41 protein-coding genes (1 of these 41 cut by a window edge) are annotated in these 57671 nt (G+C 59.4%); 19 read left to right on the top strand and 22 right to left on the bottom strand.

What is annotated here, in order from left to right:
* The 7 genes from kdpA to alr all read right to left on the bottom strand — a co-directional run.
* On the bottom strand, nucleotides 1-980 hold the 5' portion of the coding sequence (kdpA, locus tag MRBLMR1_RS00690; protein WP_148143005.1) for a potassium-transporting ATPase subunit KdpA. The gene continues 724 nt to the left of window position 1, outside the view; only the first 980 of its 1704 coding nucleotides appear in the window; its start codon is at nucleotides 978-980; its stop codon lies off the left edge, out of view.
* Between the two features lie 31 nt (nucleotides 981-1011).
* Entirely contained in the window at nucleotides 1012-1101 is a 90-nt protein-coding gene (gene kdpF, locus MRBLMR1_RS00685; RefSeq protein ID WP_148143004.1) for a K(+)-transporting ATPase subunit F, read from the bottom strand.
* Nucleotides 1102-1599: 498 nt separating this feature from the next.
* Nucleotides 1600-1767 (bottom strand): hypothetical protein, encoded by a 168-nt coding sequence (locus MRBLMR1_RS00680; protein WP_183685281.1) that lies wholly within the window; start codon nucleotides 1765-1767, stop codon nucleotides 1600-1602.
* A 4-nt stretch (nucleotides 1768-1771) separates the two neighbouring features.
* Nucleotides 1772-2050, bottom strand: a complete 279-nt coding sequence (locus MRBLMR1_RS00675; protein WP_500063428.1) for a hypothetical protein — start codon at nucleotides 2048-2050, stop codon at nucleotides 1772-1774.
* A 10-nt stretch (nucleotides 2051-2060) separates the two neighbouring features.
* Nucleotides 2061-2255, bottom strand: coding sequence for a hypothetical protein (locus MRBLMR1_RS00670; protein WP_148143003.1), 195 nt, complete (start codon nucleotides 2253-2255; stop codon nucleotides 2061-2063).
* A gap of 184 nt (nucleotides 2256-2439) precedes the next feature.
* Nucleotides 2440-3690, bottom strand: a complete 1251-nt coding sequence (locus MRBLMR1_RS00665) for a D-amino acid dehydrogenase (protein WP_148143002.1) — start codon at nucleotides 3688-3690, stop codon at nucleotides 2440-2442.
* A gap of 30 nt (nucleotides 3691-3720) precedes the next feature.
* Nucleotides 3721-4848 carry an alanine racemase gene (gene alr, locus MRBLMR1_RS00660; protein WP_148143001.1) on the bottom strand — a complete coding sequence of 376 codons (1128 nt, stop codon included), beginning with the start codon at nucleotides 4846-4848 and terminating at the stop codon, nucleotides 3721-3723.
* A gap of 123 nt (nucleotides 4849-4971) precedes the next feature.
* On the opposite strand from alr, the gene MRBLMR1_RS00655 reads away from it, so the two are divergent.
* Nucleotides 4972-5430, top strand: coding sequence for an Lrp/AsnC family transcriptional regulator (locus tag MRBLMR1_RS00655; RefSeq protein ID WP_148143000.1), 459 nt, complete (start codon nucleotides 4972-4974; stop codon nucleotides 5428-5430).
* An 88-nt stretch (nucleotides 5431-5518) separates the two neighbouring features.
* On the opposite strand, the gene MRBLMR1_RS00650 is transcribed toward MRBLMR1_RS00655, so the two are convergent.
* From MRBLMR1_RS00650 to MRBLMR1_RS00630, 5 genes are all read right to left on the bottom strand, one after another.
* Nucleotides 5519-6304 (bottom strand): gluconate 5-dehydrogenase, encoded by a 786-nt coding sequence (locus tag MRBLMR1_RS00650; RefSeq protein WP_210297833.1) that lies wholly within the window; start codon nucleotides 6302-6304, stop codon nucleotides 5519-5521.
* Between the two features lie 70 nt (nucleotides 6305-6374).
* The gene (kduI, locus tag MRBLMR1_RS00645; RefSeq protein WP_148142998.1) at nucleotides 6375-7217 is read right to left on the bottom strand and encodes a 5-dehydro-4-deoxy-D-glucuronate isomerase; all 843 of its coding nucleotides are present in this window, start codon (nucleotides 7215-7217) and stop codon (nucleotides 6375-6377) included.
* A gap of 46 nt (nucleotides 7218-7263) precedes the next feature.
* Nucleotides 7264-7725 carry a NanQ anomerase/TabA/YiaL family protein gene (locus MRBLMR1_RS00640; protein ID WP_148142997.1) on the bottom strand — a complete coding sequence of 154 codons (462 nt, stop codon included), beginning with the start codon at nucleotides 7723-7725 and terminating at the stop codon, nucleotides 7264-7266.
* 61 nt (nucleotides 7726-7786) lie between these two features.
* A complete protein-coding gene (gene kdgT / locus MRBLMR1_RS00635) occupies nucleotides 7787-8803 on the bottom strand; it encodes a 2-keto-3-deoxygluconate transporter (protein ID WP_500063423.1) in 1017 nt (338 codons plus the stop codon).
* A gap of 29 nt (nucleotides 8804-8832) precedes the next feature.
* Nucleotides 8833-9813, bottom strand: coding sequence for a sugar kinase (locus MRBLMR1_RS00630; protein ID WP_148142995.1), 981 nt, complete (start codon nucleotides 9811-9813; stop codon nucleotides 8833-8835).
* Nucleotides 9814-10068: 255 nt separating this feature from the next.
* Here MRBLMR1_RS00630 and pflB point away from each other — a divergent pair, with 255 nt between their 5' ends.
* The 5 genes from pflB to MRBLMR1_RS00605 all read left to right on the top strand — a co-directional run bounded on the left by pflB (nucleotide 10069) and on the right by MRBLMR1_RS00605 (nucleotide 17595).
* Complete coding sequence (pflB, locus tag MRBLMR1_RS00625) at nucleotides 10069-12327, top strand: formate C-acetyltransferase (protein WP_148142994.1); 2259 nt, start codon at nucleotides 10069-10071, stop codon at nucleotides 12325-12327.
* 86 nt (nucleotides 12328-12413) lie between these two features.
* Nucleotides 12414-13211 carry a pyruvate formate-lyase-activating protein gene (pflA, locus tag MRBLMR1_RS00620; protein WP_148142993.1) on the top strand — a complete coding sequence of 266 codons (798 nt, stop codon included), beginning with the start codon at nucleotides 12414-12416 and terminating at the stop codon, nucleotides 13209-13211.
* A 56-nt stretch (nucleotides 13212-13267) separates the two neighbouring features.
* Nucleotides 13268-14479, top strand: coding sequence for an acetate/propionate family kinase (locus MRBLMR1_RS00615; protein WP_148142992.1), 1212 nt, complete (start codon nucleotides 13268-13270; stop codon nucleotides 14477-14479).
* Between the two features lie 69 nt (nucleotides 14480-14548).
* Complete coding sequence (gene pta, locus MRBLMR1_RS00610) at nucleotides 14549-16693, top strand: phosphate acetyltransferase (protein WP_183685283.1); 2145 nt, start codon at nucleotides 14549-14551, stop codon at nucleotides 16691-16693.
* Nucleotides 16690-17595, top strand: coding sequence for a formate/nitrite transporter family protein (locus tag MRBLMR1_RS00605; protein WP_244654327.1), 906 nt, complete (start codon nucleotides 16690-16692; stop codon nucleotides 17593-17595). Before pta ends, MRBLMR1_RS00605 begins: the two co-directional genes overlap by 4 nt.
* 21 nt (nucleotides 17596-17616) lie before the next feature.
* Here MRBLMR1_RS00605 and pcaF read toward each other — a convergent pair whose 3' ends face one another.
* Complete coding sequence (gene pcaF / locus MRBLMR1_RS00600) at nucleotides 17617-18822, bottom strand: 3-oxoadipyl-CoA thiolase (protein ID WP_148145150.1); 1206 nt, start codon at nucleotides 18820-18822, stop codon at nucleotides 17617-17619.
* 280 nt (nucleotides 18823-19102) lie between these two features.
* On the opposite strand from pcaF, the gene MRBLMR1_RS00595 reads away from it, so the two are divergent.
* Nucleotides 19103-20776, top strand: a complete 1674-nt coding sequence (locus tag MRBLMR1_RS00595) for a hypothetical protein (RefSeq protein WP_500063419.1) — start codon at nucleotides 19103-19105, stop codon at nucleotides 20774-20776.
* 45 nt (nucleotides 20777-20821) lie between these two features.
* Here MRBLMR1_RS00595 and MRBLMR1_RS00590 read toward each other — a convergent pair whose 3' ends face one another.
* From MRBLMR1_RS00590 to MRBLMR1_RS00565, 6 genes are all read right to left on the bottom strand, one after another.
* The gene (locus MRBLMR1_RS00590) at nucleotides 20822-22255 is read right to left on the bottom strand and encodes an aspartate aminotransferase family protein (protein WP_148145254.1); all 1434 of its coding nucleotides are present in this window, start codon (nucleotides 22253-22255) and stop codon (nucleotides 20822-20824) included.
* Nucleotides 22256-22309: 54 nt separating this feature from the next.
* Nucleotides 22310-23320, bottom strand: coding sequence for an NAD-dependent epimerase/dehydratase family protein (locus MRBLMR1_RS00585; protein ID WP_148145151.1), 1011 nt, complete (start codon nucleotides 23318-23320; stop codon nucleotides 22310-22312).
* Nucleotides 23321-23362: 42 nt separating this feature from the next.
* Nucleotides 23363-23779: an EamA family transporter gene (locus MRBLMR1_RS00580; RefSeq protein ID WP_148145152.1), complete on the bottom strand. Its 417-nt coding sequence runs from the start codon at nucleotides 23777-23779 to the stop codon at nucleotides 23363-23365.
* Nucleotides 23776-25113, bottom strand: a complete 1338-nt coding sequence (locus MRBLMR1_RS00575; protein ID WP_148145153.1) for an FAD-binding oxidoreductase — start codon at nucleotides 25111-25113, stop codon at nucleotides 23776-23778. Before MRBLMR1_RS00575 ends, MRBLMR1_RS00580 begins: the two co-directional genes overlap by 4 nt.
* The gene (locus MRBLMR1_RS00570) at nucleotides 25113-26552 is read right to left on the bottom strand and encodes a UbiA family prenyltransferase (RefSeq protein ID WP_148145154.1); all 1440 of its coding nucleotides are present in this window, start codon (nucleotides 26550-26552) and stop codon (nucleotides 25113-25115) included. The genes MRBLMR1_RS00575 and MRBLMR1_RS00570 overlap by 1 nt, the downstream gene beginning before the upstream one ends.
* Before the next feature lie 427 nt (nucleotides 26553-26979).
* Entirely contained in the window at nucleotides 26980-28035 is a 1056-nt protein-coding gene (locus tag MRBLMR1_RS00565) for an endo-1,4-beta-xylanase (protein WP_148145155.1), read from the bottom strand.
* Between the two features lie 233 nt (nucleotides 28036-28268).
* Here MRBLMR1_RS00565 and MRBLMR1_RS00560 point away from each other — a divergent pair, with 233 nt between their 5' ends.
* Together MRBLMR1_RS00560 and MRBLMR1_RS00555 are read left to right on the top strand one after the other, a co-directional pair.
* A complete protein-coding gene (locus MRBLMR1_RS00560) occupies nucleotides 28269-29522 on the top strand; it encodes an O-antigen ligase family protein (protein ID WP_183685285.1) in 1254 nt (417 codons plus the stop codon).
* Between the two features lie 145 nt (nucleotides 29523-29667).
* Nucleotides 29668-30669: a glycosyltransferase family 2 protein gene (locus MRBLMR1_RS00555; protein WP_148145157.1), complete on the top strand. Its 1002-nt coding sequence runs from the start codon at nucleotides 29668-29670 to the stop codon at nucleotides 30667-30669.
* Between the two features lie 28 nt (nucleotides 30670-30697).
* Here MRBLMR1_RS00555 and MRBLMR1_RS00550 read toward each other — a convergent pair whose 3' ends face one another.
* Nucleotides 30698-32017, bottom strand: coding sequence for a lipopolysaccharide biosynthesis protein (locus MRBLMR1_RS00550; RefSeq protein WP_500063414.1), 1320 nt, complete (start codon nucleotides 32015-32017; stop codon nucleotides 30698-30700).
* 169 nt (nucleotides 32018-32186) lie between these two features.
* On the opposite strand from MRBLMR1_RS00550, the gene MRBLMR1_RS00545 reads away from it, so the two are divergent.
* The gene (locus MRBLMR1_RS00545; RefSeq protein WP_148145158.1) at nucleotides 32187-33074 is read left to right on the top strand and encodes a DUF6492 family protein; all 888 of its coding nucleotides are present in this window, start codon (nucleotides 32187-32189) and stop codon (nucleotides 33072-33074) included.
* Here the strand turns inward: MRBLMR1_RS00545 and MRBLMR1_RS00540 are convergent.
* Complete coding sequence (locus MRBLMR1_RS00540) at nucleotides 33071-34171, bottom strand: glycosyltransferase (RefSeq protein WP_148145159.1); 1101 nt, start codon at nucleotides 34169-34171, stop codon at nucleotides 33071-33073. The genes MRBLMR1_RS00545 and MRBLMR1_RS00540 overlap by 4 nt on opposite strands.
* A gap of 359 nt (nucleotides 34172-34530) precedes the next feature.
* Here MRBLMR1_RS00540 and MRBLMR1_RS00535 point away from each other — a divergent pair, with 359 nt between their 5' ends.
* Nucleotides 34531-35877, top strand: a complete 1347-nt coding sequence (locus MRBLMR1_RS00535; RefSeq protein WP_500063411.1) for a GumC family protein — start codon at nucleotides 34531-34533, stop codon at nucleotides 35875-35877.
* Nucleotides 35878-36024: 147 nt separating this feature from the next.
* Here MRBLMR1_RS00535 and MRBLMR1_RS00530 read toward each other — a convergent pair whose 3' ends face one another.
* Complete coding sequence (locus MRBLMR1_RS00530; RefSeq protein WP_148145161.1) at nucleotides 36025-36783, bottom strand: WecB/TagA/CpsF family glycosyltransferase; 759 nt, start codon at nucleotides 36781-36783, stop codon at nucleotides 36025-36027.
* A 447-nt stretch (nucleotides 36784-37230) separates the two neighbouring features.
* Between MRBLMR1_RS00530 and MRBLMR1_RS00525 the strand changes: the two genes are divergently transcribed.
* The 8 genes from MRBLMR1_RS00525 to MRBLMR1_RS00490 all read left to right on the top strand — a co-directional run bounded on the left by MRBLMR1_RS00525 (nucleotide 37231) and on the right by MRBLMR1_RS00490 (nucleotide 57356).
* The gene (locus MRBLMR1_RS00525; RefSeq protein WP_148145162.1) at nucleotides 37231-38658 is read left to right on the top strand and encodes a TolC family outer membrane protein; all 1428 of its coding nucleotides are present in this window, start codon (nucleotides 37231-37233) and stop codon (nucleotides 38656-38658) included.
* Between the two features lie 322 nt (nucleotides 38659-38980).
* The gene (locus MRBLMR1_RS00520; RefSeq protein ID WP_148145163.1) at nucleotides 38981-47152 is read left to right on the top strand and encodes an Ig-like domain-containing protein; all 8172 of its coding nucleotides are present in this window, start codon (nucleotides 38981-38983) and stop codon (nucleotides 47150-47152) included.
* An 18-nt stretch (nucleotides 47153-47170) separates the two neighbouring features.
* On the top strand, nucleotides 47171-49432 hold the full coding sequence (locus tag MRBLMR1_RS00515) for a type I secretion system permease/ATPase (protein ID WP_500063409.1): 2262 nt from the start codon (nucleotides 47171-47173) through the stop codon (nucleotides 49430-49432).
* Nucleotides 49433-49434: 2 nt separating this feature from the next.
* On the top strand, nucleotides 49435-50631 hold the full coding sequence (locus MRBLMR1_RS00510) for a beta-barrel domain-containing protein (protein WP_500063407.1): 1197 nt from the start codon (nucleotides 49435-49437) through the stop codon (nucleotides 50629-50631).
* Nucleotides 50632-50660: 29 nt separating this feature from the next.
* Nucleotides 50661-52361, top strand: a complete 1701-nt coding sequence (locus MRBLMR1_RS00505; protein WP_183685287.1) for a Mur ligase — start codon at nucleotides 50661-50663, stop codon at nucleotides 52359-52361.
* A 150-nt stretch (nucleotides 52362-52511) separates the two neighbouring features.
* Nucleotides 52512-53990, top strand: coding sequence for an amidase (locus tag MRBLMR1_RS00500; protein WP_148145164.1), 1479 nt, complete (start codon nucleotides 52512-52514; stop codon nucleotides 53988-53990).
* Between the two features lie 325 nt (nucleotides 53991-54315).
* Nucleotides 54316-55914 carry a Re/Si-specific NAD(P)(+) transhydrogenase subunit alpha gene (locus MRBLMR1_RS00495; RefSeq protein WP_500063404.1) on the top strand — a complete coding sequence of 533 codons (1599 nt, stop codon included), beginning with the start codon at nucleotides 54316-54318 and terminating at the stop codon, nucleotides 55912-55914.
* Nucleotides 55911-57356: an NAD(P)(+) transhydrogenase (Re/Si-specific) subunit beta gene (locus MRBLMR1_RS00490; protein ID WP_148145166.1), complete on the top strand. Its 1446-nt coding sequence runs from the start codon at nucleotides 55911-55913 to the stop codon at nucleotides 57354-57356. The genes MRBLMR1_RS00495 and MRBLMR1_RS00490 overlap by 4 nt, the downstream gene beginning before the upstream one ends.
* The last annotated feature ends 315 nt before the right edge of the window (nucleotides 57357-57671 follow it).

Below are 57671 nucleotides of genomic sequence, written 5' to 3'. Positions count from 1 at the left end.
TCCTTGCCTTCCATGTTACCGCCCGACAGGCCCATCGCGTGCATGATCGGGTTACCCGCAGCTTCAGCCCAATAGACGAAAACGACGCCAGCGAGGAACAGCACACCCATTGCGCCGAGGATCGCCCAGCCCTGACGCTGGTTGCCGACCATGCGGCCGAAGACGTTGGTCAGCGCCGCACCGATCGCAAAGATCGCCACCATCTGGATCAGGTTGGAGATCGCATCCGGATTTTCGAACGGATGCGCGGAATTGGCGTTGAAGAAACCGCCACCATTGGTGCCGAGCATCTTGATCGCAAGCTGCGAGGCGACCGGGCCGAGCGCGATCGTCTGTTTCGCACCTTCCAGCGTCGTGGCTTCCACGTAAGCGCCAAAGGTCTGCGGCACGCCGAGAAAGACGAAGGCCAGCGTCAGCAGGATGCAGAGCGGCAAAAGCAGGTAAAGCGTGGCGCGGGTCATATCGACCCAGAAATTACCGACCGATTTGCCCGAGGCGCGGGAAAAACCGCGGATCAGAGCAATCGCAATAGCGATGCCGGTCGCAGCCGACAGGAAATTCTGCACACCGAGCCCCGCCATCTGGGTCAGATACGACATGGTGCTTTCGCCGCCATAGTTCTGCCAGTTGGTATTGGTGACGAAGCTGACGGCGGTGTCGAAGGAGAGTTCCGGCCCGACCGCGGCCATGCCGGCCGGGTTGAGCGGCAGCATATCCTGCAGGCGGAACAGGCCATAGAGAACCAGCACGCCGAGGAGATTGAACATCAGCATGGCGAAGGCGTAAGTCGTCCAGTGCTGCTCCTCACGCTCGCTGGTGCCGGCTAAGGCGTAAAGTCCCCGTTCAAGCGGAACGAGGACGGGGGAAAGAGGCGTACGCTCGCCGGAAAACACCCGCGTCATATAGGCGCCGAGCGGTTTGACGAGCACGAGGACGATCCCGCAGAAGACGAGGATCTGAAGCCATCCGTTGAGGGTCATGGAGATAAACTTTCAGTTCCCGAAAACGCCATCAGAAGCGTTCGGGGCGGATGAGAGCGTAGGTGAGGTAGAATGTGAGAAAGACGGTAACGGCACCGCCGAGCACATAGTCGAGTATCATCGCTCCCTCCTTCTAAAGCCTGTCGCAGGCGCGGGTGTAGGCGAAGCACAGGGCGAAGAAGATGATCGCCGTGCCGATTAAGATAAGGTCCAGCATGATCCGGGTTCCTTTGAACTGATCGACACCAGACAAGCCGAATGGCGCCGTCCGGAAAGACGGCACCTCATGAGTGTCTGGCAGGGAGAGGATCTTTTGATCTCTCAGGGCCCGAATATGGCGCCGGAGCGCATAGGGGTTCGAGACGGACGGGAGAGCAAAGATATAGGAATTTTATAGGAATTTTCGAATGCGTCCGACGACTTGCCCCTCACCCTAACCCTCTCCCCGTAAACGGGGAGAGGGACGTGCCCCATTGGCACGCTTGAGGAAAGCAGAGACGGCACGGAGTCTGTCCTTCGCCCCGCCTGCGGGGGTCCAGAGGACGGGACGGGGCAAGCGACCCGTCCCCGGTTGGTGCCGGCAGGCGGATGAAAGGCATCTTCGCGAAATGGCGCCTGCTCAGAACAGCGCCATATCGAGCGCAAAGGCGACCCCGACAACAGCCAGCATCACTGCCATCATGCCAAGGATTGCATCCGAGCCACGCAATTGTCCGGAACCGATCAGGCGCTGCATACGGCCACGGGGGTAAACACATCCCCGCAGATACCGGAGCGGAAGAAACATGCCCTCACGCCCTGCCCGCAACACGGCTTGCCGCAGACAGCCGGCGCGGCTCGAAAGCCGCGTCCAATGTCAGCGTCACATGCTCTGGCAGGCACCAGACTGCCCCCGGGATGTGGTCACTTTCGAACATGGCGAAATGCACTGCCGAGGCGCGATCGGTGAAAAGCCCGCCGACCTTGCCCTGCGCGTCATTGACGATCCAGCGGCCACTCCTGTCACGACCGACAGTGAAACGGATACCTGTCGCGGGAGGCTCCCGGTCGTTCATCGCAAACTTGCCCATATCATTCTCCTCAACCGACCATCACCGCGAGCGCCGCAATGGCGCAGAAACCGACGCCCAGGACGCCGATAAGGCACAGGGCCATCGCAAGGCTCATGCCGGCAGCAGTGTCACCGGTTACAGGACGGGCCTGTGCCAGGCGGCGGCGCTGTGCCTCGGCTTCGGTAAGGTGGAGAAGATTAATAACGCCCAGACGACCATACATGGGTCACTCCTTGTCGATCGAAGTTCCGCGCCAAAGGCTCACGGAACGGACATCGAATGCGATGCCTGATCGAAAGGTAGCGACTGCCTCATAGGCATTCGATTGGTGTGGAGACACCAAGAAATAGGGAAGTCATAAAGCCGCCGCGACCGGATGGAACCGGCGCGGCGGGCAAATCGGAAAGTTAGGCGTAGCGCGAGACGGCGAGATCGGTCGCGTCGATTTCCGGTTTCTTGCCGCTAACGATGGAGCTGATGACCTTGGCCGAGCCGCAGCTCATCGTCCAGCCGAGCGTGCCATGGCCGGTATTGAGGAACAGACCCTTCACCTTGGTCGCCCCGATCACCGGCGTGCCGTCCGGCGTCATCGGGCGCAGGCCGGACCAGAAATCCGCCTTGGAAACATCGCCCCCCGGGAAAAGATCGGTGACGGAATGTTCGAGCGTCGCGCGCCGTTTCTGGCCGAGATCGTTGGTATAACCGGAAATCTCCGCCATGCCGCCGACGCGGATACGGTCACCGAGGCGCGTGATGGCGATCTTGTAGGTCTCGTCCATCACGGTTGATTCCGGCGCGCGCGAGGCATCGACGATCGGGATTGTCAGGGAATAGCCCTTGACCGGATAGACCGGCAGCTTGATGCCGAACTGCTTGACCAGCATCGGCGAGTAGCTGCCGAGCGCCACGACGACGGCATCACCACGCAATGTCTCGCGATCGGTTACAACGCCCTTGATGGCTCCGCCCTCGACATCGAGCGCCTTGATATTGGTGCCGTAAAGGAATTTCACCCCCATCGCAGCCGCTTTCAGCGCCAGCGCATTGGTGAACTTGAAGCAGTCGCCCGTCTCGTCCTTCGGCGTCAGAAGGCCGCCGACGATCTTCTGTCGCACATGTTTCAGCGCGGGCTCGACGCGGATGCAGCCTTCCGGATCGAGCACTTCGAAGGGAACACCGTCCGCTGCCAGCGCCTTGACGTCCTTGGCCGATGCGTCGAGCTGCTGCTGAGTGCGGAACAGCTGAAGGGTGCCCTGCATGCGTTCGTCATAAGCGATGCCGGTTTCATCACGGACTTCGGCAAGCGAGATACGCGCATAATCGGCGATCCGAAGCATGCGGCTCTTGTTGATCGCATAACGTTCCGAGGTGCAGTTGCGCAGCATCTGGGCCATCCACGACAGCATGGCGGCATCCATCTTCGGACGCAGGATCAGCGGTGCGTGGTTCATGAAAAGCCACTTCATCGCCTTCAGCGGAATGCCGGGTGCTGCCCAGGGGGAGCAGTAACCGAAGGAAACCTCACCGGCATTGGCAAAGCTGGTTTCCAGCGCCGGACCTTCCTGCCGGTCGATGACGGTTACCTCATGGCCGGCCTTGGCCAGTTGATAGGCGGATGTAACGCCGACAACGCCGGCTCCGAGAACGATGACTTTCATGGAATTCCCCGTTTTTTATCTGATAAATGGCTAAAGATATTGGCGCTCGTAGCGCTGACCGAGGCTGGTCAGCACCTCATAGGAAATCGTTCCGGCCGCCTGCGCAAGATCGTCCAGCGTCTGGTGCGGCCCGATCATCTCGACAAGGCTGCCGAGCGTTACGGCACCGACTGGCAGGGCGCTTATGTCAACGGTCATGCTGTCCATCGAAACGCGGCCGACGATCGGCAGGCGGTGGTCGCCGAAATAGACGGCACCCCGATCACTGAGGCTGCGCGGCAAACCGTCGGCGTAACCGGCTGCAATCGTCGCAAGCCGCATTTCGCGTGGCGCCACGAACGTAGCCCCGTAACCAACCTTTGTTCCGGCGGGTATGGTTCGCGTCTGGATCACTGCAATCTTCAGGCCGACGACGGGTTCCATAGGATTGGCAGCGGCCCCCGTCGGATTGCCGCCATAAAGCGCAATGCCGGGACGCGCCATGTAGCCGTGATAGCTTTGGCCGAGAAAGATGCCGTTGGAGTTGGCAAAGCAGACAGGCAGGTCGGGAAATTCCTTGGCGATCCGCTGCATCTCCGCCAGCTGCTGATCGTTCTGCTCACTCTCCACCTCATCGGCCGAGGCGAGATGGCTCATGATGAAGCGGATATCGAGCAGCTCGTGATCGGCAAGTTCCGATTTCAGTTGTACCTGCTCTGCCGGCGAAAACCCCAGCCGCGACATGCCGGTGTCGAATTGCAGGGCGGCGGGCAGACGCTTGCCCAGCCCATGCGCGGCGGCAGACCAGCGCCGCAACTGTTCAAGTGAGTTCAGCACCGGAACAACACCCGCTGCAGCACAGGCCAGCTCATTGCCCGGCTGCAGGCCATTGAGGACGTAAAGAACGGCGTTATCGGGAAGCACGGGCCTCACGGCTGCGACTTCCATAAAATGGGCAACGAAAAAGTCTCGGCAGCCGGCCTTGTAAAGCGCTTCCGCAACCGGACGGGCGCCAAGCCCGTAGGCGTCGGCCTTGACCATGGCAGCCGCTTTCGCCGGCGCAAGCGCCTCGGCAAGTTTCAGATAATTGCGGCAGATCGCACCAAGATCGATCGTCAGATATCCGCAGGCCGCAGCAGCAATTTCCTGCGCCGCCGGCATGGTCATTCGCTCGTTCATTCACGCCCCTCTTTTTAAGATGAGCATAATGAAATGATCGTTGAATTTCCTGCCAATCCATGGCAGAAAATTTCTCAGATGCAAATCCCTTGAAATTATATACGACATTTTGGAATAATATTCATGGCAACCATGGACCAGATCGACCGTAACCTTTTGCGCCTGCTGCGGCTCAATGCCCGTATGAGCAACGCGGCCCTAGCCGCGGAAGTGGGCCTTTCGCCCTCCGCCTGTCTTCGCCGCATCAGGCTGCTTGAGGAGGCCGGCGTCATTCGCGGATATACGGCGCTTGTCGATAACGATCAGAACGGCATCGCCGTTATCATCAACATCACGCTGGAAAGGCAGACGGAAGAGTATCTCAACCGCTTCGAGGCGGCCGTTCGCAAATATCCGGAAATACGGGAATGTTTTCTGATGACCGGAGGCTCCGACTATCTGTTGCGCGTCGAAGTTGCCAATGCCGGAGAATTCGAGCGCATCCACAAGGAAATCCTGTCGGCACTTCCGGGCGTGCTGCGCATCCATTCAAGCTTTTCGATCCGCAACGTCCTGATGACCCGAAGCCGGAAAAGCCGGTAATCCCTACCCGAACGCGAAAACGCCGCCCGTGCAGGACACGGACGGCGTTTCGATTATCAACCTGATGGCGCTAAAAGCACCAGACCAATCAGGGCTGCTTGCCGATATAGGCGAGGATACCGCCGTCGACATAAAGCACGTGACCGTTGACGAAGTCCGATGCCGAGGAGGCGAGGAAGACGGCCGGTCCCTTCAGGTCCTGCGTCGTGCCCCAACGGTTTGCCGGCGTCTTGGCGAGGATGAAGGAGTTGAACGGATGACCCGGTTCGCGCAGCGGCGCGGTCTGCGGGGTTTCGATATAGCCCGGGCCGATACCGTTGCACTGAATGTTCTGCGAACCGTATTCGGAAGCGATGTTGCGCGTCAGCATCTTCAGGCCGCCCTTGGCAGCTGCGTAAGCCGAAACGGTCTCGCGGCCGAGTTCGCTCATCATCGAGCAGATGTTGATGATCTTGCCGCCACCGCGCTTGATCATGCCCGGAATGACGGCCTTGGCGAGAATGAACGGGGCGGTCAGGTCGATGTCGATGACCTGACGGAAGTCCTTGACGTCCATCTCATGCATCGGAACGCGCTTGATGATGCCGGCATTGTTGACGAGGATGTCGACCGAACCGAGATCCTTCTCGATTTCGGCGATCATCTTCTGCACGCCCGGCTCATCGGTCACGTCGCAGATGTAGCCCTTGGCGTCGATGCCGGCAGCCTTGTAGGCTTCGAGGCCCTTGGCGAGGAAATCTTCGTTGATGTCGTTGAAGGCGATCGTGGCGCCGGCTTCAGCGAGCGCGCTGGCCAGTGCGAAACCGATACCGTAGGAAGCACCGGTAACCAGCGCGACCTTGCCCTTGAGCGAAAAGCTATCTGCGTAACTCAATATCTTAAATCCTTGCCTATATTGAAAGAAACCGGAGCGGCATATGATTGCCGCTCCGACGTAGACCGACTTAGCGCAGGTCGCTGATGGCGATATGGTCCATGTCGTCGAAGGTCAGGTTTTCGCCGCACATTGCCCAGATGAACGTGTAGTTGGCGGTGCCGCAACCGGCGTGGATCGACCACGACGGCGAGATGACGGCCTGGTCGTTCTGCACGAGGATATGGCGGGTCTGATCGCCTTCACCCATCATGTGGAAGACGGCCTGATTTTCAGCAATGTTGAAGTAGTAGTAGATTTCCGAACGGCGCTCGTGGGTATGAGCTGGCATCGTGTTCCAGACATTGCCCGGATCGAGTTCGGTCAGGCCCATCGAAAGCTGGCAGGTTTCCAGAACGTCCGGGTGGATGAACTGGTTGATGACGCGCTTGTTGGCCGTCGAATTGTCGCCAACCGGCTTCTTCTGGGCGTCGGCAATCGACAGGAAAGTCGTCTTGCAGACCTTATGGGCCGGAGCGGAGATCATGTAGAACTTGGCTGGGTTGGCCTTGTCCTTGCTCTTGAAGACAACCGACTTGTGGCCCTTGGTGACGTAGAGGCAATCCTTGAAGGCGAGATTGTAGACTTCGCCATCGACCTCGACAGAACCTTCGCCGCCAAGGTTGAAGATGCCGAGTTCGCGGCGTTCCAGCACGTAATTCGTGCCGAAATTCTTCATGCAATCGATGCCCTTGTCGAGCGGAACGGCTTCATTGACCGGCTTGCAGCCGAACACGACCATGCGATCGACGTGGCTGTAAGTGGCGACGATCTCGTCATCGGCGAAAACCTTTTCGATCAGGAATTCAGCGCGCGTTTCCTCGGTCGTGTAGCGCTTGAAGTCCTTCTGGTTGGCCGAATAGCGGATGTCCATGATATTACTCCTCTAAGTATGATGGGATATGTACGGTGCAGGTCTATCAGGCCAGAAGCTTGATGACGACCTTGCGCACCTTACCGGGCGCCTCGGCGGCACAGCCGGGACGATGAATGTCGGTGGGATAGAACACGGCATATGCGCCGGCTCCGAGAAGAAGATCGGTTTCGTCGGTGACCTTGGAGTAGAACTTGACGTCCTTGCTCTCGAAGAGGTCTTCCTCGACTGTGTAATCGGCAGCAAGTGGTGCATAACCGATGACTTCGCGACCACTGAATACGAACTGGATGTCGATGTAGCGGGCGTGGGATTCCGGACGCTTCTCGGCCTTGGGGGCAGTGTCGTAGTCCTGGATCAGGGCGAAGATGGTATCGCCTTCGATATCGACACGTCCGGCGGGCAATGCAGCGATATCCGTTTCGGCCAGGAACTTGAGGCCTTTCTGGATGTTTGCCGGAAGAGTTGCGGCGTCTCGGTCGAGCGTGGCGAGATTGCTGAGATACATGACGTTATTCCTTAAATGAACTGGATGGGGCCAGTGGCAAAGCACTGGCCCCGCTCAGAGCTTAATGGGCAACCTTTAGCTCGTCACCAGCCTCCGGCGCATCGGCCGCGACGGTTTCGACAACACCGCCCCGCTTCTTCATGTACTTGGCGTACATACCGGTCAGGATCGGAACCAGGATAGCGGTAGTCAGGCATGCTGCGGCGACCAGCGAAGTAGCGGCGGCTGCGGCAGGCTTAAACTGCGGAGCCATTTCGGCGATGATCATCGGGTTGGCGACAGCAGCGCCGGCGGCCGACGAAGCTGCGAGACCGGCAGTACCATTACCGCCACCGATGAACTTGTCGGCAAGCATCAGCGGGATACCAGTGACGACGATGATGATGACGCCGAGCAGGATACCGCCAAGACCGGTCTGAGCGATGACGTGCAGGTCGATGCCGTTACCCAGAGCAAAACCGAAGAACGGGATCAGGGTGGTGACGCCGCCCTTGAAGAAGGCGCGCAGATCCTTATCGAGGTTGCCGAGGATGAAGCCGATCAGGAAGGGCAGGACTGCGCCGACGAACAGATGCGGTTCGAAGGTTGCAACGCCTGCTGCGCCGAGGATCAGCATCGAGACCAGCGGGCCTGATTCGATCGACATCAGGACGAAGGCGCCCGATTCTTCCTTGGTGCCGTATTGCTGCATGATCGCGGCGTAGAGACCACCGTTGGTCATGTCCATTGCGGCGCAGATGGCCAGAGCCGAAAAGCCCATGAACAGGCCCGACTGCACACCTTCGAGCGGCAGGAACTGAGCGGCGATGTAGGTGGCGCCCCAGGCAACGAGCGTCTTGACGACGACGAGGTTACCCGACTTGCGCAGAACCGTACCGGTTGCGCGAAGGTCGATAGAGGTACCCATGCAGAAGAACCAGACGGCCAGGATCGGCACGGTGCCGGCGATCAAACCATTGGTAAACGAACCGAAATAGCTACCGGCCCAGGGGAAGAAGGTCTTGCAAAGTGCGCCCAGAATGAGCGGCACGAGCATTAGTCCGCCGGGGACTTTATCAATTGCCTTTTTAATATTCATTTTTGTATTCCTCCTTAATAATGAGTTCGCTATTCCGCCGCGGTGATTAAATTGCCGCGGCTGGCGATCTCAGTTTTGAAGACGTCGGGTGTGGCGTCTTTCGGTATGATTGCACCATGGTGCTGTACGACCGCGCCTGCGACGACGTGGGCACGACGTGCTGCCTCCGCGGGTTCAATACCAAGGTTGCGGCCTAGAATATAGGTTGCTGAAAAACTGTCGCCGGCAGCAGTTGTGTCGACAACTTTCTCGACTTTGGTGGCTGGTACGGTTTCGACCTTACCGCCATGGATGAGCGTTGCAACGCCCGGCCCGTCCTTGATCACTACTTCCAGCTGCGGCATTTTTGCAAAATATTCAATGCCTGCTTCCATGGTCTGGGCAAGCCCAAACACTTCGAGCTCCTCGATGGTGACGAGAACGCGGGTCGAAAATGCGATGACGCGTTCATAGGCCGCACGTGCATTTTCGATACCGCCCCAAAGCAGCGGACGATAGTTGCCATCGAAATCGACGGCGACACCGGCACGTGCAAGTTCTTCCAGCTTTACGAGCAGACGCTCGCGGCTTTCCGGTTTCAACACGGCCAGACTGATGCCGGAGATGTAGACGCTCGTAAATCCTTCGAGTGCGGCAAGAAGCTCATCAGAACCTTCACCCTGGAAAGTTTCACGGGCGGCAGCCTCGCCGCGCCAGTAGAAGAAGCGACGTTCACCGGTTGGGTCCGTCTTGATAAAATAAAGACCGGGCCGCTGGCCTTTTCTGCGCAACACAAGATGATCGTCGACACCCTGGGAATTCCAGAACGCCGCCATGTCTTCGCTGAAAGGATCATCACCGATGGCGGTTATGTATGAGACGAATGATCCCAAACCAGCACCCAACCGTGCCATGTAGGCAGCGGTGTTGAAAGTATCACCTCCGAAAGCTTGCGTAATCGAGCCGTCCGGCTTGCGTTGCAATTCGACCATGCATTCGCCGATCGAAGCTACGCGTATTTCCAGTGGCATTTTGCCTCCCTTCCGCCCCCAAGGCGTGACGCTGTCCTGTAAAACTGGGGCGTGGATTAAGATTTCGTCCAGCGCTGGGCCGGACCATATTCACACTCATCAATTCCTACGTTGATCGGGATCAAACTTTGATGTCCACTACATTGGTAAGTTGCAGATGGAAGCCGCGGTCCTCTCAGGCTCTGTCTTAATGGGACCACGGTTGGGAGGGCGCTTCACCAAATGCCGAAAGGCAAAGAAAGAGGAAGAAGACTAATGGGCATCCTTTCCCAAACAATCGTCCCCGCCGACGCTTGGGCCGGTTTTAAGGGCGACAAGTGGCGCGACGCCGTTGACGTCCGCGACTTCATCCAGAACAACTACAAGCCCTACGAGGCAGACGGCGCATTTCTTGCCGGCCCAACGCCACGCACCTTGAAGGTCTGGGAAACACTCGGAGTGCTCCTCGCTGAGGAACGCAAGAAGGGTGTTCTGGACGTATCTGCCGACCGTGCCTCGACGATCACCGCACATGATGCAGGTTATATCGCCAAGGACATCGAGCTGATCGTCGGCCTGCAGACCGACGCGCCGCTGAAGCGCGCCATCATGCCGAACGGCGGCCTGCGTATGGTCGAAAACGGCCTCGAGGCCTTTGGTTTCAAGCTCGATCCGTCGGTTCACGAAGTCTGGACGAAATATCGCAAGAGCCATAACCAGGGCATCTTCGACGTCTACAGCCCGGAAATCCTCGCCGCCCGCAAGTCCGGCGTCATCACCGGCCTGCCGGACGCCTACGGCCGCGGCCGCATCATCGGCGACTATCGCCGCGTTGCCCTTTACGGCACTGACGCACTGCGCGCCTTCCGCCTGAAGGACTTCCGCGCAATCGAGAACGAAGTCTTCAACGACGACGTCATGCGTCTGCGTGAAGAAATGTCGGAACAGTACCGCGCTCTCGACGAACTGAAGGAAATGGCCGCCAAGTATGGCTACGACATTTCCAAGCCGGCCACCAATGCCCGCGAAGCCATCCAGTGGACCTACTTCGCATACCTCGCAGCCGTGAAGGAACAGAACGGTGCGGCAATGTCGCTCGGCCGTGTCTCGACCTTCCTCGACATCTACATCCAGCGCGATATCGACGCAGGCGTCCTGACCGAAGAACAGGCTCAGGAACTGATCGACGACATGATCATCAAGCTTCGGATCGTCCGCTTCCTGCGTACGCCAGAGTATGACCAGCTGTTCTCGGGCGACCCGACCTGGGTTACGGAATCGATCGGTGGCGTTGGCGAAGATGGCCGTCCGCTGGTCACCAAGTCGAGCTTCCGCTTCCTGCACACGCTCTACAACCTCGGCCCGGCTCCTGAACCGAACCTGACCGTACTGTGGAGCACCAAGCTGCCGGAAGGCTTCAAGAACTTCTGCGCCAAGGTGTCTGCCGATACCAGTGCCATCCAGTACGAAAACGACGACCTGATGCGTCCGAAATGGGGCGACGACTACGGCATTGCATGCTGCGTCTCGGCCATGCGCATCGGCAAGCAGATGCAGTTCTTCGGTGCCCGCTCCAACCTCGCAAAGGCCCTGCTCTATGCGATCAACGGCGGCGTCGACGAAAAGAGCGGTGCAGTCGTTGCCAAGGGCTTCGAGCCGATCACGGCTGACGTGCTCGACTATGACGAAGTCATGGCAAAGTTCGACAAGATGATGGACTGGCTGGCCAAGACCTACGTCAAGGCACTCAACACCGTTCACTACATGCACGACAAATACGCTTACGAGCGTATCGAAATGGCGCTGCACGACCGCGACATTCTGCGCACCATGGCTTGCGGCATCGCCGGCCTTTCGGTCGCAGCGGACTCGCTGTCGGCAATCAAGCATGCCAAGGTCAAGGTCATCCGCAACGAGGCAGGTCTGGCCGTCGATTACAAGATCGAAGGCACCTACCCTGCTTACGGCAACAACGATGACAGCGTTGACTCCATCGCAGTCTGGTTGACCGAAACCTTCATGAAGAAGATTGCGGCACAGCCCTACTTCTATCGTAACTCGATGCCGACCCAGTCGGTGCTGACGATCACCTCCAACGTGGTCTACGGCAAGAAGACGGGCAACACGCCGGACGGACGTCGCGCAGGCGAGCCCTTCGCACCGGGTGCAAACCCGATGAACGGTCGTGATACCAAGGGCTTCGTCGCTGCCGGCGCATCGGTTGCCAAGATCCCCTACGACGCCGCCCTCGACGGTATTTCCTGGACGGCTTCGGCAACACCGGACTCGCTCGGTCGCACCAGCGAGGAACGTGCAAAGAACCTGGCAAATTGCCTTGATGCCTACACGGCAGCAGGTGGCTTCCATGTCAACGTCAACGTCTTCAATCGTGACACGCTTGTCCATGCAATGGAACATCCGGAACTGTATCCGCAGTTGACGGTTCGCGTGTCGGGATATGCGGTCAATTTCGTCAAGCTGACCCGTGAACAGCAGCTCGACGTCATCTCGCGCACGTTCCATTCAAAGATGTAACGTTTAGGCGTTAGGCTGGGCGCATATGGAACCCATATGCGCCCACGCTGTTAACCCGAAATCTATCTACAGATACGAGTTGCCCCATGGACATTCAACGAGCGATCACCCGCCCGCCGAAGGCGCATGCCCCCGCAGGCACCCACTCTTCGACGGACTTTGGCTACCTGCATTCCGTGGAAAGTGGTGCGGCCGTTGATGGGCCGGGAATGCGTTTCGTCTTCTTCATGGCCGGCTGCCTGTTCCGGTGTGTTTATTGCCACAATCCCGATACCTGGAAGCTGCATAACGGTCGCAAGATCACTCTCGATGACGCCCTGGCCGAAGTAAAGCCTTACGCGGGCTTCCTGCGGATGGCAGGTGGCGTGACCATATCGGGCGGCGAACCGCTGATGCAGGCGCCGTTCGTCGGCGAGATGTTCAAGCACTTCAAGAGCGAACTCGGCCTTCATACAGCACTCGATACACAAGGCTATCTTCATGCCTCGGTAGACGACGAGTGGTTTGATAATGTCGACCTCGTCCTTCTCGATATCAAGCACAGTGACCCCGAGGTCTATCAGCGCCTCACTGCACAACCACTGCAGCCGACGCTCGACTTCGCCCACCGCCTGCAGCGGCTGCAGAAGAAGATGTGGCTGCGATATGTGCTGGTTCCCGGCTGGACCGACGGACATGACGACATAGCAAGGCTCGCCGATTTCGTTGCGGACCTCGGCTCGATTATAGAGCGCGTCGAAGTTCTACCCTTCCACCAGATGGGTACGCAGAAATGGGCGCAGCTGGGAATGGATTATCCGCTCGCAGGAGCTCCGACGCCAACGCCGGAATCCACAGCTGAAGCAAGATCAATATTCGCGGAACGCGGGCTGACGGTCTTTTAGGACACGCAAGCATCGGGAAAGCGTTCCCAATTACATAAATGACAAGGAATACCAATATGATCGATATTCGCTCGCTCGTTCTCGTTGTGAACTGCGGCAGTTCTTCCGTTAAATTCGGCGTCTTCTCGGGTACCAACCGCGAGCCGCTTCTTTCGGCTCTGGCAGAAAACCTCGGACAGCCGGAAAGCCGGCTTGTTGTCAAGGAAAAGGGCGAGAAGACCGAAATGTCGCTCGACAGCGGCAGCCACGACGTCGCCTTGCAGAAACTCCTCGGCATTCTTGAGCAGAAGGGCTGGCTGAGCTCGATTGTGGCAGTCGGTCACCGCACGGTCCACGGCGGCGAGCGCTTCTCCGCATCCACGCTCATTACCGACGAAATCCTGCGCGAGATGGATGCGCTATCCAATCTCGCTCCATTGCACAACCCGGCAAACATCCTCGGCATCAGGACCGCCATGGCAGCGCTGCCCAACGTCCCGCATGCAGCAGTCTTCGACACCGCCTTCCACACCACTATGCCACAGGCTGCCTTCACCTATGCCGTCCCGCAGGATTGCTACCGTAACCTCGGCGTTCGCCGTTACGGTTTCCATGGAACCAGCCACCGCTTTGTTGCAGCGGAAGCAATCGAGCTTCTCGGCCTCGACCCCAACGATCACGGCCTGGTTATCGCCCATCTCGGCAATGGCGCTTCGGCAACCGCTGTTCTGAACGGCAAGAGCGTCGACACGTCGATGGGTTTCACTCCGCTTGAAGGCCTTGTCATGGGCACCCGCTCCGGCGACATCGATCCGGGCGCACTCTTCCACATCGCCCGCGAGGACGGCCTGACGATCGACGAACTCGACACGCTGCTCAACCGCAAGAGCGGTCTGCTCGGCCTCTCCGGCCTGTCCAACGATTGCCGCACGCTGGAGAATGCAGAGAAGGAAGGCCATGAGGGCGCCAAGCTGGCTCTCGACGTCTTCGTCCATCGCCTGGCCCGTTACATCGGTGGCCTCGCAACCTCGCTCAACCGTCTGGATGCCGTCATTTTCACCGGTGGCATCGGCGAAAACTCGGCAACCATGCGCCAGCGGACGATCGAACGCCTGTCAGTTTTCGGTCTCAAGCTTGATGCGGACGCCAATGGCCAGATGTTCGGCGGACGTTGCGGCGTCATCACCGCGAAGGACAGCAAGGCAACCGCTGCCGTCATCGCCACCAATGAGGAATGGATGATTTCCCACGATACGCTGGAGGCCGTCGCAGCGTCCACCGCTGCGTAACAGTTTTTGCAGATCGCATTATTTCAACCAATTCATAATCACCGCGAACATACAGAAGGATAATTCTCAATGTGCGCACGTATAATTTTCCTTGCTGCGGCAGCACAGGACGTCGGCCTGACCTCGCTCTCGCTTGGCTTGGTGCGGGCACTGCAGCGAGACGGCATGAAGGTCGCCTTCGTCAAGCCGATCGCTCAGCCACGGTCTGAAAGCCGCGTCCAGAAGAAGGGCATCGATACGTCGAGCCACTTCGCCCGCACCCTGTGCATGACCAACTCTCCGGAACCGATCCCGTTCGAGAAGGCGGAAGAACAGATTCGCAAGGGTGACCTCGCGGCTCTGCTTGAAGACGTAGCAACGATGACGGAAGCCCTGCGCGCCGATCATGACGTGGTTGTCGTCGAGGGCCTGATTCCGCTCGCCAGCGCACAGATCGCGCTTCGCCTCAACGTCGAAATCGTCCGCAGCCTTGGCGCTGACGTCATTCCGGTCCTGAGCGGCGTCGATTACGAGCCGAAGTTCATCGCCGAAACGGTCGCCTTGATTCATCGCCAGTATGCGCGTGAGGGAAATTCGCCGCTTCTTGGCCTGATGATCAACAAGATGAAGGTAGCTGCGGATCGCGAAAAACTGAAGGACGCTCTCGCTCCCTTCGGTCTCGCCTCGTCGACCATCCTCGGCGCGATCCCCTACGAGCCGAATCTGAACACGCCACGCCTGTCCGACCTCGTCTCGTCGCTTGATCTGAGCGTCGTGCAGGGTTCCAAGCTCGATGCCGTGCGTGTCCGCGAGATCGTCGTCGGTGCCCGTTCGGTCGAGAAGATGATCGACCGCCTGCGCCCCGAAACCCTGGTCGTCATGCCCGGTGACCGCAGCGATATCGCGCTTGCCTCGGCGCTTGCTCACAGCCGCGGCGTACCGCTTGCCGGCCTGTTGCTCACCTGCGGCGCACCGCTCGCAACCCCGGTCGCAGACCTGATGGCCTCGGTCGGCTCAAACATCCTGCCGATCCTGTCCACCCCCGACGACACCTATGCCACCGCCTCGCGCCTTGCCCATCTGAGCTACCATGTCAGCCAGGATGACAGCCAGCACATGGAAAAGGTCATCGATTTCGTCGCCGAACATATCGACACGACATCGCTGCGTGACCGGATCGGCACCTCGACCGAAGCCCGGCTTTCGCCGCCGCGCTTCCGCAACCACCTGATCGAAGGTGCACGCCGCGCCAACAAGCGTATCGTGCTCCCCGAGGGTGAAGAACCCCGCACGCTGCAGGCTGCCGTCATCTGCCACCAGAAGGGCATTGCCCGTTGCGTGTTGCTCGGTCGCCCCGATGCCATCCAGATGATCGCCAGGGCCAAGGACATCGAACTGCCCGCCGATCTCGAAATCCTCGACCCGGCCGCCGTGCGCGCCAACTATGTCGATGCCATGGTCGAACTGCGCAAGTCCAAGGGCATGACGCCTCCCCAGGCAATTGCCCAGCTGGAAGACACGGTCGTTCTCGGCACGATGATGCTCGCCGTCGGTGAAGTCGACGGTCTGGTCTCCGGTGCGGTCCATACCACCGCCAGCACGGTGCGCCCTGCCCTGCAGCTGATCAAGACGGAGCCGGGCCAGAGCATCGTCTCCTCGGTCTTCTTCATGCTGATGCCCGATCAGGTTCTGGTCTATGGTGACTGCGCCATCAACCCGAACCCGACGGCCGACCAGCTGGCCGAAATCGCCGTCCAGTCCTCCGATACGGCCAAGGCCTTCGGCATCGATCCGCGGGTGGCGATGATCTCCTATTCGACCGGCACGTCGGGTACCGGCGGCGATGTCGACAAGGTGCGCGAGGCAACCGAGCTGGCAAAACAGCGCAAGCCTGATCTGCTGATCGACGGTCCGATCCAGTACGATGCGGCAAGCGTCGAAAGCGTCGGCCGTTCCAAGGCCCCCGACAGCCCGGTCGCCGGCCGCGCCAATGTCTTCGTCTTCCCGGATCTCAACACCGGCAACACCACCTACAAGGCCGTTCAGCGCTCCGCCGATGTCGTTTCCGTCGGCCCGATGCTGCAGGGCCTGCGCAAGCCCGTCAACGACCTGTCGCGCGGCGCCCTCGTCGACGATATCGTCTTCACCATCGCGCTCACTGCCATCCAGGCGGACCAGCAGACGGCGGGTGAAGCTGCTTCCGAGCCGGCACGGAAAGATGCGGTGAACGCATGAACATTGCACAACAGGACCCGGAGAGTCGGGACAAGATGACTTCGGCCTTCTTCAGAGGGCCGGAGGCTGGAGGCTCGCTGACACCCGACGCAATTGCCGTCGCGGCAGAAGAAATGGGCGTCAAGAAAGCCAGCTATGACACGCTGACCCTCCTGGGTCTGGCGGTTCTCGCCGGCGCCTTCATCGGGCTCGGGGCCATGTTTGCGACGACGACGGTCGCCGGTGCCGACGGAATGCTGTCCTACGGTCTCACCCGGCTTCTGGCCGGGCTGAGCTTCTCGCTCGGGCTGATCCTCGTCCTGATCGGCGGCGCGCAGCTGTTCACCGGCGACATGCTGATGGTCATGGCCTGGGCAAGCCGCCGCATTGCAACCACGCGCATGGTCCACATCTGGGTCTTCGTCTGGTTCGGCAATCTGATAGGCGCCCTCGTCATCGCCGGCCTCGTCTTCTTGTCTGGCCAGTACACATTCGGCGGCAACGCAATCGGTGTAGCGGCACTGCATTACGCAGAAGCCAAGTCAGCCCTTCCGGTCGTCGAAGCCTTCTCGCTCGGTATTCTCTGCAACATACTGGTCTGCCTGGCCGTATGGCTGTCACTGGCCGGACGCACGGTTGCCGACAGGATCCTTGCGATCGTCTTCCCGGTGACGGCCTTCGTTGCAGCAGGGTTCGAACACTGCGTCGCCAACATGTATTATCTCGGCCTCGGTCTGATGATCCGTTACGGTGCACCGGAAAGCTTCTGGACCGCCATCGGCCACGCGCCCGCCGAAATCCCGCTGAGTGGCGTCCTTACCAATCTGGCCGTCGTAACGGCTGGTAACTGGGTCGGCGGCGCTCTGCTCGTTGGTGGCGTCTACTGGTTCATCTACCGTCGTCCGGGCAAGCCTCACCACTGATCACCGATACCCGTGGCGCTGTTACACCCGTTCCAGCGCCACGGCGATTCCCTGCCCGACCCCGACACACATGGTCGCAAGCGCATAACGCCCCTGACGTCTGGCAAGCTCAAGCGCCGCAGTTCCTGAAATCCTTGCTCCCGACATGCCGAGCGGATGGCCGAGCGCAATAGCACCGCCATTCGGATTGATATGCCCGGCATCTTCCGCAAGCCCAAGCTCGCGCAGCACCGCAATGCCCTGTGAGGCAAAGGCCTCGTTCAACTCGATCACGTCGAAATCCTCCGGTGAAAGCTTCAGCATCACGCAGAGCTTCTGCGTTGCCGGAACCGGCCCTATGCCCATGACACGCGGCGCGACGCCCGAGGCGGCCCCGCCCATGATGCGGGCAATCGGGGTCAGGCCATGTTTCTTCGCCGCAGCTTCCGAAGCAATGATCAACGCCGCCGCGCCGTCATTGACCCCCGAGGCATTACCCGCCGTCACCGTGCCACCATCCTGTTTGAACGGAGTTGCCAGTTTGGCCAGCGCCTCAATTGTCGTCGCCCGTGGATGTTCATCCTTCGAGACGACCACTACATCACCCTTGCGCTGCGGAATGACGACCGGCGTGATCTCCGCGGCAAGGTGACCATTTTCCTGAGCGGCTGCAGTTTTCGACTGACTGCGAAGCGCAAACGCATCCTGGTCCTTGCGGGAAACGCCATAGTCTTCCGCAACATGCTCGGCCGTCTCCGGCATAGAATCGATGCCGTATTGCCTTTTCATCAACGGGTTGACGAACCGCCAGCCGATCGTTGTGTCGTGGATTTCGGCATTGCGGGAAAAGGCGCTCTCGGCCTTGGGCAGAACGAACGGCGCGCGGCTCATGCTCTCGACGCCGCCTGCTATCATCAATTCTGCCTCTCCCGCCTTGATCGCACGGGCAGCGGCGATGACCGCATCCATGCCCGAACCGCAAAGCCGGTTCATCGTCGTGCCTGGGACGACAGCCGGCAGGCCTGCGAGCAGCGAAGCCATGCGGGCGACATTGCGATTGTCCTCACCTGCCTGATTGGCGCAGCCATAGATCACGTCATCGACGGCATTCCAGTCCACTGCAGCATTGCGCTCGATCAACGCCCTGATCGGGATGGCCGCCAGATCATCGGTTCTCACCGACGCAAGCGTGCCGCCGAAACGGCCGATCGGAGTGCGGATATAATCGCAGATGAAGGCGTCAGGCATAGCGCAGCTCCCATGATGCAGAAGTCACAGCCAACACCAACAATCGAGAAATTACAAGCTTCAAATAAATTGCCTGCAGGCGGCTCGCGCAATCCATGAGGACTCGGGGCCTGACAGCGCACGGGTTCTAGCCCCCGCTGATAATGAATTAATTATCTTTCCGACCTAAGTATCGGGACGGTAATCCTTTAGCCCTTTCAGCAGGGCTTCCGTACACACGGCGTGTCGGCTGCTCATGCAGCATGGGGCATTGTCGATCGCGACAATACAAGGGACAAAAATGACTGGTGCACCTGATCTGCGAGGCATTTTTTCGCGACCCGTCTTCTGGCTTTTCGCGGCTTTTGTCCCACTGATACTGCTCCTCATCCTGCCAATCGCTGCACCTATCGGTCCGATGTACTGGGATACCTATCTTTATCTCGATGCCGCACAACGGATCTGGATGGGACAGATCCCGAGCGTCGACTTCTCGACCCCGGTCGGCCCGCTCCCCTACTATCTCTTCGCCGGTGGATTGAAGCTGCTTGCGAATGCGCAGCCGCTGCTTCTGGCTCAATGGTGCATATTGCCGGTGGCGGCGCCGCTTCTCGCACTGGTACTTGCCAGGCTTTCCAGCCGTAACGTGGCTCAAGCTTTCGCGCTGCTTGTTCCCTTCCTCGTCTTTGCCACCTTCCCGTCGAATGTGGCCGCCTATCATCCGCTTCCGACACTGGACGGTTTCGGCATCTACAACCGCCACGGCGTGATCTTTCTCTATGTGCTGACCAGCGGCCTCGTTTTCCTGAAAGACGGTCGCCGCATGGCGGTCTTGATCGCCGCAGCCATGCTGGCCTTGTTTCTGACCAAGGTGACGGGTTTTCTGGTTGGTGGACTTTTCTGCCTCCTGGCGCTTTTGGCCGGCCGCATCTCGCTGCGTTACTGCATTCTGGCCGTCCTGCTCTTTCTGATCCCGCTTGGCATCGCCGAACTCATGAGCGGTTTCGTATCTGCCTATATACGCGATATCATCGAGCTTGCCGGGATGAATGAAGATTCCCTGCTCCCCCGGTTCCTGACCGTCGCATCGCTGAAGCTTGACGTACTTCTTCCCGCGGGGCTTCTGGCGCTGCTGTTGATATGGCTGGACTGGACCCGCGCCGACAAAACGATCCGCTTCTTCGATCATAATTTCTGGTGGCTTTCGGTCGTCATCGCAGGCGGCTCAATCTATGAGACGCAGAATACCGGCAGCCAGGAATTCATCTTCATATGGCCGGTTCTGCTGATGATCTTCGAACGCATCAGGCTGCTTGAGCAGGGACCGAAAATGGCTTTCCTTGCGCTGGCCGCGTTCTGTGTCATCCCCACGTTCACCAAGGTGGCGCACAAGACGCTGCGCGCCGTGGTCGTTGCGCCGACCTATGAACGGCTGCACCTGCCGGACGTGAAAAACATGGCGCAGGTCTCCCAACGGCGGGAGATCATCGATCGGGCCGAATATCTGGAACCTCACTACGAGAATTTTGCCTCGGCCTACGCGGATCTCTCCGCCCACGGGCAGTTGCCGAGCTGGCAATATTATTCCGAACTCGACTTCCAGCTCTACTGGATCATTTCGGCCAACAGCCTGGTTAACTCCCTCAAGGCCTTCGAGGCGAAGAACAATATCCGGCTGGAAAGCCTGATGAACCTAGACTTCACCAACCCCTTCCCCTGGCTTCTGGATCGCGATGCGACCAGAAACATCCAGATCGGCGCAGATCCCCACCGCACCGTTCCGCCACTGACGGATAAGGCCATCCAGTCGATCCGGCAAACGGCAGCGGTCTTGCGCCCGAAATGCCCGCTGACGACCGGGCGCCGCATGCTTTTCGACCATTACGAAGAAGCCCTGAAAGACCGGCAGGTCGTCGAAATTCATCCCTGCTGGGATCTCCTGCTCCGCCCCGATATCGTGGCTGTAAAACAGTAAAGGCCGGGCGCAAGCCCGGCCTTTACTGTTCCCTGTATGAACAGCTTACTTCACCTGGGCGGCGACGAAATCCTTGACGATGCGCACGATGCCGCGCGACATGACCTCGTCGAGCGCCGTGATGAAATCGTCCACATGGCTCTTCTTGCAGATGAGCGGCGGTTCCAGACGGATGACATTGCGATTGTATTCCGTGAACGCGACGAGCACGCCGTGATCGCGCAAGAGATGGCTTCCGATAAAGCCCGGCAGCGAGCCCTTCAGCTTGTCGTCCAGCATGGCGACGACCGGGCGCAGCACCAGCGGCATGGTTTTCGACAGGTCGTGGAATTCGATTCCGATCATCATGCCCTGACCGCGCACGTCTTTCAGCAGCGACGGGTAGCGGACCTGCAATTCCTTCAGGCGGGAAAGAAGGTAGTCGCCCGTATTCGCCGAATTGTCGATCAGGTGCTCGTCGTAAAGCACGTTCATCGCCTCGATGGAGGTGACGCAGGCTTCACCGATACCGCCGAAAGTTGCCATGGCATGGATCATCGCCGTCTTCGGCGTGCCGTAGGCCTTCATGTAGACATCGCGCTTGGCAATCATCGCACCCATGGCGGACTTGCCGCCACCGAGTGATTTGGCGAGCGCAGTCACGTCCGGCACGACGCCATGGTGCTCGAACGCATAGAACTTTCCTGTGCGGCCGAAACCACACTGCACTTCATCGGCAACCCAGAGTACACCATACTTGTCGCAAAGCTCGCGCAGACGCTGCCAGAAGGCCGTTTCGGCCTGAATGATGCCGCCGCCGCCCTGCACCGTTTCCAGCACGATCACGCCGATTTCCGGATCCGATCTGAAGGCGTTCTCGATCGCGTTGATATCGCCGAACGGCACCTTCACAGTATTGTCGACCAGCTTGAATTCACCGCGATAGAGCGAACCGTCGGTGATCGACAAAACGCCCTTGGTCTTTCCGTGGAAGGAATTTTCCGCATAGACGATCTTCGGACGCTTCGGGCCGGCGGCGCGCTCTGCCACCTTGATCGCCGCCTCCATCGCTTCGGAACCGGAGGAGCCGAGGAACACCATGTCCAGCTCGCCCGGCGAGCAGGCGGCAAGATTATGCGCCAGCGCGGTTGCATATTGCGACATGAAGGCAATGGCGATTTCCTGGCGGTTCTCGTCCTGGAACTTCCGCCGCGCATCGAGGATGCGGGGATGGTTGTGACCCAGCGCCAGTGAGCCGAAACCACCGAAGAAATCGAGAATCTTGCGACCGTTCTGGTCGTAATAATACATGCCCTCGGCGCGCTCGATCTTCACCTTGTGAAAGCCGAGAAGCTTCATGAAATGAAGCTGGCCGGGGTTGAGATGGCGGGTGAAGAGATCGGTCATCTTCGCCACGTCGAGCGCCTTGGCCTCCTCGACCGACAGAAGCGCAGGCTTGGCGACCGGTTCGCGAGCAGGATTGGCGGAAATGTCGATCATCACTTCGTCATCGTGGTTGTTGAGGCTGATTGCATTGGCCATCGTAATTTCCTCTCAAGCTGCCTTGGCGTGGGCGACATTGTCCTGCGAACCGCCGGCAAGTCCCCTGCGATATTCGGAATAGGCGGCGATCAGCATGTCCTCGTCGCGATATTGCGGCACCCAGCCGAGCTCGCGCTCGCCCTTGGATACGTCGAGAACGCACATCTCGTCGGCGATCAGATACTGTTCCGGATCCATGATCGGCATGTTGATCAGGTCGAACAGATCAAGTGTCCGCTTCACCGCCCAGGCGGGCGTGGGCAAAAGGATCGACTTCGAACCGGCATGCTTGACGAGATCGCCCAGCAGTTTCCTTACCGGCGGCGGATTGAGCGAACCGAGATTGTAGACCTCGTTCGGCACGCCGGCGGTAAAGGCCGCATGGGCCGCAGAAGCGCAGTCGAAGACCGAAATGAACTGGTAAGGGTTCTTGCCCGAACCGATCATCGGCACCGGCAGATTGTTGTCGATCAGCTTGAACAGCTTGGAGAGGATACCGAGCCGACCGGGACCGATGATCAGGCGCGGGCGGAACAGCGAGATGTTCATGCCGCGCTTGCGCCATTCGACCGCCAGTTCTTCGGTCTTCAGCTTGGAAAGCCCGTATTCACCGAGCGGCGCGACCGGGTGCTCTTCCGTCTGCGGCCAAACAAAGGTGTGGCCGTAGACCATGTCGGTGGTGAAATGGACGAGCGATTTCGCACCCGCCTGGTCCATCGCCTTGATGATGTTCTCGGTGCCATAATAGTTGACCGGGAAGAAGAAATCATGCCGCTTGGCGCGCACCTGCAGGGGCGACAGCATTTTTGCGGAAAGATTGTAGACCATGTCGTCGGCCTTGATGCCGACCCGGGCGATCGAGGCCGGATCGGTCACGTCGACGTTTTCGAAGCGGATCTCCCCATAATGCGCCAGATCACTCTTGGCGATATCCGCGACGATGACCTCGTGGCCTTCAGCCTGCAGCCTCGGCGCGAGATGACGCCCTACGAAACCGTCACCGCCGAAAATGATATGTCTCATGGTTTAAATCCCCGTCGTTCTGTCGGTTCTAAATTGGGTTGGTCAGGAATTGGCGCGTTCGATGGATGCCGTCTGGTCCGGTACTTCCCTGTGCCCGCTCTGCGCGATCAGCACCGTGCCGACGCAGATGAAGGCGATGCCGGCGATCTTCATCGCGCCAAGTTCTTCCTTGAACAGCAGCCATGCCAGAACCGCGACAGCGACATAGGCAAGGCTGAGGAAGGGATAGGCGAAGGATAGATCAACCTTGGAGAGCACGTAGAGATGCGACGCCATCGAGATGACGAAGGTGGCAAGACCAAAAAAGACCCACGGATTGAAGACGATCTGGAAGATCCGCTGGATCATCGTGTCCGCCGAAAAGCTGATCGGGCCCAGCGACAGCATGCCCTGTTTCAAAAGCAGTTGCGCAGCCGCATTGGTCATCACAGTGAAGAGGATGAACGGGATATATTTCATGGGCGTCCTCGTGGGTGATCCGTGGCAAGCGCCGTGCGGCGCCAGAAATCCGAGCAGAAGCTTTCGTCCCGAAGCTTTTCCAGTTGCAGCCATTCTGGAAAACCGGCCTTGAACACCTCGGCGCTCATGCGGCTGTCCTTGTAGGGATTGACCCGCCCGCCGGCCTCAAGCGTCATGCGGTCGAGAAGCGTCAGTAGCGCCAGCGTCTTGTCGCCGTGATTGGGAAAATCCATCGTCAGCGTATAGCCGGGGCGCGGAAACGACATGAAACCCGGTGATGCAACATCGCCAAAACGCTTCAAGACGGTGAGGAAGGACGAAAATCCGGCCTTGCGGCTTGCCTCAAGCATCGCCGGAATGACCGTGCGCCCGGCTTCAAACGGAATCACGCTCTGGTGCTGGTAGAGACCACTCGGCCCATAAAGCCGGTTCCAGTCTCCAACACCGTCGAGCGGATAGAAGAACTTGCCGTAACCGGCCAGATGCGGGGCAGACTTGAGCCTGTTGACGGTAAAATAAGCTGTGTTGAACAGTCCGAGGCTTACTCTGTTGAGTGCCGAGAAAGGCAGCTCGAACGGAACGCTGACCTTCGCCTTCACACCTTCGGTGCGAAAATTGCCGTTATCGGCATGGTTGCCGGTAATCAGCACGCCACGGCCGGCCGATGTGCCGGATGCCAGCTGATCCAGCCAGGCGACGGAATATTCGTTTTCCTCGTCGGCATCTGCCGCGAGATCGAAATAGCTGTCGAGGCTGGAAAACGCGGTGATCTTTTCGTTGATGTCGAGCGAGCCGACCTTCATCAGCTTCAGCCGTGCAGACAGGATAAGACCCGTAAGGCCAAGCCCGCCGATCGTTGCCGAAAACAGGTCGGTATTTTCCGCGGCGCTGCATTGATAGGTATGACCGTCGGAACGCAGCAGTCGAAAACTTTCCACATGGCAACCGAACGTACCGCGACGGTGATGGTTCTTGCCGTGAACGTCATTGGCGATTGAACCGCCGAGCGTGACGAAACGGGTGCCCGGCGTCACCGGCAGGAAAAATCCGTGAGGAGCGATATGGGCAATGAGCTCTTCCAGCGAAATGCCCGCTTCCGCTTCGACCACGCCTGCCTCGGCATCAAGATTGAGTACCGACTTCTGTTGCCGCATCGGCACAAGCGAGCCGGCGTCGTTATGGCAGCTGTCGCCGTAGGACTTGCCGTTTCCAAACGCCAAAAGGTTGGACCTTCCGGCTGCGCCGCCGCGCAAGAGGCCAACCGCCTGTTCAAAGGCAATTGCCTGCCGGGAATGGCGATTGATACGGCCGAAACTGTCGAGGCTTGCCTGCATCACAACACACTTGCCGCGATGAAGAGTACGGCACCGGCCGCAATGATCAATTGGCTGCGCCAATCGGTTGCGATGAAGACGACCGGATCGTCGTCCAGCTCCTTGCGGTGGGCAAGGATCCAGATGCGGATGTTGATATAGAGCACCATCGGCACCAACGGCCAGATAACCCAGGGTTCGCTATAGAGCGCTCGGATGTCCGGGGACTGGATATAGAGGGCGAGAACCAGCGCAGCAGCGAATGCCGACGCCACGCCGCTCTGTGCAACGATGTGAATGTCTTCCGGACGATAACCGCGACCGGCGATACGGTCTCCCACATCGACCGTCGTGTAGCGTAGCTCGACATAGCGTTTGACCAGAGCCAGCGACAGGAAGAAGAACAGGCCGAAAGCGATCAGCCAGAAGGAAAGCGGCAGGTCGGTCGCCGCCTTGCCACCGAGTATCCGCAGGGCGTAGAGCCCTGCAAGGCAAAGCACGTCGATCAGCAACATCCGCTTCAAGGCCAGCGAATAGGCGGTCGTCACCACCAGATAGAGAACGATGACTGCCGCGAACTGCAATGGCAGCAGCGAGCAGATGGCAGCCGTCGCGACCAGCAGCAGCGCGGAAACCGTAAGGCCATAGGGAATGGAGATCGCACCGCTTGCGAAAGGCCGGTTGCGCTTCGTCGGATGCTGCCTATCAAGCGGAAGGTCGAGGATGTCGTTGATGATGTAGATGGCGGAGGCCGAAAAGGAAAATGCCACCATGGCCAGCGTTGTCGCAATGAAGGTCTGCGGCTCGACGACGGTGTGCGCAAGAACCGGAGAGGCAAAAACGAGAAAGTTCTTCAGCCACTGATGCACCCGCAGCATCTTGATGTAGGTCTTGATACCCACGTACTTGGCATCGAAACGCATCGAGGCATGGGCTCTCTGATACCGATCCGCGGCAGCATCGGGAGCAACGACGATTGCATTTCTCGCGCTCTGGAATACAGCGATATCTGCACGATCGTTTCCGGCATAATCGAAACCTTGCGATCCATAGAGTTTCGACAGCAACGCAGCTTTGTTATGCGCAGCAAGGTTGGTCGTTTCGTCCGTGTGATAGACAGCACTGAACAGGCCGAGATGAGCCGCAACGGCTTTGGCAAAAGGCTCCGCAGCTGCCGTCACCAGGATAAGTTCGCGCCCTCGCACCCGCTCTGCGCGCAAATAGGAAACGAAATCTTCGCGGTAAGGCAAATGGCTGGCATCAAGCGTCACGCGACGCGCGATTTCGGTCTTGAGACGTGCCTTGCCCGAAAGCAGCCAGATCGGCAGGAGAAACAGGTATAGGGGGTTTGCTCTTAAAAGCTGGAAAACGCTTTCCCACAACAAATCTGTCGAAATCAGCGTTCCGTCCAGATCAACCGCCAAAGGTATGTCAACGATGTTCTGTAGACGCACATTCATTGTCAAAATGGTCCCTTTGCCGATAGTAGGAACGTCACCGCAACAGGGATGAAATAGCTTGGCGCCTCGTTGAGGCAGGCAGCTTTCCGTTGGCACATGACATCCGCCACAACCAAACATTGCGCTGTAGCTGACCGGAAAATATGCCGCAACCAAGAATCAGCAGTTAATAACATGCAGCCTTGCTTCGCTTTGGAGCGCGTTTTCTCAGTCAATTCCGATTAGGGTTTAGAATTCACTGGAAGGCGTTGCTAATGAAGCGTTACCTCGTTCCCGACAATTGTTCGGAAAAACGCGGTTACATTATCGGCCTTGCGTAACTTTGGCCCGTTTTACAACAACCGGGCCATTCACGGACAGAATTGTCGTAGGTTGAAGCATGGTTTACGATTCCCGCGATCCAGCTTGAACGCGGCTTTGTATTGACCTAAGCGCGACTGACAAAGCGCCCGATCACGTCCATCAGTGGCTTGGCCTTGTAATCGCGGTCCAGCGGAAGGGGACGGTTCGGGCTTCCGTCATCGCGTGTAAACCACATAGGCACCCAGGTATAGCGATCGGTAATACCCCAGGTCAGGATCGCGGTTGGCCGGTTTGCATCAAGAATTGCCTGGAGAAGATCGCTGGCACGGCCGGCGATAACCTCGTCGCGCTGTTTTTCATCAGCAGGCAGGAGATTGTCGATAACATCGAGTTCCGTGACCAGCACATCGACATCCATCGCCTTGAGTTCGGCCACGAAGGAGGAAACGCCTTCCTTGTCGATCTCGTATTGCCCTTTCAGATGCCCCTGGAAACCGACGGCGTGGATCGGCGCGTCGCGATCACGAAGATCGCGAACAACGCGCAAAAGTGCATTCCGCCGGTTCGTGAACTGCTCACCGACACATTCGATATCGTACTCGTTGATCACGAGCTGAACCTTCGGATCGGCTTCCTGAGCCCGGCGAAACGCGGTTTCGATATATCCCTTACCCATGTTTTCCAGCCAAAGATTGGGCCGCAGATAATCGGAACCACGCGGGTCCTCGGCGATCGCCTCATTGATGACGTCCCAGCTGGGAATCCGCCCCTTATATTTTCCGACAACGGTTCGAACATGTTTGCTCAGCGCTTTTTCGGCAGCCTTTCCGCCGCGAATGGAGGACGTCCATTCGGGCATCGCTGCATACCAGATCAGCGTGTGCCCACGCATCTTCAAGCCATTCTGGTCGGCAAAGGCGAGGAGCTTGTCACCTTCATAAAAATCGAACCGATCCTCTGAAGGCCTCACTGCCTCCCATTTCAGCCCGCCTTCAGGCACCACAAGCTGGCAATGATCCACGAGCGCGGTTCGGTACGCGAAGTCGTCCACGAGAGCATCGCCACGCACCGCCGAACCGTAGGCTATCCTGGGCGGTGGCGAAGCATGGGCGACAGGCGCCTGAAGTGCCGTATGTGCCGCAACAGCAAGACTTGCCTGAACGAAATCCCGTCTGCGCATGGACTTTCTCGCCTTGATCGGAGGGTAAGCCGCCATAGCGCGGCCACCGGCACGTCATGGGAAGCTAGCTGCCAGGCGTTATGATAATATTACCTTGCCCGACGAAGGTTCTTCACGGCCGGTTAACGTATATCGGTCTCCTGTTGAGATGAACCATGATGTCTCGCAGCACGACAGGACCCGTCATTTTGCGGCAAGCAGGAGCAATTTCACAAGGGAGAGCGTTGCCGGCCATGAATGCCGGCCGCGCGACATGGAGCGCTGGCTCCGTGATCCTGCTTTTGCTCCTTTGCTATTTCTGGATCGGCCTCACGCCATTTGCCCATTCGGATGGCAAGGGCGGCCTGCCTTCCACCGGCAACCTCCTGAACCAGATGGTGATCATAGTCCTGTTCACCATGGCGATTGCAAACCTGTGGCGCAATCCGGGCCGGAGCGCGCTCTTCGGCCCGCATGCGCTGCTGGCCTTGATACTTCTCTGGTTCTGCTTCGTCTCGCTATTGTCCTTCGATCCCGCAACGGCGTTTCGAAGGATCGTTTATGCGTTGCTCGTCTGCGGCTGCGCGAATGCGGCTCTTCTACTGCCGCGTGACAGCCGTGACTTTGCAAGAGTGCTTGCCACCTGCACGATAGCGATCCTGTTGCTCAATTATTTCGCCGTGATAGCCATGCCTACCGTCGGCATCCACGGATCGAATGAAGTCGAGGCGGCGCTGGCCGGAGATTGGCGCGGAATTTTCGGCCACAAGAACGCAGCAGCGGCCGGCATGGTCTATCTGGTTCTGTTTGGTCTCTATCTGCGCAAAGCCTCATATCCGCGGCTGGGATCGATTATTGCGATCCTGGCTGTTATTTTTCTTCTTTTCGCCGGAGGAAAGACATCGACTGCGATGCTTCCCGCAGTTCTTTTGCTGGGCTGGTTATTCGAGCATTGCAGACCGCTGCGAGCTTTGCTCACGATCGGCCTCGTCATCACGATGAACGTCATCCTCATCGGGCTTTCAAGCTCGCCTGCGACAAGTTCCATACTGGCAAGCCTCGGGATCGACGCGACCTTCACGGGTAGAAGCTCGATCTGGGCTTTCGCTCTTGCCCGCATCTCCGATGCCCCGATCATGGGTTATGGTTTCCAGCTTTTGTGGGGAAGCGAATTCCTGCGCGACATCACGACGGAATCCTGGGCCTACCTCGCCGCGCATTCCCATAACTCATTCCTTGAAACACTTCTGAATGGCGGCTTTCCGGCTCTCATCCTGATGATCCTCTGGCTTCTCATCCTGCCGCTCAGGGATGCGGGTAAGGCCTTTGCCACGCAGAACGATGTGGGCCTGACGCGGCTGTTCCTGCGTATCTGGATCTTTTCGATCCTGCTGGCAGGCCTCGAAAATCTCTTCTTCGTCAACAACGGCCCTTTGTGGTTCACGATGCTCATCGCCGTGTTCGGACTGAGATTACAGGCCGGCGCAAGCCTCCAGTCCCGGCAGTGATGTGGGCCGCGCCCGTTAGCGCCACGTGATATTAACTGAAAGCCCAACATACATTTGTATTCGCTGATTTCCTTTCGTATTGAACCATCTGGTGATCAGCCTACGGACGCCCTTACAAGCGCGACAACGCCCCGGAGACAAAAGCGTGCAGGACGAAAGCAAAGCTTCGGTAGAAGCCGTCATTTGCATTCCGACCTTTCGCCGGCCGGACGGCGTGGCACGCACGCTTCAATCGCTGCTGGCACAAAAGGGCGACCTGAGTTTCGCAATCGTCGTTATCGAAAATGACGCCGAAAAACCTTCAGGCGCCGCGGCTGCGCGCGAAACGCTCAGCGGTTCCGACATTCCGTCTGCCGTCATTATTGAACCGCGCCAGGGCAATTGCCATGCGATCAACCGCGCATTCGCAGAAGCACGCGAGCGCTTCCCCGCCGCCGATTACTTCCTGATGATCGATGATGACGAGATCGCAAGTCCCGACTGGCTGGCACATATGGTGTCGACGGCTCGCACGACCGGCGCCAGGATCGTTGGTGGCCCGGTCATCCGGCAATTCGACATACCGGTACCGCAATCCGTCAGCCAGCATCCCCTTTACGGCTTCATCGACGGGCCGACCCGGCAGGTGCCGGCCATCCATGGCACAGGCAATTGCCTTATCCACCGCGAGGTCTTCGCGCGGATGGAGCCGAACCTGTTCGACGTCGCATTCAACTTCCTCGGCGGCGGCGACATGGAATTCTTCGCCCGCTGCCGCGCCGCTGGCTTCACTTTCTGGTGGTGTGAGGAAGCGGTCATTCACGAGACCGTCGCAGCCGAACGGACGACCCCCAAATGGCTGATGCGCCGTTCCATCCGCACCGGAAGCATCAACTACGTTATTGACGGCAAGCAGATGGCAAAACATGCCGTTACCGCCAGGCTTCAGGCCAAGAATTTCATTTCGCTTGGCCTCAGCTTTTTCAAGGCGATGGGGCTTCTGATCCGGACAAGGCGCCTTCTTCCTGCCAGCCATCCGGTGCTGATGTCGATCGGACGGATCACAGCAAGCTTCGGCTTCCTCCCGGTACCCTACAAGGCCAGTGAAATAAAGGCCGTCGAACGGCACCCGAACCTGAAGGCCGGCAATCACATCGCTGAAAACTGATCTCCAGTTCAGTTCAGTTCAGTTCAGGTCATGCCGTGCGTTGTTTTACCGGGTCGGCCTCGGTCTCGGAGGACCGCTCTGGATTTTCGATGGCGTTCTGCGCCGTTAAAAGCGCCCGCCAGGCCAGAATAGCGATCACGATTTCCAGCATGTAGGTAGTCGCTATCACACCACTTACACTGGCGTAATACGCCGCCAGCGCCACAAGTCCGGCACCTACAATGTTAGAGACATTGAGAATTCGCGCCCGCACATTCTGCAGGCTTGATGCGCCGAGCGCTTCAAATGCGGTAGCGCTGATTGCGATCGGGATCACTGCCCAGCACAGGGCGTGCGTCATCCAGGTTAGCGAAACATATTCGTGGCCGAACAGAACCGGTAGCCACGGCGTGATGATCCAGACGAAGAGACCGGCGCTGATCCCGATTCCGGTCGTCAGAACCAGCATCTGCTTGGCGCGCCCCAGAACTGCGCCGATGCCGCTCAGGGCTGCAGCCGCATAACTGGGGTATACGATCCGGTTCAGAGCTTCGACCGCCATATAGGATGCTTCGGTCAATCGACGCGCGATCGAATAGCTGCCGACGATTTCAGACCCGGCCACCGCGCTCAGGACGAGAATGTCGGCATTGCTGCGTCCGGCCTTGAAGAAGAACTGGCTGGCGAACATGATGCCGATCGGCACCTCTTCGCGAACGATCCTGAACTTCGGCCGGCCCAATCGGCGTATGGCTATCAGCGCAATGACCGCGACAACCGCATGCGCGCCAAAATTCCAGACCGCCCATTCCGCCACCGTCGTGATATTGAACACGAGGCAGCTGACGACAGCGGCGGCCATGCGCAGCACGGCAAACAGAAATTCGATCCTGTTGGCGACCGAAAAGCGCGAATGCGCGATGTAGCTGTTGGTTGCGAGCCAGATAATCTTCAACAGGATGATATTGGTGAAGAGTATCAGCGCCGTGGCGACAAGCGTCGTCAGCAGGTGATCCGAGACGGGAAACATCAGCGGGATCGCGATCATCCCGGCGATCACCAGCACCGCGCCCGAAACAAGATTGAGAATATGCACATGCCCGAGCATGTCGGGATAGAAGCCCGGTTCCTGCGCGACACGACGCACCAGCGATTCCTGCGATCCCAGCCCGCAAACCTGAATGCCGAGATTGGTCAGCGCGGTGATCGTCGCATTGAGCGCGAACTGTTCATGACCGAGATGGCGGGCCAACAGCGCGAAGGTCAAAAGCATGGTGACGCTCGACGCAAGCAGTGCCCCGCTCGATCCGACATAGGATCCGAGATGACGGGCGAACTGCCGGAATTCGTGCCTGGACCTCAATCCCACTCGTTATCTCCAACCGGCGGCCCTGATTTCGCCAGGGCCTGCATGCCGGTGCGGCTGTCTATCCACGGATAATCGCACCGGTCAGCACTATGCATGAACGGGATTAACGGAGCCTTAGGTCGAACCTTGGCAGTCTGGGCTCATCTGCCTCCGGAGCCATGATCATCGAATGACCGCCACTGTCAGTCTCGTGACACCAAGCTATTTTCGGGATTTCGAGTCATGCCGTCTCCTGTGTGATTCAATCGATGCTTTCGTTACCGGCTACGATCGGCACTATCTGCTTGTCGCCGATAGCGACCTCGAACTCTTCTCCCAACTCGGCAACGAAAAGCGGCTGGTGCTTCCCGATTCCGTTCTTCTGCCGGGCACGCTGCATGCGCTTCCGGGTTTTCTGAAATGGAAAGGGCGCCAATATTACTGGGCGCCCGGTATCGGACTGCCGGTTTATGGCTGGCACGTGCAGCAATTGCGCAAACTCGCGATGGCGCTTCTGCAATCCTGCGAACGGGTCATGTGTATCGATTCCGACAACTGCTTCGTACGTCCCTTCGACGTGGGGAGATTTGCCGGCGATCTGCTTTCGCCCCTTTATGCCGATCTGGGCGGGGTGAACGAAACGCGCCCAAGCCACGTCCTCTGGCAGAAGAATGCCTACCGACTGATGGACACACAGGAACCGCCCCTGCCGGGTGACGACTATATCGGCCAGATGATCGTCTGGGATCGGGAAAGTCTGAACACGATCGTCGACAGGATAGAGGCCGTGACCGGCCTCCCCTGGTGGAAGGCGCTCTGCAAGGCCAGGGACTTTTCCGAATACATCCTCTATGGCGTCGGCGTTGCCGGCAATCCGTCACTGATGGGGCGTCATCGGATCGTCGAACAGAGCCTCTGCGCCACCTATTGGAGCGGGCCGGCGCTGGACGAAGCAGGCATCGGAAAACTGATCGACGCAATGGCCAAGGATCAATACGCCATCGCCATCCAGTCCCACACACGAACCGAGCCATCCCTGATCCGTCGTGTCGCCCTGACGCGTAATCTGTGGAGTTAGCCGGAGATTTCCACCGGCCGTGTCTTTGCCTGACCAGCGCCCTCGACACCCTCAAGTTTGCCGATGATCGCATTCCAAAGCGATGCGATCTCGACATCGATATCCAGCGGAGGCGGCACGCGTCCGATCGCATCACGAATGGCATTTGCCATCGCACCGGCATCTGCATCATGCTGGCAGATGACGATGTTTCCGTTTCGGATCAGGGATTGAAACAGGGTATGGTGCTCCAGCCCCGCCGGATCGACGGGCGCGTTGGTGACGACGATACGACCGCCCAATGCTGCCGCCAAAACGCTGCCGCGCCGCGCGGTCAAGCCTTCCGTAAACCTATAGCAGAAGATGTCGACTTCGCGGCACGCCGCAAAAACCTCTTCGTCGGTCGAAATATAGCCCGTCACCATTACCCGGTCACCGAGATTCAGCGCCTCGACACGGGCGCGGAAATCCTCCTCGACATTGTCCATGCCCTTGATGAAGGAGCCGACAAAGGCAACCCCAACATCCTGCCCGTCGTCCACAAGCGCCCGAGCGATTGCGAGAAGTTCCGCGCAGTTCTTTTTGGGATAGATCGAACCGAACTGGCCGATGATCGTCCGTCCGCCGGCACGCAGCGCACGAATGGCAAGTGCCGCCGGACCGGCTTTCTCATGCCCGCTCGGCAAAAGATTGGGGGGGATCGGGATAACGGCGATCGCTTTTTTACCGACGGGATAACGGCTCTCCAGCCATTCCCGCCAGACCTCTGGAGCCGAAAAGAGAATGGCGTCGGCGAGCAGGATAACCGGCCAGAGGATCAGCCGTCGTTTCCAGTCGAGGCTCGCCCACTCATGCAAAATGACGATCACCCGCTTGCGCTTCAGTTTTGCCAGTGCTGCCGTGGCGAATGGCTCCACCAGCCGCCTTTTCCAGGCAACGATCGGAAAGTTGAAAACGATTGCATCAGCTTCCGCCAGACGCTCCGACAAACGGCGAAAATTCCCGTCCATAACATCGCTGGAAGCGCGTGAACCAAGCTGGATGGCCAGGTTTCGGGTAAATGCCTCCACCCCGCACACGGTCGTTGCATCGGATCTAAGCACGAGATAGCGCGTCAATGTCGGCGATCCATCCAAATCGGGAAATTGCTCCAACCAGAACCGATAAATCTTAAACTTTTACGCCTAGTGTGAGGAACTATGTACCAATAACCGGTCCGTAGTGCGTTCTTCTGAGGCATGGTTTACCGCTTATTAGCGTAGATAGAGTTTCATTGGCCGCGAAAGGAAGGTCCGGCCCCATGTATGCCATGTTAAGACCACCCAAGTTTCTTCGGCGCGACGCAGCTTCGAACAAGGCTCGCGATGACGAGGCTTACCATGTGCCTGCGCCTGGCCCGCGTTCCTTGCTTTCCTATCTTGGACCGAACGAAGAACCGCAGGCCGTCTCATCGCCGGCAATGCCCACGCCACAGCCGATGTCGCCATCGATAACATGGCCGGAAATCAGCACCGGAATGGTTATCGGCTGGCTCTGGGCCGGAAAATGGCTCGTTCTCCTGTGCATCATCCTCGGCGCTCTGGCGGGATATGGCTTTGGCAATTTCTCCAAAGCCAAATTCACCGTCGGCTCGCAGATCTTCATCGATCCGACCAATCTCAGGGTCATGAACGATGATATCTACGCTTCCAACAACCAGCTCGACATGCAGATCTATGATGTCGAAAGCAAGCTGCGGATACTGACTTCGGCAAACGTGCTCAACAGCGTCATCGATGCACTTCATCTCGATCAGGATCCGGAATTCGGCGATACGAAATCCCCTGATGCGCAATCCGGCCGGCTGGACGCGCTGCGTTCGCTTGAAAAGCATGTCCTGGCAAAGCGCGAAGAAAACTCTTTCGTCGTTAATCTCGATGTCTGGAGCCAATCGGCACCCAAGGCGCTGGAAATCGCAAATTCGATCATTACCAACTTCCAGGACGAGTTGGTCAAAGCGCAGGCAGACGGCGCAGGCAGGGCCGCGACTGAGCTAACCGGCCGTCTCGATGCCCTGAAGAGTGAGGTCTCCAAAGCGGATGAAGCAGTCCAGCAGTTCAAGCGCGAACACAATATCCTTTCAAGCTCCGGCGAGCTCGTGAGCAGCATCGTCGCCAACCAGACCAACACCCAGCTCGTTGACGCCCAGGCCCGGGTCATTCGCGCTCGCAGCCGCTATCAGGAGCTTTCAACAGGAAGTCCGGACAATCGCTTGGACAGCGCATCGATCGAGTCGCAGACGATGACCGCGCTGCGCACACAATATGCAGCGGCCAAGCGGGAACTCGACGCGCAATCTGCAGTCTTTGGAGCGAGGCATCCGAGAATCTCGGCAATGCGGCCACAGTTGGATGCCATCCAGGCTCAGATAACCGCCGAGCAGAACCGCATCCTCACGGCAGCCAGATCGGAACTGGCTCAGGCTGAAGCCGCCCTGATGGCACAGCAAAATCAGGCGAATACGATGAAGTCGGTTGTCTTCGGTGACAATGACGCTCTCGTTCAGCTTCGTCAACTCGAGCGCGAGGCGGAATCCAAGTCAACGATTTATCAGGCCTTCATGGCGCGTGCCAAGGAGATTGCCGAACGCCAGCAGATCAATACCACGAATGTCAGGGTGATCTCGCCTCCGACCATACCAAAAACCCGCAGCTATCCGCCCCGCACGCTTTATCTGACTGCGGGCGGCATGTTTGGCGGGTTTGTGCTGGGTTGCATGGCTGCCATGATCCTCGGCCTGGCGATGCTGATATTCAGGCAATCCGGGGAAGAGCGCCGGGCCTGAGCCGGTTCGTCGGCCAGGCGCTCGACGGGGTCGATGAGAGCGACGCAGTCAGCAGCCGATACACCGCACACCTGAAGCAGAAATGAAAAAGGCGCCCAGAGGGCGCCGTCTCAAATCGCGTAGACCATGTCAAACCGTCAGCGAATACTATCGCGAATAACGCAGCAACGCATAAACCGCGACGGGATTTGTCAGCATGTATCGAAGCGTCAGACGCCTCGGCTCGTTATACATCCGATAGGCCCATTCCAGTCCCCGGCGTTGCATCCACATCGGCGCGCGCGGATTTTTGCCCGAGAGAAAATCGAATAACCCGCCAGATGTCTTGATCACACCGACGCCACGCAGCTTTTCCAGATTACGGCTGACGAATTTCTGTTCGAATGGAAAACCAAGGCCGATCCAGAGGATATCTGGGCGCTTGGCGCGGATATCCGCAACGACGTCTTCCTCTTCTTCCGGGCTAAAATAGCCATTGCGGCGCCCGACGAAGCGAAGGCGCGGATAGAGCTTCCGCATCGCGGCGACAGCCTTGGAATTGACCTCTTCACTTGCGCCTAGAAAATAAAAGCTAACGCTCTCATCCTGCGCCCGTTCGGCCACCGCATGTACAAGGTCGGTCGTCGCTACCCGTTCAGGCAGCGGTGTCTCGCAGAGAAGTTTCGAGCAATGAACCATCGGCATGCCGTCAGCATGGATCTGGTCTGCCTCCAGCATAAGCTGCATGAATTCGCGGTCACGAACGCACATGGCCAGCACCTGGCCGTTTGCTGAGGTCGAATAGAAGGGAAGATTATTCTGGCCTCGCGCGCGAAGCGCTTGTTCTATGAAGCCGGTCGCAGCCTGCTCCATAGTCGAACGCACGATAGGCAGCCCGCCCAGCATCACCTGGGGCCAGTCAGCCATCCTAGAGACATTTATGTCGTGCGCTTCAAGGGCCATAGAGAGCAAAGCAAAACATCCGCTGCGTTGTAAAGACGTCCTGTCTTCCACCCCATAGAACACAACACCGGCGTGCCATTCAAATACAAATGAAGGAAATGGTTACGATATATTTCCAGATATCCATTTAATACTTAAGTGAATTTTATTCAAATTGTATCATTCATAATAAGGACGGATTAAACCAGCTCCTGCGATCCTAATTGCGTTCATCCGCCTGATCACAACTCGCGGGACAGGCTACCCTGAGGGGATACGATCTCAGGTTACGACCACGACGCTCAACCCTGGTTTGCAGTACCTCACGAATCACTTATATATCTAGCGAATCTAAGTGCTTGGGAGAGTTTCTCCAGCCAATGGTGTCGCGTAGGCCGGTTCAGCTTTCGATTGTCGGTCTATGGAGACTAGATGCGTTCAGGTCGCACCATCAAACTTGGCCTCGTGATAACTGCGGCCGTCATCCAGACGGCCTGCAGCCAGACACCTGACAAGACTGCCGCCCAGAGACAGCAGGCCGCAAAAACGCAGATGCTTGCAGGATCAACGCTTCCCCCCTCGCCCGAAGTGACTGGATCGATAGCCAAGCCGGTACCGGTCACCGATATCGAGACTGCCGTGCGCCGGGTTGTCAGCTGGCATCCCTCGATCCAGGAGGCGGCCGGACGTATCAGGCAACAAAACGAGCTGATCGCGGACGCAAGATCGGGATATCTGCCGTCCATAGGAGGAGGGATCGACCTCGCCGCACAGAAAGGCGACAGCGGAGACTGGTCGCCGAGGTTCAATGCCACCGCCAGCCAGATGATCTATGACTTCGGAAAGGTGTCAGGCCGAGTCGAAGCGGAATCCGCCATATCCGGTGTCCGCCGGGCAGAATTTCTGGCCACTGTCGACGATATGATCAGGGAAACCGTACTTGCTTCCGTGGAGGTCATGCGCAACGCCAGGCTGGCCGCGATCGCCAGAGAACAGGTCCAGGACGTTTCTGCCATCGCTGAATTGGTAACCGCCAGAACCGATCGTGGCGCCAGCACGCGATCGGACAAGCTTCAGGCACAGGCCCGCATCCAGGCTGCACAGTCCACGGCGCTTGAGATCAACGCAGAAAAGCAGCGCTGGGAAGGCTCCCTGAACTCGCTTCTCGGCCAGATAAACGATGTGCGCCTGCGCCCGTCTTTCCCCTCCACCCTCAACAAGGCCTGCGCCGGTCCCGAACCGGCCTGGGAAACCGTTCCGACCGTCATCGCCGCCAAATCCCGCAAGCGCGAAGCTGATGCGCGCGTCAAGCTTGCACGCGCCGACATGCTTCCGACGATAGCATTGGAAGGTACGACCCGGATGAAGACTTGGGGTGGCGGCGACACTGATTACATGGTCGGCGTGACTATCAAGAGCGATCTCTATAACGGCAGCTCTTTCAGGGCCCGTCAGAACGCCGCCCGATACGGTGCACAGGCAACAGAAGCAGCCATTGCGGTTGGAAAATACGACGCCCAGAGATCATGGATCCAATCGGCCTCTCAGGTAGGCAGCCTCAGCACATTGTTGAAGTCGCTCGGATCGCGGCAGACAATGATGCGTGAAACGCGAGATCTGTACCAGAAACAGTTTCTCGATCTCGGAACTCGAACACTGCTCGATGTGCTTAACGCCGATCAGGAACTGCATGCCGCCCGTTTCGACGAGATCAACACCCGGTTCGATCTCTACAAGCTGAACGTCGAATGTGCCTATGCGGCTGGCAGGCTTCGCGACGCTTTTGGACTATCCTCGCCCTCCCCGGAACAAATCTCGGCAGACGCTCAGAAAGTACCGCTGCGCGCACCTCGAACCTGACTTGAATCTCACATTTTTCACAACTGCGTGACAAATGCATACCGAGATGATGCGTCCCCAAGCGCTGTCTGTCGCGTCACGGCACAGCCTCGCTTCATTTCAGGTCGCCCGTTTACCCTTCCTTAAGCCACAAAGACAAACATAAGCGATATCTAATTGAAGATTGCATGAATTACAGCAACTTCATTCTGGTGTGCTGCTAACGACATCCAACGAGCCGCGTCTGCCTGAACGGTGACGAGGAACGGGAGAACTCGCCTAGAAGGCGGGGGGCGGCGCACTGGAAAGGGCATGATGCCCGGCACCTCACAGGGAGAGTCAGATGGTCGCTGTAATACTGGATAAGGCAAGTGGGCAAACAACCACTGTAAACGAGAACAATATCGTCCTTTCCAAGCCAAGCACAGTCAAACTCTCCTTATCTCCCGATCAGATCACGGCCACCACACGCTCCGGCAACGATCTTATCATCGACGTCCGGAATGGAGCCGATATCCGTATCGAGAATTTCTATACGGGCGACGGCGCCGAACGTAGCGAACTCGTGCTCGAAGATTCCGCCGGCAATGTCTGGCAGGGCGAATATACCGACGAACTCGCCAATTTCGAGTTTGTTGAAGGTGCCCCGATCGACCAGCTGGCGGGTGCAGCGGCCGGTACTGGCGGCGGCGGGGCTTCGGTGCTTGGCCTTGCAGCAGCACTCGGGCTCGGAGCTGCAGCAATTGGCGTCGGCGCCAGCTCTGGCGGCGGGAACTCCGATGATAGCGATTCGGACGCAGATGCGGATGCCGACGCTGATGCCGACGCCGATGCAGATGCAGATGCTGACGCCGATGCGGATGCCGACTCGGACTCCGATGCAGATACCGAGGCACCAGAACCTCCGACCAATCTTTCCGTCAACGATGCCGGCACGACCCTGACCGGTCGCGGGGAACCGGGGGCGGAAGTAACCGTGACGAATGCGGCTGGTGTTGTTGTCGGCACCGGCATCGTCGGCGCAAACGGCTCGTTCAGCATCACTCTTGATCCCGCCCAGATCGATGGCGGCGAGTTGAGCGTCGTGCTGGAAGATGCGAGCGGAAACGTCTCCGATCCCGGAACCGCATTGTCCCCGGATTTGATTGCACCCGACGCGCCGACCAACCTTGCGATAGGCGACGGTGGTGCAGTCCTCACAGGGCGCGGAGAGCCGGGAGCGACCGTAACGGTCAGAGATGCCAATGGCGTAACCGTTGGTACTGGAACCGTGGGAGCAAACGGCACTTTCACGATAGGCCTCGATCCGGCACAGGACAATGGAGGAGAGCTTGAGGTTGTTCTCAAGGATGCAGCCGGCAATGCCTCGGAACCCGGCACGGTCGACGTCGACGATATCCAGGCACCGCCGCCGCCGACCAATCTCGGTGTAAATGACGACGGCACGGTGCTCTCCGGGCGCGGCGAACCGGGCGCGACGGTAACCGTGACCAACGCGGCCGGTGAAGACGTCGGCACCGGCACGGTCGCCGCCGACGGCACATTTGCAATCGACCTAGACCCGGCCCAGTTCGACGGTGGCGAGCTGGAGGTCGTGTTAACAGATGGCGCAGGCAATGCGTCCACCCCGGGCACGGTGCTTGCGCCGGATCCCGACGCACCCCCTGCCCCGACGGATCTGGATGTAAACGCCTCGGGAACAGTGCTTACCGGTGACGGACAGGCGGGGGCTCAGATCAGGGTTACCAATGCCGCCGGCCAGGTCGTCGGCACAGCGATCGTTGCAAATGACGGAACCTTCTCAGTCACGCTTGCGCCGGCCCAGATCGATGGCGGCGAGCTGCGTGTGATCCAGAGCGATGCCAACGGTACGTCGCAGCCCAGCCTAACGTCGGCTCCCGACCTGATCGACCCGGCTGCCCCCACCAATCTGGATGTAAACGACGCAGGCACTACGCTCACCGGCCGCGGCGAACCCGGAACGACGGTCACCGTCACCAATGCAGCAGGCGACGAGATCGGCACTGGGACGGTGCGCCCGAATGGCACGTTCACCGTCACGCTTGCCCCGGCACAGACAGATGGTGGCACGCTCGAAGTCACACTGACGGATACGGCCGGCAACACATCCCTGCCGGGAACGACCGACGCACCGGATTTGGCCGGCCCTTCCGCCCCGAGCAATTTGAGTATCAACGATGACGGCACGGTGCTGACGGGACGCGGAGAGCCGGGTGCGAAGATAACTGTGACGGATGCGGATGGTGTCGTGGTCGGCACTGTAACTGTCGGCGCGACCGGCAATTTCAGTATTCCGCTGAACCCGGCCCAGACAGACGGTCGCGACCTGCAGGTCGTTGCCGAAGACACTTCAGGAAATGACTCAGCGCCAGCTATCATAGCCTCCCCGGATCTTGTCGCACCCGACGCACCGACATCTCTCGACGTCAATGACGCCGGAACAATCCTCACCGGCCGCGGCGAGCCGGGAGCGACAGTGACAGTTCGCGATGCAAGCGGCGTGATCGTTGGAACCGGCACAGTTGCCGGCAACGGCAGCTTTACGATCAATCTTGATCCCACCCAGAATAATGGTGGCGAACTGAAGGTCGTGCAGCAGGATGCCGCAGGCAACGTCTCGGATCCAGCAACGGTAACGCTGGAGGATGACCAATCCCCGGCATCACCCGCCAATCTGGCAGTGAGCGACAGCGGAATGGTTCTGACAGGCCGAGGCGAGCCCGGAACCAAGGTCACGGTCACCAATGCGGCTGGCGATGTGATTGGCGAAGATACCGTCGACCCAGACGGCACGTTCAGTGTCGATCTCGATCCGGCCCAGCTGGACGGCGGCGAGCTGGATGTCGTTTTGACGGATGCGGCAGGAAACGCTTCCGCGCCCGGCACCGTGCTGGCACCGGATCCCGATGCACCACCAGCACCGACCGACGTGGACATCAATGGTACCGGCACGATACTCACCGGCGAGGGGCAACCCGGTGCAACGGTGAGGGTTACCAACGCCGCCGGCACGACGATCGGCACCGGAACCGTTCAGGGGGATGGCAGCTTCTCCATTACCCTCACCCCCGCACAGATCGATGGCAGCGAAGTGAGAGTGACGCAGACGGATGCCAACGGCACCTCGCAGCCGGCGCTGACGCTTTCCCCCGATCTGATCGATCCCGCGGCCGCGACCAACCTTGCTGTCAACGACGCCGGAACCACGCTGACCGGCCGCGGCGAACCTGGCACGACCGTCACCGTAACCAACGTGGCCGGGCAGCAAGTAGGCACCGGAACGGTGAACGGCAACGGCACATTCACCATCACGCTCGCCCCGGCACAGACCGATGGCGGCGATCTGACCGTCATTCTCGAAGATCGCGGTGAAAACCTGTCACCACCAGCAACGGTGACCACTCCCGACCTCGTTGCTCCGGAGGCACCGACCGGTGTGACAGTCAGCGGCGATGGCAGCCAGCTTTCCGGTCAGGGTGAAACGGGAGCGACAGTAACCGTGAGAGATGCCAATGGAATTATCATCGGCACAGGCGCGGCGGGCAGCGATGGCAGCTTCACCATCGACCTAACCCCCACCCAGGACAATGGCGGTCTGGTAACGGTTGTGCAGCAGGATGCTGCCGGCAATACGTCGCCGATAGTGACGGCAACCTCGCCGGATACGACCGGACCGGATCCCGCCTCGGACCTCGACGTCAATGCCGCCGGTACAGTCATAACCGGCCGCGGAGAACCGGGCGCTACCGTTACCATCACCAACGAGGCCGGAGATCCGGTTGGAACAGGCACGGTCGGGCCGAATGGCACGTTCAGTATCGGGCTGACCCCGCCGCAGACGGATGGCGGCAATCTTGAGGTCATATTGACGGATGCTCAGGGCAACACGTCCGACCCGAGCCTTGCACCATCACCCGATCTCGTTGGCCCCGATGCGCCGACCGGCATTACTGTCGGCAATGGCGGCACGACACTGACGGGCCAGGGCGAAGCCGGCGCCACCGTCACAGTTACCAATGAAGCCGGAGATGTGGTCGGTACGGGCATAGTCGGGCCAACAGGCGCGATAAGCATCCCACTCAATCCTGCACAATCGGATGGCGGGGACCTGACTGTGGTCCTGACCGACGGCGACGGAAATGCATCGGATCCCGTCACCGTGACCGCACCGGACATCACCGAACCAGACCAGCCCGGAAATCTCGCCGTGAATGGCGCAGGTACGGTCCTGACCGGTTCAGGTGAAATCGGCACGACGGTAACGGTAACCAACGCAGCCGGCGATACGGTCGGCACCGGCACGATCGGTCCTGATGGAACGTTCACGATCGGTCTCAGCCCCGCCCAGATCGATGGCGGAGACCTGACCGTGGTCCTGACTGACGGAAGCGGTAACATCTCCGATCCGGGTACCGTCCCGACCACCGATGCGACGCCGCCTGCGGCACCGAGCGGCCTCAACGTCGAGGCAGGCGGTACGGTCCTGAACGGCACCGGCGAACCCGGCGCCACCGTGATCGTCACCAATGCCGCCGGCCAGCAGGTCGGCTCGGCAGAGGTCGGCACGGACGGTTCCTTCAGCGTGCCCCTCAGCCCGGCGCAGATCGACGGCGGCAATCTGCAGGTCGTCCTGACCGATGATGAAGGCAATTCATCGGCCCCGGGCGTCATCGCCTCCGTCGATGAGACACCACCCGCCTTGCCGACCAATCTCAGCGTCAGCGCGGACGGAACACAGATCACCGGCCGCGGCGAGGTCGGATCGACAGTGACGGTGACCAACGGAACGAATGAGTGGACTGGTACGGTCGGTGCCAACGGCACCTTCTCCATTCCGCTTTCACCGGCGCAGAATGACGGTTCCGGACTTGAGGTCACGCTGACGGATGGTTTCAACAACGAGACCGATCCCGTCCCCGTCGCCACACCGGACCTGACGCCCCCCGGCGCCCCGACCGGACTGGAGGCAAGCCCCGACAGAACCGAGCTTTTCGGCGAGGGTGAGCCCGGCGCCATAGTCAGGGTGACCGATGCAGAAGGCATTGTCGTCGGGAGCGGCGTTGTGGGGAGCGGTGGTACGTTCCTGATCGACCTCGACCCACCCCAGACCGACGCGGGCGAATTGAACGTCACCTTGACCGACGATGCCGGAAACACATCGCCCACGACGACCCTGCCGATCACCGACATTCAGCCTCCTGCGCCCGCGACCGAACTGGTTGTCAGCGACAACGGACTGACCTTGACGGGTGTTGGCGAGCCGAACACCGAAGTGACCGTCCGGAATGCCGGCGGCACAATCATCGGCACCGGCACAGTCGATCCGGACGGAACATTCAGCGTTCCGCTTGCACCTGCTCAGATCAATGGTGAAGCCCTGCAGGTGGTTCTTGAAGATACCGCCGGCAACATATCGGATCCCGCAGCCGTACAGGCCCCCGATCCCGATGCACCACCCGCGCCGACCGGACTGGCTGTCGATGCTCTCGGAGAGACCCTTACGGGTTCCGGCCTAACTGGTACGACTGTCACGGTCCGCAACGCTGCAGGCGAGATCGTCGGCACGGGTACGGTCGTCGGCGGTACATTCAGTGTCGACCTCGACCCACCCCAGACAGATGGCGGCAATCTGCAGGTCACCTTGACCGGCACCGGAGGCATCTCTCAACCGGGGACCGTCCTCACGCCTGATCTCGATGCGCCGGAGACCCCGACCAATCTCAACGTCAACGCCACCGGCACGATCGTCAGCGGCAAGGGCGAGCCGGGTGCAGCGGTAACCATCAGAGATGCGGATGATAACATTGTCGGAACCGGCACTGTCGGTACCAACGGCAATTTCTCCGTCACCCTGACCTCACCGCAGACCGACGGTGGATCACTCGGCGTCGTCCTGACCGACACTGCCGGCAATGACTCCGATCCGGGCACGGCCACAACGCCGGACCTCACACCGCCCGACGCACCGACCAATCTGGTCGTCACTCCAAACGGTGCCCAACTCACGGGTAATGGTGAAGTGGGTGCGGCCGTCACCGTGACAACGGCAGAAGGCGTTGTCGTCGGCACCGGCACCGTTGGCGCAGGCGGCACGTTCACGATTACGCTCAACCCGCCCCAGGCGGACGGTGCCGAACTGGATGTCGTTCTGAGGGATGCCGCCGGCAATGTCTCTGTCCCCGGAACCGCTTCGACGACGGACACGACAGCGCCGGATGCTCCAACCAACCTTGTTCTCGACGATGATGGCATCGTGCTGACGGGTGAAGGCGAACCCGGCGCGGATATCTCGGTCACCAATGCCGCGGGTACTGTCGTCGGCACGGGAACAGTCGATCCGGACGGCACTTTCAGCATTACGCTCAACCCGGCTCAGGCCGATGGTGGTGACCTGAACGTCACCCTGACCGACGATGCCGGCAACGAGTCCGATCCGGGCACCGTCGCTTCGCCGGACCTGACTGGACCCGAACCACCGACCAGCCTCGTCGTCAACAGTTCGGGCACGCTGATCGGCGGTGGCGGTGAACCGGGCTCCACGGTCACCGTCACCAATGCCGCAGGCCAGGTCGTCGGCACCGGCACGGTCGCACCGGACGGCACGTTCAGCATCGGCCTTTCGCCCTCGCAGGTGAATGGCGGTGAACTTGATGTCGTATTGACGGATAGCGCCGGAAACCCGTCCGATGTGGCCTCGGTCAATTCTCCCGACCTGCTTGCGCCGGCTGCTCCGACCAATGTCGATGTCAACGGCACCGGCACCATTCTGACCGGCAATGGCGAAGCCGGGGCAGCGGTTCGGGTTACCAATGCCGATGGTATCGTCGTCGGGACCGGAACCGTGCTCCCGGGCGGTACATTCAGCATAACGCTTAACCCGACACAGGCCGATGGCCGGGACCTGACCGTCGTTCTGACTGACACGGCCGGAAACGTGTCACCGTCGGTCGTCACCGACACACCAGACCTGCTCCCCCCTGACCCGCCGGAAGATCTGGCTGTCAGCCCGGCCGGCAACGAGTTGACCGGCACCGGCGAACCGGGCGCCACCATCACGGTTACCAACACCGGCGGTGCGGTTATCGGCACAGGAACGGTCGCCGCCAACGGCACGTTCAGCGTCGGCCTCTCGCCCGCGCAGGTAAACGGCCAGGAACTCGAGGTCGTGCAACGGGATACGGCAGGCAATCTCTCCGGTTCGGCCACGACCACAGCCCCCGGCGTGGATTTCGCACTGACCAACGCGGCCGACACCGCCATTCTCGACCAGACGATCACCCGCCAGAACGAAGCAGCGCCATCCACGGCCAGTTCCACTGTCACGGCGCTGCTTTCGCTTACCCTCACCAGCCTGCTGAACGTCAACCTGGGTTCGGCCACTAACCCGGTCGTCAACTTCAATCTCTCGGGCAGCACAAATTCGGTGGATCTCGATCTGCGGATCGGCGGGCTCGTCAATGTCGGTGTGCTCAGCAACTATTCGGTGATCATCGAGCGCTGGAACGGTACCGCATGGGTGCGGGGAGCCTATGGCACCGACGATGTCAATAATGGCATTCTGCAGCTGAACCTGCTTGGGGCGCCCACCGGCGAGATCACCCTGACCGACCTCGATGCCGGTCAGTATCGCGCCACGCTCGTCCCCAATCCCGGCATCACGCTCGGCATTGGAACGCTCCGCGAAATCTCCGTCACCGCAACCGATCAGGTCGAGAATGTCCAGATTACCGTGGGAGAAAGGGCGGACGGTAACTTCATCGACGCCGCGGCCACTGGCAATACGGATGATCTTCGCATCGGTGAGGTCGAGTTCAACGGCGTAACCCATGCTCTGGTCAACGGTACGGTGACGGTGGAAGGGGCGTTCGGCACCCTCGTGTTCAGCGCCGACGGCAGTTATATCTACACCCCTCACACCAATGCCACGGCCGGCGGAACCGATAACTTCACCGTTGTCGTCGTCGATCCGGTGACCGGAAACGAACTGTCTTCCGATCTCACCATAGATGTCGAGGTTCAGGATAGCAGCGCCATCACCATGGCATCGGCATCTGCATCGGCATCGGATGACATGACGGGCTTCGCCCTTGCCGACGATGGCAGCGGCGGTGATGTGGCTGACAGCCCCGACACCAACGCCAGAATGGCGGCGGACGGCGACACCTCATCCGATAGCTCCGATGCGCAAGATACCGATCCGTCCACCGCCGATGAGCCGCAGCCGGTCGAAGCATCCCTGAATACGGATGATGGCCTGAGCCTGCTTGTTCAGGGCGGCGAGGAAGTCGATCTGAGTGCGCTCGACAGCCTGACCGGCAACACCTCGGTCTCAGTCGATACAGGCGACGGTTCGGGCGTCGACGTGTCGGCCAATGTCGATCTATCGAATACAGTCGATGCTGTTCTGGATCTGGTGGAGACCCCACCACTCGATCCGTTCGAACCGCTCAACCAGGACGATGATCTTGCGACACCAAGGCTGCCGGTGGTCTAGCGCGGAGGAGATGAGCTGATGGATGCCAGACAGGCTCCTTCCGAAAGGATGCAGGCAACGACAGGGGAAAGGGCAGCTGCCCTTCCCCCACCTAACCCCGAAACGAATGATCAGAAAAAGACCGAGGCAAATGCAGCCTCGCTGAGCCATGCAAAGGACTGGATCGAAATCATGGGGCTGCTGGCGCAGCACTATGGCATCGCCCATTCCAAATTTGCCACGAACTACATTTCAATCATGCAGGAGGCAGCGCCCCCCGTTCATCGGATAGGCAAGCTGGCACGGCGTTTCGGTCTTGATGCAAAGCCGGTCGAGCCGCTGGCCAAAGGCATTACGGCTCGCCGCCTGCCAATGCTGATCGAACTCAGCTACGGCGATATCGGGCTGATAACCGAGATCAACCGGGACGAGGTGAAGATCACCTTTGCCGGCGATAACGGTCACTGGACCTGGATCCCGCTTTCCGAGATCGATGGCCACATCACCCATCTTCTGATCGCCCGCGATGCGCGGAACCGACCCGACGAGCGCATTGATGCCTATATCGCGCCCGACACGCATGGCTGGTTCCGCAAGCTCGCGCTCAGCGATCTTCGCCCCTACAGCTACGTTCTCCTGGCATCCTTCGTCGCCAATGCCCTCTCGGTCGCAGGCGTCATTTTCTCGATGCAGGTCTATGACCGGGTCGTGCCCGCCAATTCCATGAGCACACTCGTCGTCCTGTTCATCGGTGTCGGCGTGGCAGTCGTCTTCGACTTCATCATGCGCAAGGTCAGGACGGCCATCATCGACATCGTCGGCAAGCGCGCGGATATCCGCATTTCCGACGTCGTTTTCGGCCATGCGCTGCGGGTAAAAAACCAGAACCGGCCCAAGGCGACCGGCACCTTCATCGCCCAGTTACGGGAACTCGAACAGGTCCGCGAGATGCTGACCTCGACGACGGTCTCCGCCATCGCCGACCTGCCCTTCTTTCTCCTCTTCCTCGGTCTGTTCGCCTATATCGGCGGCTGGCTTGCCGTCATTCCGGCGGCAGCGCTGCTCATCATGGTTGCCCCCGGCCTTCTGGCGCAGGGCAAGCTGAAGCGGAACGCCAGCCTCGCGATGCGGGAATCGTCGCTGCGCAATGCCATGCTGGTCGAATCCATTCAGGGCATCGAGGATATCAAGGCGCTACAGGCCGAAAGCGTGTTCCAGCAGAAATGGAACACCTTCAATTCCGCAAGCGCCGATGCGCAGGTCAAACTGCGTTCCATCACCAGCACGCTGACGAGCTGGGGCCATGGTGTCCAGACCAGCGTCTTTGCCGTAATTGTCTTCTGCGGCGCGCCGATGGTCATGGCGGGCGACCTGAGCACCGGATCGCTTGTCGCCTGCTCCATTCTCGGTTCGCGCATGATGGCGCCGATGGCGCAGCTGACCCAGGTTCTGGGGCGCCTGCAGCATGCCAAGATCGGCCTGTCGAGCCTGAATACGATCATGAAAATGCCGGTCGACCATCCGCCGGCGGAATCAAGGCTTTCGGTCGGTTCGCTGCTAGGCGAATATCGCTTCCGCGGCGCCGTCTATTATTACGGCGAACCGGCTGGCCGGCCGGCGCTGTCACTTGCGGATTTCTCGACCGAGGCCGGTGACACGATCGCCCTTCTCGGCAAGAACGGCGCGGGAAAATCCACCCTGCTGCAGGCGCTTTCCGGCCAGCTGCAACCCCATACAGGCGAGGCGCTGATCGATACCTTGGCGATCGACCAGATCGACCCGTCCGACCTGCGCCGGGAAGTCGGCCTGATCACCCAGAATTCCCGCCTGTTCCATGGCTCGATCCGCGAAAACGTGCTGATGGGCGCCCAGAACGCCTCACAACAGGCGATGCTGGAGGCGCTGCAGATGACCGGCGCAGATGAGTTCATCCGCATGCTTCCGAAGGGCATCGATCACCTGATCGACGAAGGTGGGCGCGGTCTTTCCGGCGGCCAGCAGCAGGCCCTGCTTCTGTCGCGGCTGCTGATCCGCAACCCGTCTGTCGTGCTGCTCGACGAACCGACGGCATCCATGGATGAGGCTACCGAAAAGCTGTTCATCCAGCGTTTCTCCGCCTGGGCGAAAAACAAGACGGTGATTATCGCCACCCACCGGATGCGTGTGCTGGATCTGGTCGAGCGCGTTGTCGCGCTAGACGGTGGCCGCATCGTGCTCGATGCCGATAAGGAAGAAGCCCTGCGGGTCCTCAAAGGCGAAAAGCCGGCCCAGCAGTTGCGCAGCGTCAAGGGAGCGAACTAGCCATGGCCATGTCATTCCCCCGCCTCGTCGAAGAGAGCTGGCAATATGGCGGCGAGGACGAGGTACGGCTGTCCGGAGCAAAGACCGTCATCAAGGTCATGGCCCTCCTTATCGTCGTCGTTCTCATATGGGCGCACTTCGCCATTCTCGACGAGGTCTCGACCGGTGACGGCAAGGTCGTACCGATCAGCAAAGAACAGGTCATTCAGTCGCTGGAAGGCGGTATCGTCTCGAAACTGATGGTTCAGGAAAACCAGGTCGTCGAACGCGGACAGCTGATTGCCCAGTTCGATCCGACCATCACCGAATCCGGCGTCGGAGAATCCGCTGCCACATACCGGGCTGCATTGGCGAGTTCGGCCAGGCTGACGGCGGAAGTCAACCAGACCCCCCTCACCTTTCCGGATGAACTTACCGGTTATCCCGAGCTGGTCACCTCGGAGACCAGGCTCTATGAAGCCCGCCAGCACAATCTCAAAGAGACGCTGCAATGGATCGATGAATCGCTGGCGCTCTCCCGTCAGGAACTCGCGGTCAATGAAGACCTGTCGAAGATCGGTGCAGCCAGCAGCGTCGAGATCATCCGCCTGAAACGCGAACGGGCGGAACTGGAGCTGAAAAAGGTCGAGACCAGCACCCAGTATGTCGTCGAAGCTCGCGAGCAACTGGCCAAGGCAAATGCCGAAGTCAACTCGCTCTTTTCCATCATCAAGGGCCGTTCGGACAGCCTCGCCCGCCTCACTCTTCGCTCACCGGTGCGCGGCATCGTCAAGAATATCGAGGTCTCCACCATCGGCGGCGTCGTGCCCCCGAACGGCAAGCTGATGGATATCATCCCGCTTGGCGACCAGCTGATGATCGAGGCACGCATCCTGCCGCGCGACATCGCCTTCATCCATCCCGATCAACGCGCCACGGTGAAGATCACCGCCTATGACTACGCCATCTATGGCGGACTCGACGGCAAGGTCGTCACCATCTCGCCCGACACGATCCAGGACGAAGTGGATCCTGAGGTCTATTATTACCGCGTCTTCGTGAAGACGGAAAAGGACGCGCTGGAAAATCATGCCGGGAAAATATTCCCTATCTCTCCGGGCATGGTCGCCACAGTCGACATCCATACCGGCCAGAAGAGCGTGATGGATTATCTGCTTAAGCCCTTCAACAAGGCCAAAGAGGCGATGCGCGAACGCTAGGAAAACGGCGCTGGTGCAAGGAGGACTGCATGACGACGCCACCGGATATGACCCTGCTGCAGGACCATGTACGATCCGCATGCCATCCCTTGCCCGCGCCCTATCCGGCCTATGTGCTGTTCTTTTCCTGTTCCGACGGTGAGGAAAGGGCGAGCGTCAGCATTGCACGCGGTTCGTCTTTTGATCAGGCCTGGCAGACGGGCATGGAGGCCGTTCTAACCATTCAACGCCGCCAATCCGGCCGGCATCGGTGGTTGCGGGTCGATTGGCCAACCGCCCTGGAAGCCTCTACTTGGGCCGAACTCCGTGACGTGCTGAGCGACACAAAACGCAATTACTTCCGCCTCGGCATTTCACTGGACGACCGGTTCGAGACCGCCTTTCAGGAACAGGAACTGAACGCCAACGCGATGCTCTATGGCGGCAACCGCAATGTCTCAGCCGACCTGAACGAAAAGAACTTTCTTCTTTATTTCAGCTCTCGTTTCCCTGATCACCTACCGCCGGACTTTGCAGATGATCGAGTGATCTATCCCTTCGCCAGCACAGGCGCGTTTTTCGACGGAACGACGGTCTACCCGCTTCATCCCTCTGGACTCAATGCCGGACGCAGGATCATCGACAAGCTGGACGTCGGACAGGTCACATCGCTGATCTACGACGCCTCAGAATTCCTCGCCCGCCAGGTCAGCCCCGACGGCCGTTTCGTTTACGGTTATCACCCCTGTTTCGACAGGGAGATCGGCACCTACAACACGCTTCGCCATGCCAGCACGACTTATGCAATGATCGAAGCGTACGAACTGACCTGCACGCCGCTCCTGCGCGAGGCGATCAGCCAGTCGATTTCCTGCATGACGCGCGATCTCATCGTCCATGCGCTTTTGCCCAACGGCCGGATCGCCGCCTTCCTCGTCGAAGCCGACAACGAGATCAAGCTCGGCGGCAATGCCGTCGCGATCCTGGCGCTTGCCAAATATGCCAGCGTCTTTAACGACGACCGTCATGACGAACTGATGGAGAGACTTGCCTCCGGCATCTGCTTCATGCAGGACGAAAAAACCGGCGCTTTCCGCCACGTCCTGACTTTTCCCAGCCTCGAAACCCGGCAGGAATTCCGCACCATCTATTACGAAGGAGAGGCCGTCTTCGCCCTGATGCGGCTCTACGACCAGCTTCGCGATGATCGCTGGCTAAGGACTGTCGAACTCGCCTTCGGGCATTTCATTCGCAACAACCATGCACGCCATCACGACCACTGGCTCGCCTACTGCGCCAATGAGCTGACACGACATCGCCCGGAAGAGGACTATTACCGCTTCGCCATAGACAACATTGCCGATCATCTCGATTTCGTCGCTAACAGGATCACGACATTCCCGACATTGCTCGAATTGATGATGGCGACGCGGCAAGTTTTGACACGGTTGAAAATCGACGGGCGTTTTCCTGATCTCCTGAACCGCATAGATCCCGGCCGCTTCGAACGCGCGCTGGAAAAACGGGCGCATTACATGCTCAACGGGCATTTCTGGCCCGAGATGGCAATGTTCATGCGCAACCCGAGAAAGGTTCTCGGATCCTTCTTCATCCGCCACCACGCATTCCGGGTGCGGATCGACGATGTCGAGCATTATCTGTCGGGATATATCGCCTATCTCCGCTACCTGCATGAGCAGGAATTGCGGGAAGACGCGTCCCAAAACGTCTCCGGCAGAAGCGAGCGTTAGCGCTTACCCTTTTCGCGCACCGCAGCAGATTTCCTGAGACACTCCGCATCAGGCGTGATTATCTGAGCCCCTGCACTACGTGACCGGGCCGCTCCGCCTTGGCTTTTTCAAAACAGAATTTCGCTAGAACGAAAACATTGGGGAATGCAGATGACGATGGTGATGAGCTGGGCTGAATGGTTCGGCAAAGACGGGCTTGGCCTTGCGGAACTGGTAAGACATGGAGAGGTCACCGCATCCGAACTCGCAACACAGGCAGCAACGGCGATCAAGGCGGTCAATCCGCAGATCTGCGGCGTGGTCGAGATCTTCGAGGATGCTGTTTCCGACGCCACGGTCAACGGCGCAAATCCCGAAGGTGCATTTGCAGGCCTGCCCTTCCTCCTGAAAGATCTAGGCCCGACACTTGCCGGCCGGCTGCAGGAGCAGGGTTCGCTATACATGAAGGGCAATCGCCCGACTTCCGACACTTTCCTCACCACGAAAATGAAGGCCGCGGGTCTCAACATCATCGGCCGCACCACAACACCTGAATTCGGCTGCTGCAGCTCGGCGGAAAATCCGGCGCTTTATGTTACCCGCAACCCCTGGAATACGGATTTCACCAGTTGCGGCTCTTCGGCCGGCTCCGCCGTCATGGTCGGCGCCGGTGTTGTGCCGCTTGCCCATGCGACAGACGGCGGGGGCTCGATCCGCATTCCGGCAGGCGTTAACGGCGGCATCGGGCTGAAATCCTCCCGCGGCACCTTTTCCATCGCTCCTGCGGCTTCAGACTTCACCTCGGTCGTCTCGACACAGGGCTGCATCACGCGAACGGTGCGCGACACAGCCGCCTTTGTCGACAATTGCCGCGGCGGTGCACCGGGCGAATTCATGCCCTACTGGTCTCCCGAAGTATCCTTTCTCAGCCTGATCGAGCGTGATCCAAAGCCGCTGCGCATCGCAGTCTCCCATGAATGGGGGCCGTATAATTCATCGCCGCATATCGTCTCGGAACTGGAGCGTGTGGCCCGTTTCCTCGAAAGCCTCGGCCATCATGTCGAATGGGTCAAACCCTCGATAGACTTCGAGAAAGCCTATACGGCACAGACGGCTTGCTACATCACCAACTTTGCCCAGACGGTGAACAATCTTCTGCGCATGCGAGGCCTAGAACGACCACCCGGCGATCTCATCGAACCGATGAACATCCGCATCTGGGAACAGGGCAAGGACGCGACCTATACGGAGCGCGCAGACATGCAGCTCGCCTTCAACGAAACCGCCCGCGCCTTCGGTGAATTCTACGAGAAATGGGACATCGTGCTGACGCCGATCACGGCGCGGGAAACACCGCCGATCGGCACGACCCAATATCTGACGATGACTGACAATCCCTCTGCCCTCGACTGGTTTTTCAATCTCTGGGGCTTCTTCGCCTATACCCCGTTCAGCAATCTTTGCGGCACGCCAGGCCTTAGCCTGCCGCTTGCCCGCCACGCCAATGGCCTGCCGCTCGGCATGCAGATCCAGACCGGCCTTGGCCGCGATGGTCTGCTGCTGCAGCTTGCGGCCCAGATCGAACGCGCGATTGAGGGAAAGTGGAATCTTGGCGACTTGCCCAAAGTTCACGTAACCGCGTTAGCCTGATCGGCTTGCTCAACGCGAGCGCGAAATGCCTTGCCGGCGAGGCTGCGAAAGGAGATTGCTCATTCAATACCGGCTAGCGACCTATCGTCGCTGGCGACAGGCCGATTGTGCCATCAAACCGCGTAATGCCGCGGCTAAACAGAAGACTAAACAAGGAATGCGGGAGAAAAAGACGACTTCCCGCAGTATTCCACTTGCGCTTACCGTACCGCCAAGTACCATTCCCTGCCTTTCCGCTCGGAAATCCTTGTCGTAACAGTTTACGGCAGGAATGCCGGTCACTTGCCGGCTTGGCCACGATGAAAACGAATTGGGGACGGGACTATTGAAGATAGGGGTTCTTAAAGAGCGCGCGGACCGCGAGGCGCGTGTGGCGATGACGCCGGACAGTGCGCTGGCCTTGCAGAAGCTTGGCTATGACTGCGTGATCGAAACCGGTGCAGGCAAGGCTGCAGGCTTTTCGGACGAAGCTTATCGCGCCGCCGGCGTGACGGTGGTCGATACGCCGGACGCGCTGATCGAAGCCTCCGACGTGATCGCCAAGGTGCGTCCGCCGGAAATCGCTGAAGTCGACAAGCTTGGCCCGGAAAAGACGCTGATCTCCTTCTTCTACCCGGCCCAGAACAAGGACCTGCTCGAACAGGCCAAGGCCAAGGGCGCAAACGTCATCGCCATGGATATGGTGCCGCGCATCTCGCGCGCCCAGAAGATGGATGCTCTCTCGTCGATGGCAAACATCGCCGGTTATCGCGCCGTCATCGAAGCCGGCAACAATTTCGGCCGCTTCTTCACCGGCCAGGTCACGGCTGCAGGCAAGGTGCCGCCGGCCAAGGTTCTGGTTATCGGTGCAGGTGTTGCAGGTCTGGCCGCCATCGGTACCGCCACCTCGCTCGGCGCCATCACTTATGCCTTCGATGTTCGCCCGGAAGTCGCCGAGCAGATCGAATCCATGGGCGCGCAGTTCGTCTTCCTCGACTTCAAGGAAAGCCAGCAGGATGGTGCCGCCACCGGCGGTTATGCCGCTCCTTCGTCTCCGGAATTTCGCGAAAAGCAGCTGGAAAAATTCCGCGAACTGGCGCCTGAGATCGACATCGTCATCACCACGGCGCTGATCCCCGGCCGTGATGCGCCGAAGCTCTGGACTGCCGACATGGTGGCCTTGATGAAGCCGGGTTCGGTCATCATCGACCTTGCGGCCGAACGCGGCGGCAACTGCGACCTCACCGTCGCCGACCAGAAGATCGTCTCGGACAACGGCGTCACCGTGATCGGCTACACCGACTTCCCGAGCCGCATGGCCGCCCAGTCCTCGACGCTCTATTCCACCAATATCCGCCACATGATGACGGACCTCACACCGGCCAAGGACGGTATTGTCGTTCACAACATGGAAGACGACGTCATCCGCGGCGCGACAGTGACCAAGGATGGCGAGATCACCTTCCCGCCGCCACCGCCGAAGATCCAGGCGATTGCCGCCCAGAAGCCGAAGGAAAAGGCCAAGGAACTGACGCCGGAGGAAAAGCGGGCGAAGGAAGTCGCAGCCTTCAAGGCGCAGACCAAGAACCAGGCCATTCTTCTGGGCGTTGCCACCGTGCTGCTGCTGATCGTCGGTGCCTATGCGCCGGCAAGCTTCATGAGCCATTTCGTCGTTTTCGTGCTCTCCTGCTTCATCGGCTTCCAGGTCATCTGGAACGTCTCGCATTCGCTGCATACGCCGCTGATGGCCGTCACCAACGCCATTTCCGGCATCGTCATCCTGGGTGCACTGTTGCAGATCGGCTCGGGCAACTGGCTGGTCGTCGTCCTCGGCGCCCTGTCGGTTCTGGTCGCGACGATCAACATCGTCGGCGGTTTTCTCGTGACACGGCGAATGCTCGCCATGTTCCAGAAGTCTTGCGTGCGTAGGGGGTTATTATCATGACGATCGGTATCGTTTCGGCCGCCTACATCTCTGCTGCGGTTCTCTTCATCCTGTCGCTTGGCGGCCTTTCCGGCCAGGAAAGCGCCAAACGCGCCGTCTGGTACGGCATCATCGGCATGGCGCTCGCCGTCATCGCCACCTTCTTCGGCCCTGGTGTCGCCACCAGTTTCGGCATCGGCCTGATCATTGTGATCATGGTCGCCGCCGGCTCTATCGCCGGTTACTACGTGGCAAGCCGCGTGCAGATGACGGAAATGCCGCAGCTCGTCGCAGCGCTTCACTCCTTCGTCGGCCTTGCCGCGGTCTTCATCGGCTACAATGCTCATATCGAGGCATGGCGCGTCGGTGGTCTGGATGAGGCTGCCCGTGCAACGCTCGAAGGCTTTTCCGCCATTCTTGCGCACAAGGATCCGGTTGAACTGGCCATCATGAAGGTCGAGGTCTTCCTCGGCGTCTTCATCGGTGCGGTCACCTTCACCGGCTCGGTCGTCGCCTTCGGCAAGCTGGCCGGCAAGGTCGACGGCAAGGCGAAGAAACTGCCCGGCGGGCATTTCCTCAATGCCGGTGCGGCAGCGCTCTCACTCCTGCTGCTGCTTGCCTATTGCAACGGCGCGGGCGTCTGGACGCTGATCCTGATGACGCTTCTCGCCTTCTTCATCGGTTACCACCTGATCATGGGCATCGGCGGCGCCGATATGCCAGTCGTCGTCTCGATGCTGAACAGCTATTCCGGCTGGGCGGCTGCCGCCATCGGCTTCACGCTCGGCAACGATCTCCTGATCGTCACCGGCGCGCTGGTAGGCTCCTCGGGCGCGATCCTCTCCTACATCATGTGCAAGGCGATGAACCGCTCCTTCGTTTCGGTCATCCTCGGCGGCTTCGGCGGCACGACGGGACCTGCGATGGAAATCGAGGGCGAGCAGATCGCCATCGATGCCGAAGGTGTCGCCAATGCCTTGAACGATGCCGACAGTGTCATCATCGTTCCCGGTTACGGCATGGCCGTGGCGCAGGCACAGCAGGCAGTCTCGGAACTGACCCGCAAGCTGCGCGCTGCCGGCAAGGAAGTGCGCTTCGCCATCCATCCGGTCGCCGGTCGTCTGCCGGGCCACATGAACGTGCTGCTCGCAGAAGCCAAGGTGCCTTACGACATCGTCATGGAAATGGACGAGATCAACGACGATTTCCCCAATACCGATGTCGTCATCGTCATCGGCTCCAACGACATCGTCAATCCGGCCGCGCAGGAAGACCCGAACTCGCCGATCGCCGGCATGCCGGTGCTCGAAGTCTGGAAGGCCAAGCAGGTCTTCGTTTCCAAGCGTGGCCAGGGCACCGGTTATTCCGGCATCGAGAACCCGCTCTTCTACAAGGAGAACACACGGATGTTCTATGGCGACGCGAAGAAATCCGTCTCCGAACTCCTGCCGATGATCAAGTAATACAACCGAACAGGTTCGGGGTCGCACAGACGATCCCGGACCAAAACATTCAGAACCGGGAACATGCGCCAGCCCGGTATTGCGACAGGTCAATGCAGGGCCCATCAGCGGGTGACCTTGATGGCGGATCAGATCAAAACGATCCGCTTGCCGTGATGGACACATGCGCTTACGCTTGACCCCGACCGATGATACTGCCTCGACCGAAACCGACGGTTCGGCTTCGCTTGAACGTGTAAAACGTCAATGTGAAGCGCGTGGCAGCTGTTGCGCGCCGCCTTCTATTGCGGCAGTCGCGATTTATGGAATGGATCG

The organism is Neorhizobium sp. LMR1-1-1.1 (assembly GCF_040675795.1).
Taxonomy (GTDB): domain Bacteria; phylum Pseudomonadota; class Alphaproteobacteria; order Rhizobiales; family Rhizobiaceae; genus Neorhizobium; species Neorhizobium cellulosilyticum.
Note: the sequence above shows the minus strand (reverse complement) of the source record. Positions and strands in the feature narration are given on the sequence as shown.

Coding starts and splice junctions, on each gene's coding strand:
- kdpF (WP_148143004.1), bottom strand. CDS start 1,101: ATGATACTCGACTATGTGCTCGGCGGTGCCGTTACCGTCTTTCTCACA.
- MRBLMR1_RS00680 (WP_183685281.1), bottom strand. CDS start 1,767: ATGTTTCTTCCGCTCCGGTATCTGCGGGGATGTGTTTACCCCCGTGGC.
- MRBLMR1_RS00675 (WP_500063428.1), bottom strand. CDS start 2,050: ATGGGCAAGTTTGCGATGAACGACCGGGAGCCTCCCGCGACAGGTATC.
- MRBLMR1_RS00670 (WP_148143003.1), bottom strand. CDS start 2,255: ATGTATGGTCGTCTGGGCGTTATTAATCTTCTCCACCTTACCGAAGCC.
- MRBLMR1_RS00665 (WP_148143002.1), bottom strand. CDS start 3,690: ATGAAAGTCATCGTTCTCGGAGCCGGCGTTGTCGGCGTTACATCCGCC.
- alr (WP_148143001.1), bottom strand. CDS start 4,848: ATGAACGAGCGAATGACCATGCCGGCGGCGCAGGAAATTGCTGCTGCG.
- MRBLMR1_RS00655 (WP_148143000.1), top strand. CDS start 4,972: ATGGCAACCATGGACCAGATCGACCGTAACCTTTTGCGCCTGCTGCGG.
- kduI (WP_148142998.1), bottom strand. CDS start 7,217: ATGGACATCCGCTATTCGGCCAACCAGAAGGACTTCAAGCGCTACACG.
- MRBLMR1_RS00640 (WP_148142997.1), bottom strand. CDS start 7,725: ATGTATCTCAGCAATCTCGCCACGCTCGACCGAGACGCCGCAACTCTT.
- kdgT (WP_500063423.1), bottom strand. CDS start 8,803: ATGAATATTAAAAAGGCAATTGATAAAGTCCCCGGCGGACTAATGCTC.
- MRBLMR1_RS00630 (WP_148142995.1), bottom strand. CDS start 9,813: ATGCCACTGGAAATACGCGTAGCTTCGATCGGCGAATGCATGGTCGAA.
- pflB (WP_148142994.1), top strand. CDS start 10,069: ATGGGCATCCTTTCCCAAACAATCGTCCCCGCCGACGCTTGGGCCGGT.
- pflA (WP_148142993.1), top strand. CDS start 12,414: ATGGACATTCAACGAGCGATCACCCGCCCGCCGAAGGCGCATGCCCCC.
- MRBLMR1_RS00615 (WP_148142992.1), top strand. CDS start 13,268: ATGATCGATATTCGCTCGCTCGTTCTCGTTGTGAACTGCGGCAGTTCT.
- pta (WP_183685283.1), top strand. CDS start 14,549: ATGTGCGCACGTATAATTTTCCTTGCTGCGGCAGCACAGGACGTCGGC.
- MRBLMR1_RS00605 (WP_244654327.1), top strand. CDS start 16,690: ATGAACATTGCACAACAGGACCCGGAGAGTCGGGACAAGATGACTTCG.
- pcaF (WP_148145150.1), bottom strand. CDS start 18,822: ATGCCTGACGCCTTCATCTGCGATTATATCCGCACTCCGATCGGCCGT.
- MRBLMR1_RS00595 (WP_500063419.1), top strand. CDS start 19,103: ATGACTGGTGCACCTGATCTGCGAGGCATTTTTTCGCGACCCGTCTTC.
- MRBLMR1_RS00590 (WP_148145254.1), bottom strand. CDS start 22,255: ATGATCGACATTTCCGCCAATCCTGCTCGCGAACCGGTCGCCAAGCCT.
- MRBLMR1_RS00585 (WP_148145151.1), bottom strand. CDS start 23,320: ATGAGACATATCATTTTCGGCGGTGACGGTTTCGTAGGGCGTCATCTC.
- MRBLMR1_RS00580 (WP_148145152.1), bottom strand. CDS start 23,779: ATGAAATATATCCCGTTCATCCTCTTCACTGTGATGACCAATGCGGCT.
- MRBLMR1_RS00575 (WP_148145153.1), bottom strand. CDS start 25,113: ATGCAGGCAAGCCTCGACAGTTTCGGCCGTATCAATCGCCATTCCCGG.
- MRBLMR1_RS00570 (WP_148145154.1), bottom strand. CDS start 26,552: ATGAATGTGCGTCTACAGAACATCGTTGACATACCTTTGGCGGTTGAT.
- MRBLMR1_RS00565 (WP_148145155.1), bottom strand. CDS start 28,035: ATGCGCAGACGGGATTTCGTTCAGGCAAGTCTTGCTGTTGCGGCACAT.
- MRBLMR1_RS00560 (WP_183685285.1), top strand. CDS start 28,269: ATGAATGCCGGCCGCGCGACATGGAGCGCTGGCTCCGTGATCCTGCTT.
- MRBLMR1_RS00545 (WP_148145158.1), top strand. CDS start 32,187: ATGACCGCCACTGTCAGTCTCGTGACACCAAGCTATTTTCGGGATTTC.
- MRBLMR1_RS00535 (WP_500063411.1), top strand. CDS start 34,531: ATGTCGCCATCGATAACATGGCCGGAAATCAGCACCGGAATGGTTATC.
- MRBLMR1_RS00530 (WP_148145161.1), bottom strand. CDS start 36,783: ATGGCTGACTGGCCCCAGGTGATGCTGGGCGGGCTGCCTATCGTGCGT.
- MRBLMR1_RS00525 (WP_148145162.1), top strand. CDS start 37,231: ATGCGTTCAGGTCGCACCATCAAACTTGGCCTCGTGATAACTGCGGCC.
- MRBLMR1_RS00520 (WP_148145163.1), top strand. CDS start 38,981: ATGGTCGCTGTAATACTGGATAAGGCAAGTGGGCAAACAACCACTGTA.
- MRBLMR1_RS00515 (WP_500063409.1), top strand. CDS start 47,171: ATGGATGCCAGACAGGCTCCTTCCGAAAGGATGCAGGCAACGACAGGG.
- MRBLMR1_RS00510 (WP_500063407.1), top strand. CDS start 49,435: ATGGCCATGTCATTCCCCCGCCTCGTCGAAGAGAGCTGGCAATATGGC.
- MRBLMR1_RS00505 (WP_183685287.1), top strand. CDS start 50,661: ATGACGACGCCACCGGATATGACCCTGCTGCAGGACCATGTACGATCC.
- MRBLMR1_RS00500 (WP_148145164.1), top strand. CDS start 52,512: ATGACGATGGTGATGAGCTGGGCTGAATGGTTCGGCAAAGACGGGCTT.
- MRBLMR1_RS00490 (WP_148145166.1), top strand. CDS start 55,911: ATGACGATCGGTATCGTTTCGGCCGCCTACATCTCTGCTGCGGTTCTC.